Annotated in this window: 50 protein-coding genes; 4 read left to right on the top strand and 46 right to left on the bottom strand. The window is 45.1% G+C overall.

The features are described from left to right. The 44 genes from L976_RS19915 to L976_RS19700 all read right to left on the bottom strand — a co-directional run. On the bottom strand, positions 1 to 1,331 hold a 1,331-nt coding region (locus L976_RS19915), incomplete at its 3' end, for an Hpt domain-containing protein (RefSeq protein ID WP_047540781.1). 15 nt (positions 1,332 to 1,346) lie between these two features. After that, positions 1,347 to 2,084 carry a protein phosphatase CheZ gene (locus L976_RS19910; protein ID WP_037420388.1) on the bottom strand — a complete coding sequence of 246 codons (738 nt, stop codon included), beginning with the start codon at positions 2,082 to 2,084 and terminating at the stop codon, positions 1,347 to 1,349. 13 nt (positions 2,085 to 2,097) lie between these two features. Beyond that, entirely contained in the window at positions 2,098 to 2,481 is a 384-nt protein-coding gene (gene cheY, locus L976_RS19905; RefSeq protein WP_007649667.1) for a chemotaxis response regulator CheY, read from the bottom strand. Positions 2,482 to 2,528: 47 nt separating this feature from the next. Beyond that, complete coding sequence (locus L976_RS19900) at positions 2,529 to 3,242, bottom strand: RNA polymerase sigma factor FliA (protein ID WP_047539533.1); 714 nt, start codon at positions 3,240 to 3,242, stop codon at positions 2,529 to 2,531. Further along, positions 3,235 to 4,116 carry a MinD/ParA family protein gene (locus L976_RS19895; RefSeq protein WP_047539532.1) on the bottom strand — a complete coding sequence of 294 codons (882 nt, stop codon included), beginning with the start codon at positions 4,114 to 4,116 and terminating at the stop codon, positions 3,235 to 3,237. Before L976_RS19895 ends, L976_RS19900 begins: the two co-directional genes overlap by 8 nt. Before the next feature lie 4 nt (positions 4,117 to 4,120). Continuing rightward, positions 4,121 to 5,500 carry a flagellar biosynthesis protein FlhF gene (gene flhF, locus L976_RS19890; protein ID WP_047539530.1) on the bottom strand — a complete coding sequence of 460 codons (1,380 nt, stop codon included), beginning with the start codon at positions 5,498 to 5,500 and terminating at the stop codon, positions 4,121 to 4,123. 11 nt (positions 5,501 to 5,511) lie between these two features. Then, on the bottom strand, positions 5,512 to 7,611 hold the full coding sequence (flhA, locus tag L976_RS19885; protein ID WP_037420379.1) for a flagellar biosynthesis protein FlhA: 2,100 nt from the start codon (positions 7,609 to 7,611) through the stop codon (positions 5,512 to 5,514). A 394-nt stretch (positions 7,612 to 8,005) separates the two neighbouring features. Further along, positions 8,006 to 9,136 carry a flagellar biosynthesis protein FlhB gene (flhB, locus tag L976_RS19880; RefSeq protein WP_037424768.1) on the bottom strand — a complete coding sequence of 377 codons (1,131 nt, stop codon included), beginning with the start codon at positions 9,134 to 9,136 and terminating at the stop codon, positions 8,006 to 8,008. A gap of 17 nt (positions 9,137 to 9,153) precedes the next feature. Continuing rightward, positions 9,154 to 9,951, bottom strand: a complete 798-nt coding sequence (gene fliR, locus L976_RS19875) for a flagellar biosynthetic protein FliR (RefSeq protein WP_037420371.1) — start codon at positions 9,949 to 9,951, stop codon at positions 9,154 to 9,156. A gap of 4 nt (positions 9,952 to 9,955) precedes the next feature. Beyond that, positions 9,956 to 10,225 (bottom strand): flagellar biosynthesis protein FliQ, encoded by a 270-nt coding sequence (fliQ, locus tag L976_RS19870; RefSeq protein WP_037420368.1) that lies wholly within the window; start codon positions 10,223 to 10,225, stop codon positions 9,956 to 9,958. A gap of 17 nt (positions 10,226 to 10,242) precedes the next feature. Continuing rightward, complete coding sequence (gene fliP, locus L976_RS19865; RefSeq protein ID WP_047539529.1) at positions 10,243 to 10,989, bottom strand: flagellar type III secretion system pore protein FliP; 747 nt, start codon at positions 10,987 to 10,989, stop codon at positions 10,243 to 10,245. Further along, complete coding sequence (gene fliO / locus L976_RS19860) at positions 10,986 to 11,393, bottom strand: flagellar biosynthetic protein FliO (protein WP_037424769.1); 408 nt, start codon at positions 11,391 to 11,393, stop codon at positions 10,986 to 10,988. The genes fliP and fliO overlap by 4 nt, the downstream gene beginning before the upstream one ends. A gap of 34 nt (positions 11,394 to 11,427) precedes the next feature. Continuing rightward, a complete protein-coding gene (gene fliN, locus L976_RS19855) occupies positions 11,428 to 11,802 on the bottom strand; it encodes a flagellar motor switch protein FliN (RefSeq protein ID WP_037420360.1) in 375 nt (124 codons plus the stop codon). 12 nt (positions 11,803 to 11,814) lie between these two features. Then, positions 11,815 to 12,846: a flagellar motor switch protein FliM gene (gene fliM, locus L976_RS19850; RefSeq protein WP_037420356.1), complete on the bottom strand. Its 1,032-nt coding sequence runs from the start codon at positions 12,844 to 12,846 to the stop codon at positions 11,815 to 11,817. A gap of 40 nt (positions 12,847 to 12,886) precedes the next feature. Then, positions 12,887 to 13,408 (bottom strand): flagellar basal body-associated protein FliL, encoded by a 522-nt coding sequence (fliL, locus tag L976_RS19845; RefSeq protein WP_037420354.1) that lies wholly within the window; start codon positions 13,406 to 13,408, stop codon positions 12,887 to 12,889. A gap of 83 nt (positions 13,409 to 13,491) precedes the next feature. Next, positions 13,492 to 15,117, bottom strand: coding sequence for a flagellar hook-length control protein FliK (locus L976_RS19840; RefSeq protein WP_047539528.1), 1,626 nt, complete (start codon positions 15,115 to 15,117; stop codon positions 13,492 to 13,494). A 150-nt stretch (positions 15,118 to 15,267) separates the two neighbouring features. Further along, on the bottom strand, positions 15,268 to 15,711 hold the full coding sequence (fliJ, locus tag L976_RS19835) for a flagellar export protein FliJ (RefSeq protein WP_047539527.1): 444 nt from the start codon (positions 15,709 to 15,711) through the stop codon (positions 15,268 to 15,270). Positions 15,712 to 15,722: 11 nt separating this feature from the next. Further along, positions 15,723 to 17,060, bottom strand: coding sequence for a flagellar protein export ATPase FliI (fliI, locus tag L976_RS19830; RefSeq protein WP_037420345.1), 1,338 nt, complete (start codon positions 17,058 to 17,060; stop codon positions 15,723 to 15,725). Then, on the bottom strand, positions 17,029 to 17,976 hold the full coding sequence (gene fliH, locus L976_RS19825; protein WP_047539526.1) for a flagellar assembly protein FliH: 948 nt from the start codon (positions 17,974 to 17,976) through the stop codon (positions 17,029 to 17,031). Before fliH ends, fliI begins: the two co-directional genes overlap by 32 nt. Next, entirely contained in the window at positions 17,963 to 19,009 is a 1,047-nt protein-coding gene (gene fliG, locus L976_RS19820; RefSeq protein ID WP_011716417.1) for a flagellar motor switch protein FliG, read from the bottom strand. The genes fliH and fliG overlap by 14 nt, the downstream gene beginning before the upstream one ends. Continuing rightward, positions 19,002 to 20,687 (bottom strand): flagellar basal-body MS-ring/collar protein FliF, encoded by a 1,686-nt coding sequence (fliF, locus tag L976_RS19815; RefSeq protein ID WP_037420337.1) that lies wholly within the window; start codon positions 20,685 to 20,687, stop codon positions 19,002 to 19,004. The genes fliG and fliF overlap by 8 nt, the downstream gene beginning before the upstream one ends. A gap of 44 nt (positions 20,688 to 20,731) precedes the next feature. Then, positions 20,732 to 21,070 (bottom strand): flagellar hook-basal body complex protein FliE, encoded by a 339-nt coding sequence (fliE, locus tag L976_RS19810; protein WP_011625692.1) that lies wholly within the window; start codon positions 21,068 to 21,070, stop codon positions 20,732 to 20,734. 175 nt (positions 21,071 to 21,245) lie between these two features. Further along, the gene (locus L976_RS19805; protein WP_047539524.1) at positions 21,246 to 22,586 is read right to left on the bottom strand and encodes a sigma-54-dependent transcriptional regulator; all 1,341 of its coding nucleotides are present in this window, start codon (positions 22,584 to 22,586) and stop codon (positions 21,246 to 21,248) included. Then, entirely contained in the window at positions 22,579 to 23,661 is a 1,083-nt protein-coding gene (locus L976_RS19800; protein ID WP_047539523.1) for a sensor histidine kinase, read from the bottom strand. The genes L976_RS19805 and L976_RS19800 overlap by 8 nt, the downstream gene beginning before the upstream one ends. 108 nt (positions 23,662 to 23,769) lie before the next feature. Further along, a complete protein-coding gene (locus L976_RS19795) occupies positions 23,770 to 25,203 on the bottom strand; it encodes a sigma-54 dependent transcriptional regulator (RefSeq protein ID WP_047539521.1) in 1,434 nt (477 codons plus the stop codon). Between the two features lie 286 nt (positions 25,204 to 25,489). Further along, positions 25,490 to 25,903, bottom strand: a complete 414-nt coding sequence (gene fliS / locus L976_RS19790; protein WP_047539519.1) for a flagellar export chaperone FliS — start codon at positions 25,901 to 25,903, stop codon at positions 25,490 to 25,492. A 6-nt stretch (positions 25,904 to 25,909) separates the two neighbouring features. Then, on the bottom strand, positions 25,910 to 26,230 hold the full coding sequence (locus tag L976_RS19785) for a hypothetical protein (protein WP_047539517.1): 321 nt from the start codon (positions 26,228 to 26,230) through the stop codon (positions 25,910 to 25,912). A gap of 28 nt (positions 26,231 to 26,258) precedes the next feature. Continuing rightward, a complete protein-coding gene (fliD, locus tag L976_RS19780; protein WP_047539515.1) occupies positions 26,259 to 27,629 on the bottom strand; it encodes a flagellar filament capping protein FliD in 1,371 nt (456 codons plus the stop codon). A 47-nt stretch (positions 27,630 to 27,676) separates the two neighbouring features. Then, a complete protein-coding gene (locus tag L976_RS19775) occupies positions 27,677 to 28,063 on the bottom strand; it encodes a flagellar protein FlaG (protein ID WP_047539514.1) in 387 nt (128 codons plus the stop codon). A gap of 131 nt (positions 28,064 to 28,194) precedes the next feature. After that, positions 28,195 to 29,013 carry a flagellin N-terminal helical domain-containing protein gene (locus L976_RS19770; protein ID WP_047539512.1) on the bottom strand — a complete coding sequence of 273 codons (819 nt, stop codon included), beginning with the start codon at positions 29,011 to 29,013 and terminating at the stop codon, positions 28,195 to 28,197. Between the two features lie 254 nt (positions 29,014 to 29,267). Next, positions 29,268 to 30,089 (bottom strand): flagellin N-terminal helical domain-containing protein, encoded by an 822-nt coding sequence (locus tag L976_RS19765; RefSeq protein ID WP_047539510.1) that lies wholly within the window; start codon positions 30,087 to 30,089, stop codon positions 29,268 to 29,270. Between the two features lie 94 nt (positions 30,090 to 30,183). Beyond that, the gene (gene flgL, locus L976_RS19760) at positions 30,184 to 31,395 is read right to left on the bottom strand and encodes a flagellar hook-associated protein FlgL (RefSeq protein ID WP_047539508.1); all 1,212 of its coding nucleotides are present in this window, start codon (positions 31,393 to 31,395) and stop codon (positions 30,184 to 30,186) included. 11 nt (positions 31,396 to 31,406) lie between these two features. After that, entirely contained in the window at positions 31,407 to 33,332 is a 1,926-nt protein-coding gene (gene flgK, locus L976_RS19755) for a flagellar hook-associated protein FlgK (RefSeq protein WP_047539506.1), read from the bottom strand. 40 nt (positions 33,333 to 33,372) lie between these two features. Continuing rightward, entirely contained in the window at positions 33,373 to 34,527 is a 1,155-nt protein-coding gene (flgJ, locus tag L976_RS19750) for a flagellar assembly peptidoglycan hydrolase FlgJ (protein ID WP_047539504.1), read from the bottom strand. Positions 34,528 to 34,544: 17 nt separating this feature from the next. Beyond that, positions 34,545 to 35,636, bottom strand: a complete 1,092-nt coding sequence (locus tag L976_RS19745; RefSeq protein WP_037420597.1) for a flagellar basal body P-ring protein FlgI — start codon at positions 35,634 to 35,636, stop codon at positions 34,545 to 34,547. An 11-nt stretch (positions 35,637 to 35,647) separates the two neighbouring features. After that, a complete protein-coding gene (flgH, locus tag L976_RS19740) occupies positions 35,648 to 36,322 on the bottom strand; it encodes a flagellar basal body L-ring protein FlgH (RefSeq protein ID WP_011716401.1) in 675 nt (224 codons plus the stop codon). 12 nt (positions 36,323 to 36,334) lie between these two features. Continuing rightward, a complete protein-coding gene (gene flgG, locus L976_RS19735) occupies positions 36,335 to 37,123 on the bottom strand; it encodes a flagellar basal-body rod protein FlgG (RefSeq protein WP_011716400.1) in 789 nt (262 codons plus the stop codon). A 10-nt stretch (positions 37,124 to 37,133) separates the two neighbouring features. Continuing rightward, positions 37,134 to 37,877, bottom strand: coding sequence for a flagellar basal-body rod protein FlgF (flgF, locus tag L976_RS19730; RefSeq protein WP_011716399.1), 744 nt, complete (start codon positions 37,875 to 37,877; stop codon positions 37,134 to 37,136). Between the two features lie 171 nt (positions 37,878 to 38,048). Next, positions 38,049 to 39,410 (bottom strand): flagellar hook protein FlgE, encoded by a 1,362-nt coding sequence (gene flgE, locus L976_RS19725; protein ID WP_047539503.1) that lies wholly within the window; start codon positions 39,408 to 39,410, stop codon positions 38,049 to 38,051. A 69-nt stretch (positions 39,411 to 39,479) separates the two neighbouring features. Then, positions 39,480 to 40,259 (bottom strand): flagellar hook assembly protein FlgD, encoded by a 780-nt coding sequence (gene flgD / locus L976_RS19720; RefSeq protein ID WP_037420602.1) that lies wholly within the window; start codon positions 40,257 to 40,259, stop codon positions 39,480 to 39,482. A 24-nt stretch (positions 40,260 to 40,283) separates the two neighbouring features. Further along, the gene (gene flgC / locus L976_RS19715; protein ID WP_011716396.1) at positions 40,284 to 40,700 is read right to left on the bottom strand and encodes a flagellar basal body rod protein FlgC; all 417 of its coding nucleotides are present in this window, start codon (positions 40,698 to 40,700) and stop codon (positions 40,284 to 40,286) included. A gap of 2 nt (positions 40,701 to 40,702) precedes the next feature. After that, a complete protein-coding gene (gene flgB / locus L976_RS19710; RefSeq protein ID WP_047539502.1) occupies positions 40,703 to 41,107 on the bottom strand; it encodes a flagellar basal body rod protein FlgB in 405 nt (134 codons plus the stop codon). A 143-nt stretch (positions 41,108 to 41,250) separates the two neighbouring features. Continuing rightward, a complete protein-coding gene (locus L976_RS19705; protein WP_037420607.1) occupies positions 41,251 to 42,090 on the bottom strand; it encodes a CheR family methyltransferase in 840 nt (279 codons plus the stop codon). Between the two features lie 102 nt (positions 42,091 to 42,192). Beyond that, positions 42,193 to 43,113 (bottom strand): chemotaxis protein CheV, encoded by a 921-nt coding sequence (locus L976_RS19700; RefSeq protein ID WP_037420608.1) that lies wholly within the window; start codon positions 43,111 to 43,113, stop codon positions 42,193 to 42,195. A 205-nt stretch (positions 43,114 to 43,318) separates the two neighbouring features. Between L976_RS19700 and flgA the strand changes: the two genes are divergently transcribed. From flgA to L976_RS19685, 3 genes are all read left to right on the top strand, one after another. Beyond that, positions 43,319 to 44,026, top strand: coding sequence for a flagellar basal body P-ring formation chaperone FlgA (gene flgA / locus L976_RS19695; RefSeq protein ID WP_037424826.1), 708 nt, complete (start codon positions 43,319 to 43,321; stop codon positions 44,024 to 44,026). A 74-nt stretch (positions 44,027 to 44,100) separates the two neighbouring features. Further along, positions 44,101 to 44,427, top strand: a complete 327-nt coding sequence (flgM, locus tag L976_RS19690; protein WP_037420613.1) for a flagellar biosynthesis anti-sigma factor FlgM — start codon at positions 44,101 to 44,103, stop codon at positions 44,425 to 44,427. Positions 44,428 to 44,429: 2 nt separating this feature from the next. Beyond that, positions 44,430 to 44,855 carry a flagella synthesis protein FlgN gene (locus L976_RS19685; RefSeq protein WP_037420616.1) on the top strand — a complete coding sequence of 142 codons (426 nt, stop codon included), beginning with the start codon at positions 44,430 to 44,432 and terminating at the stop codon, positions 44,853 to 44,855. Between the two features lie 122 nt (positions 44,856 to 44,977). On the opposite strand, the gene L976_RS19680 is transcribed toward L976_RS19685, so the two are convergent. Continuing rightward, positions 44,978 to 45,427, bottom strand: coding sequence for an LPP20 family lipoprotein (locus L976_RS19680; protein WP_037420620.1), 450 nt, complete (start codon positions 45,425 to 45,427; stop codon positions 44,978 to 44,980). Beyond that, positions 45,424 to 46,056, bottom strand: a complete 633-nt coding sequence (locus L976_RS19675; RefSeq protein WP_047539498.1) for a FlgO family outer membrane protein — start codon at positions 46,054 to 46,056, stop codon at positions 45,424 to 45,426. The genes L976_RS19680 and L976_RS19675 overlap by 4 nt, the downstream gene beginning before the upstream one ends. Positions 46,057 to 46,334: 278 nt before the next feature. On the opposite strand from L976_RS19675, the gene L976_RS19670 reads away from it, so the two are divergent. Then, on the top strand, positions 46,335 to 46,799 hold a 465-nt coding region (locus tag L976_RS19670; protein ID WP_047540778.1), incomplete at its 3' end, for a flagellar assembly protein T N-terminal domain-containing protein.

The following is a 46,799-nucleotide window of genomic DNA, read 5'->3' as shown; positions in this document are numbered from 1 at the left end:
ATAGGCTGCATACGGGTTTTCATGACCGCACCTTGCAAGTCAGCAGTCACTAAATCTAGATTCGCGAGTGCCTTAGACATCTCTTCGTCATCACGACTAATGCCCAAACTTACCAAACGGTTACGTACTAATACCAGCTCTCCCACCATATTCATGATTTGGTCGAGTCGTGCAGTATCTACGCGAACGGTCGTTTCACCTTGAGGAACATTTGCTGATGCGGCAGCGGCCGCTTTAACAGGAGCCTTCTCGGCGAGCGCAACTTCGGCCTGAGGTTTAACTGCTGGAGGTGTTACCGGAGTAACACTGGCTTTAGGCACAGCAGGAGCCGCAGCAGATGTGGCAGGAGTGGGAGTCGGTTTCGCAGATTCCACTTTTGCAACAGCTTTGGCTGGTGCCCCACCTTTTCCATGAAGTTCGTCGAGTAAACGCTCAAATTCATCGTCAGTAATTTCGTCTGAATCGACAGCAACAGCAGTTGGTGTTGGTGTTGACACTGGCACAGCAACAGTTTCAACCTTAGGCTGAGGTGATATAGGTGTATCTACTTTGCCATTAAATTTTCCTGAACCATGAAGCTCATCAAGCAGGGCTTCAAACTCATCGTCAGTGATATCATCACCCGAGCTGGTAGCTTGTTGTACTTTGGGCTTGGCTGTATTTGATACAGAGGGAGTTGACGCAGTGGGTACTGCCACAGCATCAGCATTAGTAGTGTTAGTCACACCGGGACCTTTTCCACTACCGTGCAGTGCATCAAGCAAAGCCTCAAACTCCGCTTCATTAATCTCATCAATACTTGAGTTTGAAGAACTCACAGCCTCAACAGGCATCTCTTCAACTGCGACAACGTCAACAACAGTTTCAATAACGGGCTCGGGTTCGGGCTCAGCAATAGATTCAGGCTCTGACGCAGTTTGTCCTAATTCTGACGGCAGAGGCTCACCAGAACTAAGTAACTTTAACTTTGCAAGTAATGCAGCATCAGCAGGATCTTGTTGCTCTCCCTGCTGGGTTTGAGCAAACATGGTGTTAATCGCATCAACAGCCTGAAGAATAATATCCATTAATTCTGCTGTGACACTGCGCTTGCCAGTACGCAATAAATCGAATGTGTTTTCTGCCTCATGGCAGACATCAACCATGGGAGTCAAACTTAGGAAACCTGCGCCGCCCTTTACGGTGTGAAACCCCCTAAAAATGGCATTTAGCAAGTCAGTATCATCAGGATTATTCTCAAGGGCAACAAGCTGCTCTTGAAGCAACTCTAATATTTCCCCCGCCTCGATTAAAAAGTCCTGGAGTATCTCTTCATCTACATCAAAGGCCATCAAATTGACTCCCAGTTAGAAACCCAGACTCGATAGCAGATCATCCACTTCGTCTTGACCTGTTACTACATCTTGACGAAGCTCGGCATTCATTATCGGCCCTTCAGCTTCAATATTATTTTTCTGAGTAATCTGACTCTCAATTATTGGCTGCTCACCAAACACCGTCAGCATAGACACCAGATTACTTTCAACTTCCATCACTAGATCGATTACCCTGCGGATCATTTGTCCAGTCAGGTCTTGAAAATCCTGCGCCATCAATATTTGGTTGAGCAATTCGCGTAATCGGTTTGAGTCCAATTCACTTCGCGACATCAAATGCTGAACGTTATGGCAAAGCACCTTAAAATCACTGAGGGCAATTTCACGACGCATTAATTTGTCCCACGATGGCATCACTTGTTGGATGTTCGCGGTTAATGCATTCGCTAACGGCAAGCACTCCTCAACAGCATCCATAGTCTTATTTGCAGCTTGTTCAGTCATGTCAATGACATAACTTAGCCGTTCCTTAGCATCGGGTATTTCTGTATTGGCTAACTCAACTAACCGATTATCGATTTGGAAATCCATAAGAGCGCTATGCAATTGGCGAGTGAGTTTGCCTACCTCATCAAAAAGTTCCCTCTGAAGAGGAGCTGCCAGTTCTCTTAATAAATCATCAGCTTGATTTTGTTCATTCGCGCTTAACAGTTCGACTAAACGCTGAGCATGCTCGAGCGTGATGAGCCCTGATGTATGTGACTTCATAGCTCATCCCTGCTTAAGCGAGTCGTTCGAATATTTTATCTAGCTTCTCTTTCAATGTTGCTGCGGTAAAAGGCTTTACCACATACCCATTCACACCCGCTTGTGCAGCAGCAATAATTTGTTCACGTTTTGCCTCGGCAGTGACCATTAATACCGGTAGATGCTTCAAGGAGTCATCGGCCCTAATGGCTTTAAGTAAATCGATACCCTGCATGCCTGGCATATTCCAGTCTGTAACGACAAAATCAAAATCGCCTTTTTGCAACATTGGCAAGGCGGTTGAGCCATCGTCCGCTTCCTGGGTGTTGTTAAAGCCCAAGTCTCGCAACAAGTTCTTGATGATACGTCTCATTGTCGAAAAGTCATCAACGATGAGAATCTTCATATTCTTGTCCAAGGTTTCCTCCGGTGAGCTGACATTCAGTGCTCAATTAATAATTATACTTATGTCCAATGCTTGAGTTTGCCTTTGAGTCGCAACATTGCCTGACTTAATATCTGGCTAACACGCGATTCGCTTACCTCAAGAATGGCGCCAATCTCTTTTAAATTCAATGCTTCATCGTAGTATAACGATAGCACTAGCGCGTCCCTTTCGGGCAATAATTTTATCGCCTCAACAAGTGCAGAATGAAACTGGGTTTCTGCCAAGACCTCAAACGTACCATCGCTAATATCATCGCTTGTAGTGAGTATATCCTGTGATACGCCTAAGTCTTCTATCCCTATGATTTTACCAACAGAAACATCATTAAGAATATGATGGTACTCATCGAGCGTCATATCAAGTTTTTCTGCAATTTCTGTGTCGCGCGCATCACGACCTAGCACTTGCTCTAATTCATCAATGGCTTGGGCAACTCGACGATTATTTCGGTGGACAGAACGAGGAACCCAATCGCCACGGCGGATTTCATCCAACATGGCGCCACGGATCCTTATGCCGGCGAAGGTTTCAAACTTTGCACCTTTACCGCCATCAAACTTAGATGATGCTTCTAATAATCCCATCATCCCCGCCTGTAGCAGGTCATCTAACTGCACAGAGGCAGGTAATCTGGCGAGCAAGTGATGTGCAATTCTTTTAACCAACGGTGCATACTGTTCAACGATTGACGTTTTATTGTCTAAACAAGTATACGCTGCGGCTTTATTCACTCGTTTTTTCCTCTTGAAAATCTGGTCGTTGAACTAAGCGCTCAACGAAAAACTCCAAATGCCCACCAGGTTGCTGTGGTACTGGCCAGCTCATAATTTTATTCGCTAGACCTTGGTAAGCAATTGCAGCGGGAGACTTAGGATAAGCTTCAACCACTAACTTTTGCTTGCGAACCGATTTACGCAAATTTTCATCAAATGGAATGGTCGCAACTAATTCAAGTGCCACGTCCAAGAATCTGTCGGTCACTTTACTGAGTTTAGCAAACAATTCCATACCTTCGCGTAAACTACGCACCATATTTGCAACAATTTTAAAGCGGAAGACGCCGTGTTCACGGCTGAGGATTTTGATTAACGCATAGGCGTCAGTAATAGACGTTGGTTCGTCACAAACAACAACCAACACATCCTGTGACGCACGGGAGAAACTGAGTACCATGTCAGAAATCCCCGCGGCAGTATCCACGATGAGAATATCAAACTGGGTGCGCATCTCACTGAAAGCACGAATTAAGCCCGCATGTTGCGCAGGACTTAGCTCTACCATGCCCTGAGTACCCGATGTAGCTGGCACAATCCCAATACCTTTAGGCCCCCGGACAATAATGTCATCTAACTCAGCATCGCCAGACAATACATGGGAAAGGTTACGTTCAGCACGGATCCCTAACATGACATCGACGTTTGCTAAGCCAAGGTCAGCATCAAGCACTAAGACACGCTTGCCCTTCTCGGCTAATGCTACAGCAGTATTGATGGATACGCTGGTTTTACCCACACCACCTTTACCACCCGTAACCGCGATTACTTTCACTTTTTCGTTATAGGGTTGATTAATCATACGTAAACCACTTGCTTGATCCAGGGTCATAACTCTACTCAAATGCACAGGTCATATTATCTGACCACGCTGTGTCTGGTAACGATTGTTGTTCTGTGTTTTCTAAGGCCGCTAATGCTTGCTCAGCGAGCATCAAAGTATCAGCAACTTTCATATCTTCGGGCACTCGCTGCCCATCCGTAACATAACTTAATGGCAATCCACTTTGGATCAACACACTTAATGCGCCCGCTAAAGACACAGATTCATCAAGTTTGGTGAGTACAACACCAGATAAGGGAATGCGTTTAAAGTGATTTACAGCATCTTGCAGCACGCGGCGCTGTCCTGTGGCAGACAGTACCAGATAACTGCGGATAGGTATTCTGCTATTTGCAGTTAAATTATCAAGTTGCTGGTAAAGCCGCATATCTCGTTGGCCCATACCCGCGGTATCTATCAATACTAGCTTGCGATTTCTAAACTGATACAGAATTTGCTCTAGTTCAGCAAGGTCATGGGCTTGTTTGACTGGGCAGCCCATGATTTTGCCATAGGTGGCCAATTGCTCATAGGCGCCAATACGATAATGATCTGTGGTAATCAATGCCACTTGGTCAGCACCATGGTGAGCAGCAAAGCGTGCGGCCAGTTTAGCCAAGGAAGTGGTTTTCCCCACACCAGTGGGACCAACTAATGCCACAATACCGCCTTGCTTAACAATATCATCACCTTGATTATCAAGCATATTCGCAAGACTTTGCGGCAGTGCACGAACTAATTCTGCAGGAGTATAGTGTTGGCTCAGCGCAGCTAATTTGTTTGCCACCGCTGGTGAAAACTCGGCCTCCAACAACTTTGACTCCAGCATGGCACCGACAGGGTCGATACGCTTTTTATGCTCAGTCATCAATGCTGAAACCTGATGGGTCAACAAATTACGTAAGGATGATAACTCGTCGCGCATGGCTTCAAGATCGGCATTTTGCTTTTGCGAACTCTGTGACTTTTTATCGAAGGGATTGCCCATATCACGGCGCTCAGCTTTAGGCGCAGCTGCGGTAGCTTGTAATCCTTTAGCCCATGCAGGAAGCTCTGCATCTTGTTGTTGATGCGTGAGTTGTTGGTTTAAACGATTTTGTTGCTTCTCAAGCAAGGCTTGGAGTGAGTCCGCTGGCGCCGAGGGTTTTAGCTTAGTTTCAGCGCGGATCGGCGCTTTGGCGCCGAGCGAAACTAAGTCATCACTCACATCCATAAAGGTCGGAGTGGCAGCAGGCGCTTTCGCTTTTGGCTCGTCGTAGTCAACGGCAGCGACAATCTCAATACCGCCATTCACCTTTTTATTGGACATAATCACCGCATCGGAGCCGAGCGTGTCCTTCACTTGGGCCAGTGCAGCACGCATGTCTTTGGCAAAAAAACGTTTAATCTTCACTTATGCGTCCTCTACTGGCCGACGGCAGACACTATGCGTATTTGCTTTTCATCGGGGATTTCTTGGTAAGAAATCACTCTGAGATTAGGAATAGTATATTTAACAAAGCGAGACAGTGTCGCACGTAACATACCTGACGTTAGCAAAATAGCGGGCTGGCCAACCATTTCTTGCTTTTGAGCGGCATCCGCTAAGGATTGCTGCATACGCTCTGCAAGACCTGGCTCGATATTTGGACCATCGCCACCAGTTGCTTGCATTGATTGATGCAACATCTGTTCCAATTCTGGCGCCAAAGTTATGACAGGTATTTCGAGTTCAGGGCCTGAGATCTCTTGAACTATCATGCGCTTCAATGCGATACGCACCGCTGCCGTTAACACTTCAGTATCGTTACTCTTAGTGCCGTATTCTAACAAAGTTTGCACTATGGTACGCAAGTCTCTGACAGAAACTCCTTCATTTAATAGGTTTTGCATCACTTTTACGACATTTCCGAGCGGCATCACATCAGGAATAAAGCCATCCACCAACTTAGGCGAGTGTTTAGCAAGCATATCCATCAGTTGTTGCACTTCTTCGTAGCCTAAAAGTTTTGCTGCATTATTCGTCAATATTTGGCTGATATGAGTTGCCACTACCGTCGCTGCATCCACTACCGTATACCCTAAGGTTTGGGCATGTTCACGCAGCTCAGGGGCAATCCACACGGCTTCGAGACCAAAGGCAGGATCACGGGTCTCAATGCCATCTAACTTACCGTACACTTGTCCCGGATTAATGGCGAGCTCGCAGTCATGGCGAATATCCGCCTCACCCACAACAACGCCCATAAGAGAAATACGATAGGCATTAGGCGAAAGGTCTAAATTGTCACGTATGTGAACCGCAGGAACCAAGAATCCCAATTCTTGCGAAAGCTTTTTACGTACGCCCTTGATCCGGCTGAGTAATTCTCCACCTTGACCTTTATCGACTAAGGGAATCAAACGGTAACCCACTTCAAGACCAATAGTGTCGACATGATGCACATCGTCCCAGCTAAGTTCCTTAGGCTCTCTTTCGGCTCTTTCCGTTGGGCCCGTTTTGACTTGTTCGAGGGCTTTGGCACGTTTAGCCTCATTACGTTTAAATATAAAATAAGCCGCACATCCCGTTAAAACGGCGAAACTTAAAAACGCCATATGCGGCATTCCAGGCACAATCCCCATAACGAACAATACGCCAGCAGCAATCCCTAGCGATTTATGACTGTCAAACATCTGACTCATCAACATCTGACCCATATCGCCAGATTCATTTTGGCGAGTTACCATCAATGCCGCAGCAATTGACAGTAATAAGCCTGGGATTTGGGCGACTAACCCGTCACCTATTGTTAAGAGGGTATAAATTTCAACCGCTTGAGAGAATGTCAAACCATGCTGCACAATCCCGATAATAAAACCACCGAGAATGTTGATCACTAAAATCATGATACCCGCGATAGCATCGCCCTTAACGAACTTAGACGCACCGTCCATTGCGCCATAGAAGTCAGCTTCGCGGGTGACTTCAGCCCGCCTAGTTCTGGCTTGATCTTGATTAATAATCCCCGCATTTAAGTCAGCATCAATTGCCATTTGCTTACCAGGCATCGCATCCAAGGTAAAGCGAGCACTCACCTCAGCAATCCGGCCAGCACCTTTGGTAACAACAGCAAAGTTGATAATAATCAGAATGATAAATACAACTAGACCAACGGCATAGTTACCACCAATCACTACGGAGCCAAAGGCTTCAATGACCTTACCCGCCGCATCACCACCGTTGTGACCTTCGAGTAATACCACACGGGTCGATGCCACGTTAAGTGCAAGTCGAAGCAGTGTCGCAACTAATAAAACGGTTGGAAAGGCAGCAAAGTCTAAAGGTCTATCGGTATAAATCGCGACCAAAAGCACAATCAAGGCTAAAGCAATGTTAAAGGAAAATAAGATGTCGAGTAGAAACGGGGGAATTGGCAGTACAATCATCGCCAATGCTGCAAGCACTAGTGCTGGCGTACCTATGCCCTTAAAAGAGCTTAGCTTCAACTGTTTTACTTGGCCTAAGGAGGCTTTAACATCCATTCACAGATACCTAAACTTTGACGTATAACTGCCTAAAAGCAAAAAGCACGCCAACAACTAACAATCAGGTAGTAAAGCTAATATGTAGCTAGCTAACTTTACGTTAGAGCACTATTTACTCGTTACTACGACTTGTTGAGATTTCAAGATTATATTTTGTTCATTCTGGCGCGAAACGAAGAAAGATGTGTGGTTGTTCTACTCAAATGACGAGCTGCTTTTATGACAGAAAGTAAGAGTAAGGGCTTACAAGACGATTACTGATGGCTGCATTTGGCTGGCTTTTCTGCCGCGTTATCGTCCGTTTATGTAGAATAACTACACAGCACGGACTTTGCCTTGCATAAAAGCCAGCCTAATTGCTGCAAAAATAACCATGAAACGTCAACACGCCCTAGTACTTCAGATCTTCAGGAATAGGTTGATTAACGGGAATAGGGATAGGTTTGCGGCCACGCCCTTTTTGATACTGCCTTAACTGGAATACATAAGCGAGTACCTGTGCTACCGCGGTAAATAGACCTTCAGGGACTTGTTGATCAAGTTTCGTTGTATGGTAAATAGCCCGCGCAAGTGGTGGTGCAGTAACAATGGCAATATTATGCGCCCTTGCTACCTCACGAATTTTAAAGGCAACCTCATCGACGCCCTTAGCAATCACAAACGGTGCTGCAGAGCGCTTAACATCATATTTTATCGCCACTGCATAGTGCTCAGGGTTCACCACAATCACATCCGCATTGGGAACTTCGGCCATCATGCGTCGCTGCGCTAATTCACGCTGCATTTGGCGGACTCGCCCTTTGACCTCAGGTTTACCCTCGGTATCTTTATACTCGTCTTTGACCTCCTGCTTTGTCATTTTCAGCTGTTTATTATGGTTCCAGATCTGAAATGGCACATCGATTACCACAATGAATAATACGGAAGAGCAAAGTAGGATAAACATCCATACCAGTAAATCTAAGGCGTGGTAGACATTCCCAGGAAGGTGATCGGCAGAAAGGAGTAAAATATCATTAAAGTAATGATTTAGAAGAAAATATGCCGCCAACGCAACAACAGAAAACTTAGCAATGCCCTTCGTTAATTCAACCAAGGCTTGCACACCAAACATCCGTTTAAAACCCGCAATCGGGCTCATTTTGCTGGCTTTAGGCATCATGGCTTGGGTAGAAAAATTCATTCCACCAAGGGACACGTTTCCGATAAATGCCACCACCACAATCAGCAGCATAATCTTAAGCAACGGCCAACCTATTTCGCCGCCGACAACGCCCCAGACATTAAACATTTGATTAGTATCAAAAATTGCAGCTCTATCCATGGTAAACACACGTTCAAACACATTGGAAAGTGCTTTTGCAATACCAGGACCGAGCATATACAGTCCTGTTGCAGCCGAAAGCAGAACTGTGGCCGTACCTAATTCTTTGGAACGGGCAACCTGACCTTTTTCCCGCGCCTGTTCGAGGCGCCTCCCGGTGGGTTCCTCGCTGCGTTCGCCGCTACTTTCTTCAGCCATTACGCGTTCCTATCCGGTTAAAGTATGCCATCAGCTTGACACTGAAGCCCTAAAATATCACACAGCAAAAGCTGTGCCGATGACCATACTTCATCGAAATGAGCCATAACAGGAGTTAAGGTTAACCATAAAATTAACAATCCACCGATCATCGTAATCGGAAAACCAATCGAAAAAATGTTTAGCTGTGGTGCAGCGCGGGTCATAACCCCAAAGGATAAATTGACTACCAATAACGCGATAATTGCTGACAGCGACATAGTTAATGCCGCGCCAAACATATAAGACCCCCATTCCGCCAACGCGCGATAGCTGGTCAACGTTAATCCCACATTAGAAATCGGCAGTGTATCAAAACTGGCCACAAGCATACGGATCATCAACAGATGACCATCAACAGCTAAAAAAATTAAGGTTGCGAGCAACAGGAAGAAGTTACCAATCACTGGAGTTTGTTGTCCTGAACTCGGATCAACCATAGAGGCAAAACCTAAGCTGGTCTGCATGCCGATAATCTGACCCGTTAACACAAAGGTTTGCATCACCATTTGGGTCACAAAACCCATGGCAACACCAATAATAATTTGCTGTGCAGTAATAAAAACGGCGCTTAAGGAAAAGAGTTCTGCATCCTTAACGGGCGGCAACACGGGGGCAATGGCGAGGGTTATGGCAATAGCAAGAAGTAAACGCACACGAGTGGGAGTTGTTGCCGCGCCAAACACCACCATAACCATCAGCATACTGGCGACGCGAAACAGTGGCCACATATACGAAGCAATAGTTTGCATTAACGTATCAAGCAGCAACTCCATGGGATTAACCTACCACTTGAGGAATACGGTTAACCATTTCAATAAAGAAATCCATTAAGGTCTGTACTAACCAATGACCCATTAACATCAAAGCAAGCAAGGTCACAATAAGTCGAGGTAAAAAACTTAAAGTTTGCTCGTTAATTGAGGTCGCAGCTTGGAATACCGCCACAATTAAGCCAATGCCGAGCCCAGGCAGAACAATAGCCGAAACCATCATCACAATAACGGCTAAAGCTTCGCGAAAAATATCGATTAGCGCTTCTGGCGTCATCTCAGTACTCCGCCTGTCTAACCAAAGCTATTGGCTAAGGTGCCCATCACAAGCCCCCAGCCATCAACAAGTACAAACAGCATAATTTTAAAGGGCAATGACACAATCATAGGCGAGAGCATCATCATCCCCATGGCCATTAAGATACTGGCAACCACTAAATCGAGTACTAAAAAAGGCACAAACAACATAAAACCAATTTGAAAGGCCGTTTTGAGCTCGCTGGTGATAAATGCAGGCACAAGCACACTCATTGGTGCTTCTTCGGGTGAATTAATATTCTGGTAACCCGAAATATCGATAAAGGTTTTGAGATCCGTGGTACGCACTTGCCCTAACATAAATGCCCGTAATGGCTCTTTGCCCTTATCGAAGGCCTGTTGCAGAGTAAGCTGTTCATCAATATAAGGTTTTACCCCTTGGTCATAAATTTTGTCGAACACTGGCGCCATAATGAAAAAGGTCATAAACAGGCTCATACCGATTAAGACTTGGTTAGACGGAGTCTGCTGTAAACCAATCGCTTGGCGCAAAATGGAGAGCACCACAATGATGCGGGTAAAGGACGTCAACATAATGACCATGGCGGGTAAAAAACTCAGCGAAGTCATTAGCAATAGGATTTGCATGGTAACCGAATATTCGGTCGAACCATCGGCGGCGGTTTTTACGGTTACAGCGGGCAATACGCCATCTGCCGCTCCGACGGATGTCGCAAACAACAGCGTACTAAGCCCAATAAAAGTAAGGATGTACTTGATCATTGTTTTAATTTCGCCTGCCGTAGCTTGTCCGCAAAAGATACGGACTCAATTTCGATAGGCTCAGCTAATTTATCAATTAAATTAACTTGTTGCCCACTCACGCCAAGTAAATACTGCTGTTCACCCACTTGAACTAAAACAAGGCGCTCTTTCTGACCAAGGGATGTTACTGCAAGGGTTTTGAGCACACTATGATTGGTTGGCACTAAATTAAATCGCCTTAGCAGGTAAGCTAAGGCGAAAATAAGCAACAGAACTAAAATAAGCCCACCGAGCATACTCGCCGCTGCTGCCATTTGTGATGGCTCAGTCACTTTTGCTGTCGCCACTGCACCTTGGGTGGCCACTTCAGCGACACTCGCCTGAGCTGCTGACGCGGCATTGAGAATTACCGATGTGCTCATCTCGCTCCTTCAGGCTTTTTCTTAATGAGTGATATTACTTAAGCTTTTTAATTCGCTCAGTCTGACTAATTACATCTGTTAAGCGAATACCAAATTTATCGTTTACCACCACCACTTCACCATGGGCGATAAGCGTGCCATTGACCATCACATCCAACGGTTCACCTGCAACTCTGTCGAGCTCAACTACTGAACCTTGGTTCAGCTGTAACAGGTTACGGATACTGATGAAGCTGCGACCAACTTCCATCGAAATCGTCACAGGTATATCTAAAATGGTATCTAACTTAGCCGCTTCTGCCTTGCTAATCGGCTGTGAGTCATCCACTAGCTCATCAAGATCAACGGCATTAGCCTCTTCCAGAGCTTGTTCGGCCATCGCTGCTGCCCAATCATCATCTGTACTCATCTCACTCCACCTTTATAATTCTGATATGTCTCTAGCTTTGCCTTTACGCGTCACTAATTGTAATTCGGATTTGACCGTCTCAGGACGAGGGATTTTTTCGTAAATTTTAAGTGCTAGATTATCTCGTGAACGTCCCATTTTACAGCGGTAAGTCGGTAAGTCCTCAATTCTCATCATAATGTACTCTGGTAATTCAATAGGGATAATATCCCCAGCCTTAAAGTTCATTACATCTTTGAGTGTGAGTTCGTGCTCAACCACGGTGGCATCAAAGCCTACTTTAACGTCCATAATCTCGTCATGCAGCGCCTGCGACCAACGCATATCGGTATCTTGTTTATCACTCTGTACGCCCGCATCGAGTAATTCGCGGATTGGCTCAATCATCGAATATGGCATCGTGATGTGGAAATCACCGCCACCACCATCCACTTCGATATGGAAGGAGTTAATGACAACGACTTCAGTTGGACTGACAATGTTAGCCATCGCTGGGTTAACTTCGGAGTCTAAATAATCAAACTCCACATCCATCACGGGTGCCCAAGCATCTTTATAATCTTCAAAGATAATTTTAAGTAATAACTGCACAATACGCCGTTCAGTGGGGGTAAATTCCCGCCCTTCAATCTTGGCGTGGAAACGGCCATCACCACCAAAAAAGTTATCCACCAAAATAAATACCAGTCGCGCTTCCATGGTAATCAGCGCAGTACCTTTTAGGGGGTGGAAACGTACCATGTTCAGACTGGTTGGGACGAATAGGGTATGTACGTACTCACCAAACTTGAGCATTTGCACGCCGTTGATCGACACTTCGGCCGCGCGACGCATCATGTTAAACATGCTGATCCGCAGGTGACGGGCAAAACGCTCATTAACAATTTCGAGCGTGGGCATACGACCACGCACAATCCGATCTTGGGAAGAAAAATCGTAGGAACGAGCCTCCTGCCCAGCGGCATCAAGCTCATCATCCTCTTCGACATCATCGACCCCGTGTAAGAGCGCATCAATTTCGTCTTGGCTTAATAAATCACTCACAGTATTGTCTTCGCCTCTTTAAGGTGCTGAAGATGAAAGGTTATTGCATGACAAAACCAGTAAAGAGCACTTTTTCAACCACTTTACGTCCCGTTACAGATTGCAACGTGTTTTGTACGCTCAACAGGGCTAATTGTCGTAATTCATCTTTACCCGCCTGTGTACTTAGCTTTTGCACATCGGCACCACTAAAAGTGGTTAGCAGCGCATCTTCAATCAATGGAATGTGCTTTTGGGTCAACACATCATCATCTTGACCTCTGACCATAAGTTGCACTTTGATTTCGACAAGCCGAGCGCGATCCGGTCCTGGAAGGTTAAATAAAAATGGGCGAGGCATCGGCACATAAGCTGCCAATGCCGGCTCAGCAGCCGGCGCTGCCGTTTCGGTTTTAGCACCTTCGGCCTCGACAGGAGCCTCTTCACTACTTCCAAGGAAAAACCAAAGCGCGCCACCAATTAATAGCGCAACAAAGACACCCACACCGATAAAAATAAATAGCTTCTTTTTACTTTTTGGTGCTTCAGTACTTTCAAGTTCTAGTGATTCTTCCTTGGCCATTTTCTGTTCTCTTTAATAGGCTAAATTTGGGAATGGGATTAAGGCTCAGTTTATAATCCACTTTGTTACTATAGGTTACCTGCTTAAGCGTAATAATCTATACCCGAATTTAAACTAGTTGCTTGATTTAAACCTAAATCGAGTTCTTCTGCCGAGAAATCATCCACATTTCCACCACTTGCACCGCCACTGTCTGCAAATCCTCCCTCACGGCGTTGTCCTTGGTCACCTTGAGAGACATGACTGTCAGCGAGCTGCATGCCTTGTTCTTGTAATAATTCACGTAAACGAGGAATCGCTTGCTCAACCACATCGCGGGTCTGTGTCTGAGCAACATGGAATTGCACTTGCGTCTGCTCACCATGAACTTGTATTTTCACTATCATGTGTCCAAGTTCGGGTGGATCTAGGCGAATTTCCGCCTGTTGAATACCTTGGCTAACCATAGTAACAAGCTGCTGTTTCATCACAGGAGAAAAGCGCTGGATCATTTCCTGCATCTGATTTTGGTTTTCAACGCCTTGACGTAAGGAAAGATGAACCTGTGGTATCTCTTGGCGTTGAATTTGCTGGTTAGCTAAAGAGTGTTGTATCGATACCGCTTTAAAATCAACAGGCTTAAATTCTGTAACAGATTCTTCATGGCCAGTATCGAGCGAAGATAAGGCGTTTTCTTGCCGCGAATCCAGTGTGACGGCTAACTTGGCATCTTTTAACAATAATCCTGCCGAAATTTCGGCGCGTGAAGGATTGTCGTCAATAGCATTAGGCTCAACCGAAACCGCACCTAAGGCATCAAGCTCTTTAGTCGTAGAGTTTAATATCACAGCATCAGCATCGGTAACTGACACATTAGCTGTATTGATTGACGGTGACTGTCCAACCGTTGGCGCAGTCGTTTTATCAATTGATGGGAGCGACAGATTTATCGACTTATTGCTTAGTTCAGCCTCTTTCGCCTCTAACTTGTTAGCTTCAGAGATAGATTCCCCTTCAATCGGTAAAATGGGGGGTTCTGGCGGTTTAACCCATTTTTCAGTTCGCATCTCTGCAAGCATTGATGCATCATCTATAAGCGTATCATCGGTCGAAGCGCCAGTCTTATCCACAGTTTCAGTATTCGCCGTTGCAATCAAACCTACTGTATTAATTGACTGATTTTGTTTATTTATAATATCTTCTGGAAGTGCAGATGCTCGTTCTTGTTGAAAAACAAATGTACCCGTTTGCTCTAAAACTTGTGCATCTAATGTGTCATTCGTTACGGTAACTTCATTTGACTGAGCAAATTTCGCTAGCTCATCTAAAAAAGTTGGCTTGATAGTCTCTTCCGTTGGTAAAGCGCCATCCTCTGTTGCAGGGGCTAAGATGCTAGCGGCATCTTCTGTCGTTAATTGAGCTTCAAGCGGCAAAGAGTCGCTCGGAGCGGCCGCTTTTTTCATCTCGTTTGCCATGCCTATTTGAGCAAAAATCAAGCTAATATCAGCTTCATCATCTGCACTAGTATCATCAATATCTGTTTTCTGTTTTGCCGATTTGGCAGAAACATCTGGAGAAACATTGGTGTTAGTCGAGGATGAGCTAATAGATGTCACTGAAGCCAAAGCGGCAGAAAAGTCTTCACTATTAGCATCTTGCCCCAACATTTTACTTGAGCCAGCACTATTTTTCGCATTAGATACTAATAGGATATTGTTCATTTGTTGCATAAAAGCTCCTAAACATCCGCCCAGAGGAAAAAGAGCGTGGGCAAACGTCAATTTATACGGCTTTGGCTATATCTGGCATAAATCAAGCAAATAAAATGCCAACAAATGGATATTAAAAATTCGAGTATTATTGACTGTCGGATTGGTTAATTACTTCTTACGACGGAAAAATTGCTGCGAAGCAAATTCATCCGTCATTTTTTGCTCTTTTTTGAGCTCAATGACTTGGCGCTTTTTCTCTTTATTTTCTAAAAGTAGTTCCACAGCCTTACGTTTTTTTTGTTTTTCTAGCCAGTGCTGCTGACGGTAGTGTTTCTGCTTTTCACCATCGGCTACAACACGATTTTGCTGAGCAATAGCCTCATCGATTTGCCGAATAAAACGATGGAATTGGTGGTAATGACTCGCACTAATCGCCTGCCCCTGCTGCGACTGCATCTGCTTCATATAATCCAAGCGATAGTTATTTAGCGCATCGAGCTGATTTTGGCGCTTTTGGCACTCAAGTTGTGCCGACTTTAGCAGTAGCGCAGCCTGTTCCTCGGCATCGAGGGCTAACTTTAATACGAGTAATAGGGGATCGGCATTCGCCATAACGGCCTCAATTATTTACATTGCGCAGCGAGTTGCCCGAGCATCATTTGACTATCAGCAAAACTAAAGGCATCACGCATGGTTTGCCGCAGAAAAGCGTTCATTGCAGGTTGTAGACGTATCGCATTATCAATACGAGGATCGCTCCCTTGTGCATAAGCGCCAATCGAAATCAGATCCTTATTCTGCTGATAAAGGGAATAGGTTTGCTTGACGCGGCGCATGGCCTCAAGATGTTCATTGGAAATTACCATAGGCGCCACACGGCTAATAGAAGCCTCAATATCAATGGCAGGATAGTGCCCAGAATCAGCAAGCGATCGTGACAGCACAATATGACCATCGAGGATCGCCCGAGAAGCATCGGCAATCGGGTCCTGTTGGTCATCGCCCTCGGTTAGTACAGTGTAAAATGCGGTGATAGAACCTTGTCCAGGCCCGCCATTACCCGCCCGTTCAACCAGACGCGGCAATTTAGCAAATACCGAAGGTGGATAACCTTTAGTCGCCGGCGGTTCACCGACTGCCAAGGCAATCTCACGCTGCGCTTGGGCGTAACGAGTCAGACTATCCATTAATAACAATACGTTATAGCCTAAATCACGAAAATATTCAGCGATACGAGTCGAGGTTTCACAGGCGCGAAGGCGCATCAGCGGTGAAGTATCGGCGGGTGCCGCCACCACAACAGAACGCGCTCTCCCCTTTTCACCTAGGATTTCTTCAATAAATTCTTTAACTTCGCGGCCACGCTCCCCAACGAGCCCCACCACAATAATGTCGGCCGTGGTACCTCGGGTCATCATACCTAACAGCACACTCTTACCCACACCTGAGCCCGCAAACAAGCCCATACGTTGTCCCTTGCCAACAGTTAACATGGCATTGATGGCGCGAACGCCCACATCGAGTGGTTCAGTGATCGCACGGCGAGAAAGTGGGTTGATGGCGTTACTATGTCTTGGCGCCTGCTGTTCGGTAGATAATGCGCCGAGGCCGTCTAACGGCACACCATTACCGTCGAGCACGCGCCCTAACAGGGATAAGCCCACATTCAGACCCGCCTGCTCTCCAAGGGGAACAACCCGCGCGCCAGGTAACACGCCACGCAGCTCTTCAATTGGCATGAGATATAATAATTCATCATCAAAACCAACGACTTCGGCAATTAACTCTCCAGCCATGGTCTCAATAGAACACAAACTACCGACGGGTGCTCGACAGCCACTTGCCTCTAAGGTTAAGCCGACAACGCGCACTAATTGCCCACAGGCAACGGCGCGAAATGGGGGCACTTTATTGATGCAATGATTCAGTTTATTCAGCAGTTGATGGCGGCGATTGTGCATCTTGCTCTCCATCAGCTTGCGGTTGTGTTAACAGTTCATTATCGTCCAGTGTCGATTTAGGGACGATTTTAGCGGCATTTTCGTCATCAAGTGCAGCTTGTCGCTGTTGTTGCTGTAACGCTAAGTGAGATTGCTGATTACGCAGTGATTCAAACACAGCATCAATCCGTGAGGAAAGGGTTAAATCGACCAACGAGCGTTGGCTACTGATAATACAATCCCCCACCGTTAAGCTAGGATCGGCCTCTAATTGCCACTGATTACGGTTCAATTGGGTACTAGAATATAAGGTTTCAACCAAGGCAACATCATCGGAATGCATGCGAATACTGACGCTTTGCTCCTTGATTGGCAGAGATTCGACCCCTAAACGTAGCGCCGACAGGATTTGTTCTGGATGAGTTTTAAGTTCATGACCAATCACAGATTTAGCCAGCGCCATAGTGAGTGTCATTAAGGAATGTTCAATATCGCCATCGAGTATTTGCAATGGCTTTTCAAATTGGCTTAACAGCCCTTCGAAGCGGCTGACTAATGCCTTGGCTTCAGCAAGCCCAGCCTCAAGCCCTTGCTCATGACCTTGGGCTAGGCCCTCGGTATGGCCTTGCTCTAAACCTTCAAGTCTGCCCTGCTCCAGTCCTTCGGCATAACCTTGTGTCTTACCTTCGTTAAAGCCTTCTTCTTCGGCTTGAGCGCGAATATCTTCAATTTCCGCCATGGTGGGTGGCGCAATGGTTTCGGCGGCCACCGCCTTCGGCGCTTGCTGCGGCGAATAACCAAAGAGGTTTGAAATACTCACCTCTTCGGTTTGGGTCACATCGGGCAATTGCCAATGGCTAAACTCAAGCTCAGCGTCGCTGACCCCCCTGTGGGACAATTTATTGTCGCTATTGTCGCTCCGATTAGAGGAACTCATCGCCACCACCGCCGCCTAACATGATTTCACCACTGTCACTTAACCGACGTGCAATTGACAGAATTTCTTTTTGGGCGATTTCCACTTCGCTGATCCGAATTGGGCCCATGGCTTCTAAATCGTCACGCAGCAATTCGGCGGCCCGTTTAGACATATTGCCTAAAATCTTATCTTTGAGCTGATCGTCTGCGCCCTTCAGCGCCTTCATCAATACATCCTGCTGCACTTCACGCAGCAAGGTTTGAATACCACGATCGTCCACATCGATAAGGTTTTCAAATACAAACATTAAGTCTTGGATTTGCTGCGCCATTTCCTCGTCGGTTTCGCGCATGGTTTCCATCAACTGACTTTCAACACCCGTATCGAGGTAGTTCATAATGTTGGCCGCCGCCTTTAGGCCGCCCATCTTCGCTGCTTGCGCACCACCTTGGCCGGCGAATTGTTTCTCCATGATGTCGTTTAATTCTTGCAATGCTGCAGGTTGCACTTCTTCAAGATTGGCGATACGCATCATTAAGTCTAAGCGGGTATTCTCAGGGAACTGGCCGAAAATTTCTGCGGCTTGATCTGGCTCTAAATACGATAAAACAATGGTTTGGATCTGTGGATGTTCGTTTTGGATGATAGTCGCGACTTGGCGCGCATCCATCCATTTAAGGGAATCCAAACCTTTGGCGCCGCTGCCCATGATAATTTGTTCAATTAAATTACCAGCTTTGTCTTCACCTAGGGCCGCCGTTAACGCTTTACGGACGAACTCTTCGCTGTTGAAGCCAATAGAAGAATATTTTTGAATATCATCGAGAAACAGCTTATGCACTCCGATGACTTTTTCCTGACCAAAGTCTTCCATGGCCGCCATTGCCATACCCACTTTTTGCACTTGTTTAGGTTCTAAGTGCTTTAAAATAGAGGCGGCATCGGCTTCACTCAAACTTAACAGTAAAATCGCCGTTTTTTCGATGCCACTGAGATCCTTAATATTGAAACTTGAGGTTTCAGCGGCGTCTTTTGATTTATTCTCAGCCATTGTCTTGTAACCAGTTTTTCACGACTTGGGTTGAAAGCTCGGGCTCATTGGCCACAAGCGCACGGATAGCTTTAATCATATCATCATCTTTATGCAGATTAGGGATAAGAATTGAGCCATCGTCGGCATAACTATACTCTGCTTCTTTGGTATTGAGCATCCCTAAGGTGTCAGCAGCATATTGATCCTCAATCTCGGCGAGCTCATTACCCAATCTTGCATCGTCTGGCATGTTAACGCTGTCAGGATAGATTAAACGTTTGAGCATTGGGCGCACCACGGCAAGGATCAGCACTAAGATAACTAAGGCACCGATACCTAACTTTACTGCACGCCAGAACCAAGGCTGTTCCCAAAGTTCAGGGGCAGGCACATCTTCAACCAATTGATCCATAAAGGGAACAGTGACTACCTCTAAAACATCACCCCGCTGCGCGCTAAAGCCTACCGCACCTTCCAACAAACGGCGGATATTGGTTAATTCTTGCTCGGTACGAGCAACGCGTGCCACTTGCCCATTTTCACCCGCAGCGCCCGGTTTAAAGTCCACCGCAACTGACACACTCACGCGGCGCACTACGCCAATTTGCTGACGGGTATGGCTGATGGTGGTGTCTAATTCAAAATTACGAGTGGCTTCGCGGTGCGAGTTACCTGCGGTAACACTTTCGGTAGCTTTATCAGCCTCCTGAGGAATATTAGATTCCATCGGAGGTTGGTTCGATAATGCGCCAGGGATCCCCCCACTCGAGCCACCAGTAGAGTTATTTTCAACCGTCATTTCACTGCGTAGTGACGGTAAATCTGGATTAAACCGTTTGGCCGTTTGTTCAACAGCGGTGAAATCCATACTCACATCCACTTGGGAGGTAAAATTATCAGGCCCGAGAATAGGCGATAAAATCGAATCAATTTTAGTCCGGTATTCGGTTTCTTTTTGCTGTACCAACTCAAGCTCACGACGAGCTCTCGCAGAAACACCATCTTGGCTACCGGAGTTGAGTAAGCGACCATTAGAATCGGTTACCGTGACGCGTGAAGGCTCTAAGCCCTGAACCGCAGAAGCGACGATATCAACGATGGCATCAACTTCACCTTGGCCTAAGCCACCACGGCGAGTGTTAATTACAACTGTTGCACTTGGCTGAGAAGTATTACGGGCAAATACGTTTTCTTTGGGGAGTGCCAAAATCACTTTAGCGCGGCTTACGCTTTGTAACTGTTCAATCGCGCGGGCAAGGTTTTCTTCTTGGCTATGCTTGAGGCGAGCCTGTTCCATTCTTTGGCTCACACCAAAACCACTGTCTTGGGTAAGAAAGTCTTGGGTCGATGCAGCAGGACTATTAACCCCTGCACGGCTAAGCATCATTTTGACTTCTTGGTATTTATCTTCTGGCACTTTAACAACATCAACTTCGATCTGATATTTGATCTTGTTTTTATCAAGTACATCGAGTACTTGCACCATTTCCTGAGTTTCCATTTTACCCAATGGACGGTACTCAGGCTCCTGTGCCCAGATCATGACAAACACGGCTAACGCCAAACAAATGGCGAGGGCTAAAATCATGGTGATTTGACGCATCATATCGACGCCACCGAGACTCCCCAGCACGCCGGATTTATTTTCCTGTTGGACCCCTTGGTCCATTACGCCGGCATTCGATCCGACAATCATTTCTGTGCTCACGATTCGTACCTGCTAATTGCGTTATTCAAGGCCTAAACAGGCATGCTCATTATTTCTTTATAAGCTTCAACGAGCTTATTGCGCACTTGGACAGTGGCTTCAAAGGCAACACTGGCCTTTTCGCGGGCGATAACAGTATCAGACAAGCTCACGGTGGTATCACCCATTTCTAAGCGAGTCGCGAGGTTAGATGAGGTTGACTGCAAACCACTCACATTACCAATGGCTTGTGAAAGTAGCTGGCCAAAGTCAGCACCGCTGGTGTTATTCACTTGCTGCACAATATTATTAGGTGAAATCCCAAAAGAGGGTTTGATTTCACCTTGAAGTGACTGCATTTCTTGCAGTAATGAATTCGCGCCAATTTGCATGTCGTGCTCCCCATCGTCGAGTTATTGACGATTAAACTCTCAAGATAACGAGGATATGCAAAACTACGGCCAAGTTTTTACTTGGCCGAGCTAAAAAGAATTGCAGGGGTCATAGGTGTGAAATCGCCAAAGGATAACCAGTGGCGATGGTGCTAGAAAGGTTGCAAAACTCAACTTAGTTAGGCAATTGAATCCCCATATCGCGCATTCTGGCCATCTTGTATCTTAAGGTGCGCGCGCTGATCCCAAGTTTCTCAGCAACCAACTTACGGCTGCCTTGGCATTGCGCTAGGGTTTCGAGAATGATCACATGTTCCTGCGCCTTTAACTCTTCACCTAACCCCTCTGGCTCACTGCAATATTCAGCATCATCGGACGATAACGGCACATCTTGAGCATCAATAATAATGTCATTGGCAGTAATCACCGTACCTGATCGCAAAATCAAGGCTCGCTGCACAACGTTATCGAGCTCTCGCACATTACCTGGCCAGCGATGGCTAAGTAAACGGCGGCATGCGGCCTCATCAAATTCGGGTACGTCGATGATACTCAGTGCCTTTGCGTGTTTTGTGAGTAAATGCCGAGCTAAGGGTAAAATATCCGCAGGCCGTTGATTCAGTGCAGGCCAAGTCAGTGGAAACACGTTAATACGATAATAGAGATCTTCCCGGAATTGCCCTGCGGCAACCACGGCCTTTAAATCCCGATTCGAAGTGGCAAGCACCCGAACATCTAACTTAATGGTTTTGCGACCGCCTAAACGCTCCACTTCGCGCTCTTGCAATACGCGCAGCAGTTTGGCCTGTAACCCTAAATCCATCTCTGAAATTTCATCGAGTAATAAAGTTCCGCCCTGTGCTTGTTCGAATTTACCGGGGCATGCCTGATAAGCACCGGTAAAGGCGCCCTTTTCATAACCAAATAAGGTCGCCTCGAGCATATTCTCGGGGATGGCCGCACAGTTGATGGCCACAAATGCTTGGTCGGCACGGCTGCTATGTTGATGAATATAACGGGCTAGCACTTCTTTACCCGAGCCGCTTGGCCCAAGGATCATCACAGAAGCATCGGATGCTGCCACCCGCTGTGCCAGAGACAAGAGCGCAAGACTCTTTTCATCGGCAACCACAGGTTGATCGCTATTTTGTTTAAGTGGTAAATAGCGGGAAACTTGATTGAGCAACACCTCTGGAGCGAAGGGTTTTGCCAGATAATCGACGGCGCCCAATTTAATTGCACTGACCGCACTGCCTATAGTGGCGTACGCCGTCATTAACAGCACGGGCAATTTGGGATGATGTTGCTGTAGGTAATTTAATAAGCCTAAGCCACCAATCCCCTGCATTTGCACATCGCTGATCACAAGATCAAATTGATGCTGTTTTAGTGCGATTATGGCTTCTTCACCAGATGCCACATCAATACAGTCGTATTGTGCCAACATTAAGGTGTCCAGCAACGCCTCGCGTAAGGATGCATCGTCCTCAACTAAGAGTAATTTGGCTTCAGACATAGGGTTTCTCCAGCGGCAATACAGTAGCAGATTTAGCCTGCGGGAAAGTAAGCGAAACAGTACAACCTTTATTGGGCATACAGCTTAATTGCAGTTGGCCGCCATGATTACGCACCACAGACTGTACAACGGCTAAGCCTAAACCTGTCCCCTGAGCTTTAGTGGTAAAGAAAGGTTCCAGCACTTTTTGCTGCATTTTGGCATCCAATCCTTTGCCATTATCGATGACATTGAGATGTAACTGTTCATTGCTATCATTAGCAACGATTTGGATCTGCGTTGCCCCGGCTTCAAGACTGTTCATCACGAGGTTATTGACGGCTGAACTCAGCGCATTCACATTCGCCAGCATTAAGCTATTAGAAATATTGGTTACCGCCAGTTCAGCGCCATGCTTAGCAACTATTGGTTCACAGTTAGCAACAACATTCTCGATAACATCATTAAGATTAATCAGTTCGCCCAGCTCATCTTGACGTCCTTTAGCCATCAGCAGCATATCGTTCACTTGGCGTTCAAGCTCATTAAGTCTATCCACTAATTTCTGCTGAAATTTTGCCTTAGCAGATTCCGATAATTTGGGACTGGCCAGATTAGCAGCATAGAGCAGTGCAGCCGACAGTGGCGTACGCACCTGATGCGCCAGCGTCGCGACCATTTTACCGAGGGCTGACAGGCGCTGCAGATGGGAAAGATTCTTTTGCAGTAGACGAGTTTCGGTCAGATCCGTCAGCACAATTAATTGGCCAGGTTCCGGCGTTAATGGGGTAATCGCAAATTTGACTCGGCGGCCATTGCGTAATGAGACTTCATGGCCATCATCGTCCTGTGGCGCAAACGCCGTATGGATCACATCAATCCAGCGGGCGCCGCATAACGACTGCTCCAGCAATTCGACGGCAACGGGGTTTGCATCAGTGACAATACCATCACCGTTCAAAATCACCACGCCAGAGGGCATAGCCTGTAAAATATGCTCCATCCGATTGGACATATTGGCGGCCTCACGCAGTTGGTTCCATTGTTTGCTAGTGTGCTTGAATGTTTCAATTTGCGCTAGTGGATGAGCAGACATAGTCACTCCGTCAAAAAATTGCTTATGACGGAGTGTTTGCAGATTCTATGCCAAATTAAGAAATGAATTTAGATAGATAAAACAATAAGATAAATAACATCAAAATGACTATTCTTTCGTCATTCCGTACTTACGCATTTTCTCAACCAAGGTAGTACGGCGAATACCGAGCATTTCTGCAGCACGCGCAACGACGTTATCCTGCAGCTCTAACGCCTGACGAATCATATCGATTTCAAGCTCAGCCAGCAGATCCTTGAGGTTAACGCCTTCAGGTGGTAACTCACTGGGGAAACGCGTTTCAGGAATTTCTACTGGCTCTTCGCTGGTGAAAATCGAAGCGAGCGCATCACGTTCTTGCTGCTCTTCACTGAGTTCGACACTATACTCAGGCACATCAATATGACGATACTTTATCGGCAAGTCGTTCACATCGACTAAACCGCCTGGATATAAAATCGTTAGGCGTTCAACAAGGTTAGATAACTCCCGGACGTTACCTGACCAAGCATGTTCTTTTAACGATTCAATAGCACGCTGAGTAAAACGAACTTTGCCACGCCCCTCGTTATAGACACGACTCACTAACTCTTGCAGCAGTAAAGGAACATCATCCTTACGCTCACTTAATGCTGGCATTTCGATCGGGAAGACGTTAAGGCGGTAATAAAGATCTTCACGGAACTCATTGCTGCTGATCATAGTTTCAAGATCCCTATGGGTTGCCGCTACGACACGTACATCAGCATTAATTGTTTTAGTTCCCCCAACACGCTCAAAGACACGTTCTTGCAACACGCGCAGCAATTTTACCTGCATTTGCAAAGGCATGTCGCCAATTTCATCGAGGAACAGCGTGCCACCTTCGGCAAGTTCGAAACGGCCCTTACGAGAACTAATTGCCCCAGTAAAAGAGCCCTTTTCATGGCCAAATAATTCACTCTCCAATAACTCAGGCGGAATCGCGCCACAGTTAACCGGAATAAAAGGACCATCTCGGCGCTCAGATAAATAATGAATATTCCGAGCAACCACTTCCTTACCTGTCCCCGACTGACCCAGGACTAATACAGTGGCATCAGAGGTGGCGACTTGGCTAATCAAGTGACGCACATTGGCAATGCCTTCACTACGACCCACTAAGCTACGAAACAGTTTGGTTTGATTTGCACTGGTTGGGACTTGTGGACGTTTGACTTGCCCATAAACCTGACAAAAATGCAGGAGTTCGGTTAGTTGTGGGTAGTTTAATGGCTCTTCAATGTGACCCAGTACATTCGACACTTGCAGATCATCTACATTGCCAAATAACAAAATGGGTTGCCATGGGTACTGACTCGCAAGTGACTTGAGAGCATCAGCTGGCATGTTATCAGCAGTGACCACTAAAGCGCGGAACCGGGTATCTTGCAGACAAAGACTTAACTTTTCGATGGCGACGATTTCAATCTGCTCACCCAAAAATTCAAAAATGCAACACAGGCGACTTAAGCGCTCTGATGGGGTTCCGACAAGTAAAATTCGTTGATCTGTTTGCATCATTCAGTAGGCCGTAAAGCGCTAATTAGGTATCAATTCGCATTAATTATTTATGATTAGTTGCTGTAAAAGCTTAACAAATTCAATGTAACAATCTGTGCCACCATCACTACTGTGATGAATATTGTATTATCAGCAGTCGAGAAGCAAGCCTCGAATGCCGATTCTGCCAAACTGAATTGATTTTAGTTCATTTAAGCTATGATTCTAGCTAAAAAGGTCAATTAATTGACACAAGACAAAAAAGACGCACTTTAGGGTGCGTCTTTTTCATTACTTAAAAGTAGGGTTAACGAGCTTCTTCAGTATGGGAAGAGATATTGTGTTTATCTACAGGGATGGCATCCCACCCTTCTTTGATGGTTCGTAAAATATCACAAACATCATCAATGGCCTTTACATCGTTATTGAGGTTAGCTTCAGAAATCTTACGTAACATAAAATCGTATAAATCACTCAAATTTTTAGCTATTTGCCCACCAGCATCCATATTTAAACTATTACTTAGCCCAATAATGATACCGACGGCTTTATTTATATAAATCCCTTTATTGACTAAATCATTCTGCTCAATCGCATAACGGCTTTGTGCAAGGCGCTGTAGAGCACCAGCAAACATCAACTGAATAATTCTATGTGGGGAAGCAACTGTAATTTCACTTTCAAGTGAAACCTTACGATATGATTGCAGTGATCCTCTCATAAACACCTACCTATTTGAATCTATAGTCTCATAAACACTGATCTGGCGCTTATTCTTATTGCTCGCATGTAATAATGCTTGCCTGTCAGCCATGATAATACTCGCCTTTTTCGAAAAGTCCTGAGTAAATTCAAGCTGACGCTGAAGATAGTTAGCATCCGTCATATTGGCATCGGCGACTAATACATTGAGTAAAAGTTGACGCTCGTCTACCATACTCTGCAAATTTGAGACCAAGTCATCTGTTTGGGGATCCTCAGCAGGAATTCGGTTTAGCTGCTCTAACACTTGCGCAAGTGTAATATTAAGCTCATCGAGTTGCTTCACAACAATATTCCTTTTTACTTAGATCGATTTAGCTCTTTTTAACTGCACCAGGCAAAGAGTTTAGTCGGTCAACTAAGCCGCTACTCTGCTGATTGAGTTGCCCAACAACAAGATCCATCGCATTAAACTGTTTGGTTAAACGGGCGGTTAGTTGGTCCATCTTCAATGTAAATGCAGCTCTTTGATCAGCTAAACGACTTTGCTGACTCGTATAGCTAGACTGACGATCAGCAATCAAACCTGTTGATTTAACATAGCTATTAGCAAGATCGTTAAACCGATTAGCAAGACCTTTATCTGGAGTTGCAAACAGTGCTTCAACGCTCGGCATATCTTCGGTGAGTGCTTTATTGAGTTTTGTGTCATCTACGGATAATTTTCCGTATCTGTCTGTTTTAATACCAATATCATAAAGCGCTATTGAACCACCATCCGCAGTGGGAACACGTCCACTTGCCACACTGCGAAGCTGGGATTCAATTGAGCGAATCATAGAGTCGCCCTGTAATGCGGCAGCCGTTTTTTTGTCTTTGTCGTAGGCGGACATCTTATCGATGGCCGTCACTAAACTATTGTAGGCATCAACAAAAGCTTGAACGTTTGTTTTTACAGCTTCATTGTCTTGCTCAATTTTAATCGTCGTTGTTTTAGCAACATCGGCATTGGTTAAATTCAGTGTCACACCGGTTATGGCATTTTTTACTTCATTACTTTGTGAGGTGACTTTTTGACCATCAATATAAAGTACTGCATTTTTAGCATCTTGCAATATCGAAGTATTGCCAGAACCAAACATATCAGTAACCCCAGAACCAGACGAATTCGTTGCGGTAAGACTAATTTGGTTATCTTCACCGGTTTTATTTGAGCTAAACACTAACCGGCTTCCTGCATCGCTGGTAATCACAGTTGCAGTGACACCAACATTATCAGAAGCTTCATTGACTTTTTTGGCAATTGTAGCCAAAGAATCGGTAGCTGCTATATCAACAGAAAAGCTTTTACCATTAACACCAAATGCTAAACTACCCTCCCCTACTGGTTGTGTAGCATCGGTAACATTGGTACCAGCAATCTTATGGTTAGTTGCTAATTGCTCAACTTTAATCCCATAGCTACCAGCTTGAGCTGTTTTTTCAGCTTTTGCGCTAAGGTATGCATCAGTGCTAACAGATATTTTCCGTTGATTTAACGCATCACCTGTTTGAAGTTTCTTAACGGCATCCTGAAACGTAGATAGCGCACTCTTTAAAGTCCCCATTGCAGAAACTTTTGCTTTGATGCTGTCTTCCGTCTTATTAAACATCGCTTCTTTGGGGGCTTTCTCAGCATCAACTAACACTTTTACGATGTTAGAAATGTCTAAACCAGACCCCATACCTGTCGCTGTTAATGCCATAAAAACCTCTCACTCATCAACGGATAAATTACTGTGTGGTGTGAGTTTTAAGCTTCTGTCTTCATTAGCAGACCTGTCACTTCTGACAATTTTTCTGCTAATTTTAGTGCTTCCTCACTCGGCATCTGTCTGATGACATCACCAGTATCTCTATCTAAGACTGTTACTACTGCTTGCCCTGAATTTTCGTCAACTTTAAATGCAAGCCCTTTACGCATCATTGACATCATGTCAGAAAGTTCAGTAGCTACTTGGGTTAACTTTTCAGGATTTTGTTCATCTTCTGTTGCTCTTTGCTCAGTAGACTGTTCAACAGCTGATACGGCAGCATTGCGTTTTAACTCAACATCCGCCGTCGGTGCTTTCAGTGGTACTTGAGCCAAATCAATACGGCTAGGAACCTGCATTGACGTGCTTGCTATATTAGTATCCATAGCTATACCTCACCATCATAAGCATTTGTCTTTTATACAGCCTAACAAACACTATAACCTAATGATCATTTATGTGGCAAAGGGAGATCCGTCACCGAACCTCCCTTAGAACCTTATGCTTCAATAGATGATTAAAGCAGTGATAAGGCCACTTGAGGTAATTGGTTAGCTTGCGCCAACATTGCAGAACCTGTTTGTTGCAACACTTGGTTCTTGGTCATTTGTGACGTTTCTTTCGCAAAGTCAACGTCTACAATACGGCTCTTCGCATCGGCAACGTTTGCTTGGGTGTTAGCACTGTTACTGATGTTATGGGCTAAACGGTTTTGGATAGCACCTAAATCCGCACGTTGCGCGTCAATTGTTTTGATTGCTGCGTCAATTTTCTTTAAAGATGATGCTCGGGCAGCTGATGTTGTATTACCTAAAGAGCCGACAGATAAAGAAGATTTGTTACTGGCTTTTACAGTAACTTTAATATCTTCGCCATCTTGTGCACCAACTTGGAAGCTCTTACCTGCAGAGAAACCACCTGCTAAGAGCTTAGTTGTACCAAAAGCCGTAGTTTTACCAATTTCATCAATCTCGTTGGCGAGTTGATCCATTTCAGCTTTTAGTGCGGTTAAGTCTGCAGTGCTGTTAGCACCGTTTTCAGACTGAACGGTTAAGTCACGCATACGTTGTAACATGTTAGTTTGTTCTTGCATCGCGCCTTCAGCAATCTGTGCAATAGAGATCGCATCGTTGGCGTTACGCATACCCACTTCTAAGCCACGAACCTGACTATTTAAACGGTTAGAAATAGCTAAACCTGCTGCGTCGTCTTTTGCGCTATTAATGCGCAGACCACTGGATAAACGTTCCATTGAAGTGGCCAAACCGCTAGCGGAAGTATTTAAGTTTTTCTGTGCTTTTAAAGATGTAACGTTTGTGTTTACTGTAATGGCCATGATCGTTTCCTCTTTATACCTGGCTTGTCTAAACTTGCCTGTCTACTTAAGCCAGGCGGGTCTTAGTGGTTACAGTATATTTAACGGCCGTCTTTTTTTTATCTTTAGTATTATTTTTGAAAAATTTTTATCTTTATAAAAAATCTTTTTTTTCATAGAGATAAATATTTTAAATTAAAAAACTTTGCCTACTTTTCTAAACATAGCTAGAAAAAGTAGGCAAAAGTACTCTACAAAAATGCGCCAAATGAAACTTAACCCAACAGTGACAATGCGACTTGCGGTAATTGATTTGCTTGAGCTAGCATCGCAGAACCCGTTTGTTGTAAAACCTGATTCTTGGTCATTGCAGAGGTTTCTTTTGCAAAATCCACATCCACAATACGGCTCTTCGCATCAGCAACGTTTGCTTGAGTGTTCGCACTGTTACTAATGTTATGTGATAAACGATTTTGAACCGCACCTAAATCGGCGCGTTGGGCATCAATCGTTTTAATTGCGGCATCAATTTTCTTCAAAGAAGATGCTCTTGCGGCTGAAGTAGCGTTACCTAATGCAGCTACGGATAAGGATGTTTTATTACTCGCTTTTACCGTAACCTTAATATCTTCACCTTCTTGATGCCCCACTTGGAATACTTTTCCAGCAGAAAAGGTACCTGTAAGCAATTTAGTATTACCAAAAGCAGTACTATTACCAATACTGTCAATCTCTGTTGCCAGTTGATCCATTTCAGCTTTTAAGGCTTCTAAATCAGCTGTACTGTTAGCCCCGTTTTCAGACTGAATGGTCAAATCACGCATACGCTGCAACATGTTGGTTTGCTCTTGCATCGCACCTTCTGCAATTTGTGCGATAGATATTGCATCGTTTGCGTTACGCATACCCACCTCTAAACCACGAACTTGGCTATTTAAGCGGTTAGAAATAGCTAGACCAGCAGCGTCATCTTTCGCACTGTTAATGCGAAGACCGCTCGATAGACGTTCCATAGAGGTTGCTAAACCACTACTAGAGGTATTTAAATTTTTCTGTGCCTTCATCGAAGTCACGTTTGTATTAACTGTAATAGCCATGTTGAGTTCCTCTTCCTAGTTATACCGCCAAGGCTTGGAGCTTGGCTAAATTTTTAACAATTTATCTTACAGAGGGTTAGGTCTTTGCTTTCTGTTAAATAAAGTCAAACAGGGAAACAGAACCCACCTTACTAAACACGTTAGAGACTGCGTTCAATGCAAGCTGCTGCTTTTCAAATTCCGTAATCGCTGACGCATAATCCAGATCTTCCAGAAGTGATAGTGCTGAAGTATTCACCACTTTCTCCTCTGTATGTGTATCCTTGTAGCGCTCGACGGTTTTCAGATTATTTCCCGCCACACTTCTGGCTGAACTCATCTGATTGACGCCGCTATCGATATTATTCAATAACTGTGCCAACTGAGCTTTTCCTTGGGGAGAATTTGCTGCGTTAGGATCTTCGATCAGAGCGATTGCATTACTGATCGTGTCAAAAATACTGACCTCAGCCTGAGGTTCCATGCTGAAACTATCACCAGCACTGGGTTTACCGTCTATCTTGACCTCTATTCCATTAAAACTCACAGGTGTCGTGGCATCGAAGTTAGCAACGTTTGCGACTGGATTATTTGCTGAATCAAGCACCTGTAGATTGACGCCACCAGAACCGTTATCAGAAAAATTAAAGGTATAAGTATCAGCCACATAAGTCGCTTGATCGGCTATTTTGGCTGTATCAACGTTAAATCCACCTTGCTGGCTGGCCAAATAATTGACGCTATAATCGCCAAGCCCATTGGGAGCCTTCATAAACGCGAGATCGCCAGGAATATTGGTTCCAATGGCAACACCTGATTGCACTAAGCTATCGCGAACCCCAGAATCGCCGCTGTATACGATCTTGGGTGGAGTGGAATTATCAAAAGAGAAGGGTTGTTTGTCGGTACTAAACCCAGAGAACAGATAATTACCCGATTCATCTTTGCTATTGGCAATAGAGAGTAGTTCTTCAAGACTATCTTTCATCTCATCGGCAATCATTTGCCGCTCTGAGTCAGATAAAGTGCCGTTGACAGCACGCATCAACTGTTCACGAATAGAACCTGTTAAGTCTTCCGCACTGCCCAACTTGCTTTCTGTAACGGCAAGGCGGTTATTGGCATAGTCGATATTCTTCATAAATTGATCGACTAAGGCATTACGTTGATTTAGGTTGTCGATACCTAAAGCGGCAACAGGGTCATCCCCAGAGGTGTTGACCTTTTTGCCAGTGCTAAGCTGTTCTAAAATTTTGCTCGTTGCGGTTTGTTTTTGCAGCACGCTAGTAATACTTTGATTAAAGAGCTGCGCGGTTGATAATCGCATCGTCACTTCTCCTAACGCACTGAAGTCAATAGACTGTCAAAAATTTGCTGCGCGGTTGACATAATTCGCGCAGAAGCCTGATAAGCTTGTTGAAAACGCATCAGGTTGGCCGCTTCTTCATCTAAGTTCACGCCTGATTCACTTTCAACTCGGGTATAAGCTTGCTTATAAATGGCTTCTGCAGACCCCACTCGTACTTCAGCTGCTTTTGTTTGACTGCCAATATCCTGTTTGGTCTTTTGAAATACGTCTGCAAGCGTTGACTTACCACCATTCATCACTTTGGTTTCACTCAGTTTTGCCATCGCAACGGCGTTGGTGTTATCGCCCTCTGCAAAAGATAAATCGAAGGTAAATTTGTCACCTGCGGCTGCGCCGCTACTCTCAACTTCAAAGGTAAAACCAAATGCACTGATGCTCGGTGGCGTATAAGGCGCAGCAGCACCGAGTGATGCGCCTGATGCATCAAACGCTTCAAAGGTCGGCGGCACGGCAGTTGTATTTAACTGAATAGTCAGCTCACCCCCTTTTACAGGGAAATTCGCCGCATTACGGTCAGTAATTTGCGTGAGCTTAACTTGAGTGTTACCTGAGTTCGCAGTATCTGCGGTAATTTTGGGCGCCGCGGCAGCGATACCTTTAGGATCGGTCATCACTACTTCAATGCCATTCGCGGCCCCTGCGGTTGGACGAATGGCAAATCTGTCTCCAGAGGCCATGGCGCCAGCTTTAATATCAATAGAAAATCCAGCACCGCCTTCTAACTTAGTGCCGTTTAAGGTAAGCGGCGTTATCGCGCCAGTTTGCGTATCTCTCAGTTGATAGGTCGACGGCGCCGTAAACGACAGTTCATATGAACCACCCGTTAAGGTACTGGTATCATCAATATTGACGCCTAAGGTTGCGTTACCTGTATTACCAGAAAGACCAGCAACACGGCCTAAGGACATTAGAGGATCGTTAATATCTTTGAACATATTTGCGCCAACTTGGCCATTAAGATCAAATCCTTGCGCTTGCAGTTTATTAAAGCTGTCTGCAACCCCTAAGGCCAATTGATCAAGCTCTAAGCTCGCAGGCATCAAAGTTTGGTCACGGTATTCAAACAATGCCCCCAACTGCCCTCCTAACTTGCTAGGATCGGCTTTTACGCTTTGTGAGCCAATGGTCGATACCAATTGCAATTCGTTGGGGAAGGGATCGCCCGTCGTCGTGCTCATCGACATCGCCACTTCCCCCGAAACCAACATGATAGAACCGCCTAACATGATGCTCTTTGCCCCATTATCCAAGGGGATCACATTCACCTGCGCATACTGACTTAACTCTTGCACAAGCGCGTCTTGCTTATCTAATAAAATCGGATCTTGATTAGGCGATTTCATCAACTCAAGATTGAGATTAGCAAGTTCAGTGCTGATCTCATTAATGCGCTTAGTCATCCCAGTGATTTGATCATTGGTTTGATTTAGCTGCCCGTTCAAGGTTGACTGCATTTGATTCAAGCTATTTGCCAGTTGTTTGGCATCATTTAAGGTTGAGCTACGAATACCTAAATCAGCAGGTAAGTCTGCCAAGCTATTTAAGCCTGCAAACAAATCGTTCAAGCTCTGTGGTATCACTTTACCAATTTGGGAGAAAATTTGGTCCAGCTCACTAAGCTTGCCATAGCTAGCCTCAGCCGCACTCAGAGTCGTTTGGCCAATACGCAGTTCGCGCGAGGCATAGTCATTATAAATACGTTTTACATCAGAAACATATGTCCCAGTACCGTAAAAACCATTTCCAAGACGTTGAGAATCTAAGGTGGTTTGGGTTGCCACTTGTCGGTGATAACCCGCGGTATTGGCGTTAGCAATGTTATTACTGGTCACCCCTAGTTGCGACTGAGAAGCGAGCACCCCTGTACGGGCAATGTTTAATAGATCGATAGCCATTAGCCGATACTCCTCAACATTAATGTCTTATGAAGAATGATCATTTGTCTTCTCCTGGCAGTATCGATTTCAGCTCTTCACTGATGGACTGCATGACTTTAATCACTTTTTCAGCATATTTTGGATCGGTAGCGTAACCCGCATCCTGCAATGCACGGATAAACTGAGTCGGTGACGCTGCCACTTTCTTGGCATCTTGATAGCGCTCACCGTCAGCAATAAAGGAAACAAAATCGTTAAAACTATGCTCAAAATCGTTGTAAACCCGGAAATCGGCTTTTTGTCTAACGGCAATACCCTGCTCAAACTCCAAGGTACTCACGTTAGCTTTATCACCCAGCCAACGACGATCCGCTTTAATATTGAATAAGTTATGGCTAGGAGCGCCGTTATTTCCGCGAACAATTTTTTGCCCCCAACCAGTCTCGAGGGCCGATTGAGCCAATAACACTTCAGGTTTAGTGCCAAGGGCTTTAGCGGCTTTTTCTGCATGGGGATATAACGTCGCTAAAAATTCTTCACGGCTACCAAACTTAAGCGTCTTTTGCGTTTCTCTAAATGCCACTGTCGGCAATATTTGGCCGCTGATAACAGGTTCTATCGGTGATAAGGGTTGCTCAGACCAGCTTGGCTTAGGTGTATCTATCGCCAACAAGCGTTCAGGTCGGTCAATGTCTAAGGAAGAAGTGACACCATCGGCCTTTTCAAATTCAACATTTGGACGCGCTATCGATGCAGGCACACCTTGTACGGCTTGTTCTGAAGTGTTGCTATTTATAGCTTCAGCAGTCGATGGGGCTTGAACAGGAATATTAAACGCTTTAGCGTCATGTTCTAGTTTCATGCCACCATCATTACGTAGCACCGATGCAGGTGTTAGCTGGCTTGACTCAGGAGACAACTGCTGCACCATCATATCAGCCAGCCCCAGCACACCTTTATCCGATAAGTCGACGGACAATTGCTGATCCCGCATCTGCTCATAAAATTTGGTGTATTGACTATTGAGAGGACTGTCTGACTCGAACACCGCATTAGCATCACGCATGCTCTTCATCAGCATTTGCACAAAAACGCCTTCAAATTGTTGGGCGACTTTTTTCAAAGCGCCCTTTTCATCTTTCTGAGCCTGGGCGCGCAGGTTATCGAGCCCGCCCAGATCAAGAAAATGTGATGAACTTGAAAGCTTTTCCATGATTTTCCCGACAGAAATTAGATGATGATAAGTTCACCATGCAAAGCACCTGCCACTTTTAACGCCTCCAGAATGGCAAGGACATCTGAAGGGGCTGCACCGACCAAATTCACGGCGCGCACTAATTCATCTAAGGTCGTGCCGGGATTAAACATAAACATCCTGCGATCACTTTCAGTCGCATTTATCGTGCTATTGCTGGTCACTGTTGTTTGGCCATTGGCTAGCGCATTTGGCTGAGACACCTGAGTCGCTTCGGCGATCGTCACCGTCAAACCACCATGAGTCACAGCCGCAGGTAATAACTTGACGTTCTGCCCAACGACTATCGTGCCAGTACGCGAATTCACAATCACTTTGGCAGACTCTTCAGCAGGTTCCACCTCAATATTTTCGAGCGTAGCTAAAAAAGACACCCGTTGTGATACATCCCTTGGCGCACTGACCTGAATCGACGTTGCATCCAACGGGCGCGCCATATCAGGGCCGAGCAGATCATTAATCGCATCGGCCATACGCTGCGCGGTCGAAAAATCCGAGCGACGTAAGTTAAACGTCAAATAATCGCCAGTAGAAAACGGCGTAGCCACACTGCGTTCAACAATTGCGCCGTTAGGAATACGGCCAACCGTTGGCGTGTTTTGAATCACTTTCGAACCATCCAAACCATCGGCACTAAAACCACTTACCACTAAGCTGCCTTGGGCAATCGCATATACATTGCCATCAACCCCTTTGAGGAAGGTTTGCAGTAACGTCCCACCACGTAAGCTTTTTGCTTCACCTAGGCTTGAAACGGTCACATCCAATTCTTGGCCTGGTTTAATAAACGCTGGCATATCGGCATGCACAGCAACCACGGCCACGTTTTTGATTTTGGGTCTAAAATTTTCAGGCAAATTGATGCCGAAATTTTTAAGCATGGTGGTGAATGTTTGCTCTGTGTAATTGGTTTTCTCACCCGTACCAGGCAACCCCACTACTAAGCCATAACCAATTAACTGGTTATTTCGTACCCCTTGCACATTAGCAATATCTTTAATGCGTTCAGCCTGGCTTGGCATCGAAAACGCCAACATAACAACGGCCAAAATGAGTTTATATTTCATGATATGACTCCTTAGAAGGGCCACCAATCGCTCATAAAGAACTGGCTTAACCAGCCCACTTTTTGCGCTTCGGCGAAAGTACCAGTACCGCTATATTGAATACGCGCATTGGCCATACGGGTTGAATCAATGGTGTTATCTGGCTTGATATCCTGCGAGCGCACAATACCGGTCACGCGAATAAACTCATCACCATTGTTGATTGAAATCCACTTTTCACCGCGCACAACTAAGTTACCGTTATTGAGCACTTGCATAATATTGGCGGAGATACTGCCATCTAAGCTATTGCTTTGATCTGCATCGGATTCACGCTTAGTATTCATGCTGTCTTTGTAGCGTAAATCGAGGGGAATACCGCCTAAAGACACATTGCTCCCGCCGGCATAAATGGGATCGAGTGTCATATCAGAACCTTTTTTGATCTGATTACCGGCACTCTTTTTCGCCTGAGTCGCTTCTTTCAACACGATAGTGATAATGTCACCGACTTTATGGGCACGAATATCCGAGTAAAGACTCGCCGCTTGGCTATCTTGGTAAATCGACCCCGTTGCAGCAATTTTAGTCGGTGGTGCTTCGGGATAAACTGGGGCATAGAAGGGATCATCCGCAATCGGCTTCTTTGGAGTTGAACTACATGCCGCCAGCAAGAGCGTACTAGCCAATAGTAGATATCTAGCCATGATCATGTGCCTCTATAGATTCTGATTCACATAAGCCAGCATCTGATCGACCGCCGAAATCACTTTGGAGTTCATCTCGTAGATCCGCTGACTTTCAATGAGGTTAACTAGCTCTTCGGTCACGTTCACGTTAGAGGTTTCTAACGCACCTTGACGAATCGCTCCCATACCATCAAGTGATGCAGTGCCTTGAATAGGCGTACCACTCGCACCAGTTTCGGTGTATAGGTTTTGTCCCATAGGATCTAAACCCGACGGGTTAATAAAGTCGGTCATACTTAGCTGCCCAACGACCTGGTTTTCCGCCGCACCTGGTGTTTTTACCGAAACTTCCCCTTCAGCAGAGACCGTAATACTGGTTGCATCCTCAGGAATAGTGATCGCAGGTTGCAACACATAACCCGAACCCGGCGTGACAATTTGCCCTGTATCATCTAAGGTAAATTGACCATTACGGGTATAAGCCGTAGTCCCATCGGGGAGCTGCACTTCGAAAAATCCAGGACCTTCAATCATCAAATCGAGCGAGTTATCCGTGGTCAGCATATTGCCTTGGGTAAACATTTTTTGGGTGGCTACCACCTTGGTACCCGCACCAATGTTCAAACCGTTTGGCAACTTAGTGTTAGAGGCGCTGATCCCACCCGCTTGGTTAACAGTTTGATAAAGTAAGTCCTCAAATACCGCGCGGCTTTTTTTATAGCCCACAGTGCTGGCGTTAGCGACGTTGTTTGAAATCACCGCAATATCGGTTTGCTGTGCGTCTAAGCCAGTTTTACTAATCCATAACGCTGGATGCATAATTTATCTCCTAACTAATCCGCATTAATGAGGATGAAGCGCGGTCATTTTCTTCCGCGGTTTTCATCATCTTCACTTGCAATTCAAATTGTCGCTGTAGGTCGATTAAGGACACCATCTCATCCACGGGATTGACGTTACTGCCCTCTACAGCACCACTTTCTACAAATACACTGGGATCGGCAGGCGCCGGATCACCGGATACCAAACGGAACAACCCATCCTCGCCGCGCATCATTTGTGCATTGCCAGGGTTTACTAACTTTAATCTTCCTACCTCTTCGACGACTTCTGTCGTCGCACCTTGAGGACGAACAGAGATAATCCCATCCTGTGAAATAGTGACCTTTTCAATTGGCAGCGGTAACACAATCGGTCCGGCATCACCCATCACGGGATTACCACGGTCGTTATGCAATAAACCTGTTGAGTCAAAACTGAGACTGCCAGAACGGGTATAAGCTTCACTACCATCCTGTGCTTGCACGGCAAACCAACCGTCACCTTTAATGGCAACGTCAAGATCGCGTCCAGTAGATTTAATCGGGCCCGAACGAAAATTGGCGGAGGGGGTTTCAACCATGGCAAAGACCCTTGTCGGCAATCCTTCACCAAAGGCTTGCATCGATCTGGCTTGCGCCATATCCGACTTAAATCCATCGGTATTTGCGTTGGCTAAGTTGTTGGCACGCAACGCCAACTCATTCATATTTTGCTTAGCGCCGCTCATGGAGATATAAAGGAATTTGTCCACAGACTGCTCCGTCAAAGTTTCAACCTGACAATAGCAAAGCAAGCATCATGCCAATAAAATAAGCAGCTAGTTAACTGATAAATTAGGAGATTTTAATAAACGAATGAATGCACAACAGAAAGAGGCTAAGTGTTGCCGCTTGCGGCAACACTTAGCAGAGACAAGATTAACTTAACGAATTTGCAGAACAGTTTGTTGCAGAGTGTTATTCACTTCCAGCGTACGTGAGTTGGCTTGGAAGTTACGTTGTGCCGAAATCAAATCCACCAGCTCAGTCGTCAAGTCAATGTTAGATTGCTCTAACGCTGAAGAACTGAGACTACCAAACGTACCACTGTTAGGCTCACCAGCCAGCGCAGGACCTGACGATAAACTGGCTTTCCACGAGGTATTACCCACTTGTGTCAACCCTTGTTCGTTTGCAAAGCGAACTAAAGCAACGCGGGCTAATGGCACTGTTGAACCATTGGAGTAACTGGCAGTGATCAAACCATCTTCACCAATTTCGACATTGGTTAAACGCCCTACTGTGGTACCGTCCTGTGATAATTCAGTGGCGGCAAAGGGAGCTGAATATTGGGTTGGTGCATTAAATTTAATAGTCACGGCTTGAGTGCCATCAGCACCAGGGCCTAACACGCCAGCGCCGCCAACCCCTAGCGCTTCGGTGGCGACGACTGCCGGATCACTCCCAGTATACACACCGACAGAATTAAACTTCAGAACCGATCCCTTCCAGCCGCCAGCCGTTTGAGCTGTGCCAGAAGCATCGGGAGTGCCATCACCATTGGTGTCAGTCTGATATGTACCAGCAGGGCCAGAAATATCAACTTGTTTACCATCAATGGCATAGTATGCAACCCAGTTGTTTTCACCATTATATGAGCCATTATTTGGCTTGACGAAATAGGTCGTCATGATATGTGGCTCACCCAGAGAGTCATAAATCGTCATGGATGTCACACTGTTATAGGTTTTGGAGTCTAAAGGATCAAAAGCAGCAGGGTCGAGTGAACCTTCTTTTGCATTTAAATTCATCTGCAAAGTCACGTTTTCAGTTTGAACAGGGCTACCTGCAGTATCAGGAATTTGTACTGGCTTAGCTGTCGTTAAACTGACAGAGGTAGAGTTACCATCTTTGTCTACTGGAAAGGTCTGCAAAAAATTCCCAGCAGAGTCAACCATATAATTATTTTTGTCGACTTTGAAAGCACCTGCCCGAGTAAACTGATGATCCAAGGTACCTATCTCGGACGCAGTTACAAAAAAGCCACCGCCTTTAATCGCTAAATCTAACGAGTTATTCGTCAGTTGCAAACTACCTTGGTGGAATTGCTGCGCCACTTGGCTCGTAGCCACACCGCCACCCACAGCGGTTTTTGAGTTTGAGAAAATTGAATTAGCGTAAACATCCGCAAATTCAGCACGCGACTCTTTAAAGCCAATGGTGTTAGCATTCGCGATATTGTTCGCAGTAGTGTTCAAATCTTTCTGCGCAGCAGAAATGCCACTCAATGCAATGTTAAACGACATAATTCACCTCTACATTTGCTCAATTCAATGATGGACAAGTGTGATGTCCATTTACAATCTTGATTACGATTAAACTTCACTAATCGCAAGTACATCCGACAGTTTAAAGGCCATTCCACCCTTGAGATTCAAAATGGCGCCAGTCGCTGCAGTACCTAAAGAAACACTGGTCACATGCGCATAGGTCGATACAGCTAACGCTTGTGATTTATCATTCACTAAACCCGATGCTTTAATAGAGTAATTACCAGCAGCAACGGGTTCTCCTTTATCATTCAAACCATCCCACTTGACATCAGTGTTACCACCCTTACTACCATCAACAGTAAATGTTCTAACGACCTGCCCTTTATCATCTTCGATTCGAACATTAATGACGGGAATTTTCTCTGAAGTACTGATCACACCATTTAAGCCAGGGCTTTCTGCAGAGATATAACCCGTATCAGTCGGTAATAGCACTTTTCGCCCAACTAATCCCGATGCTTGCAAAGCTTGGCTTGATGTCATCACACTGTTTAAATTAACAATTTGATCATTTAACTTAGAAATGCCATCGACAGTAGAAAAAGATGCCATCTGTGCAATCATCTGGTCGTTATCAACGGGCTTGAAGGGATCCTGCATCGATAACTGCTGGCTGAGTAATGAGAAAAAATCCTCTTGAGTGAGCTGCTGACTCTTAGCCTCTGGAACAGCAGAACTATTCGGCAAACGTAATCCATCCAAAAATGGGTTACCTGTCGAGCTAGTCGAGGTTTTCGTGGTATTGGTTGATACCGTATTCGATTGAGTGTTTGTTTGAGTCAGCTGCGATGAGGTTTGACTCAGTTGGTTAATGAGGCTCACAACGTACCTCCTAAATAACGCATATTATTTACCCATCCCAAGTGTTTGTTGCAGCATAGATTTTGCCGCCTCAGCCACTTGAACATTCATCTGATATGAGCGAGAAGCTGAAATCATGTCAGCCATTTCTTCCATGACATTGACATTTGGTTTGTAAATAAAGCCATCAGCATCCGCCATCGGATGATCCGGCGAATACTCTTTTAATAGGGGCTTATCACTCTCGACTATGCCTTTCACCGTGACACCTTGGGAAGCTTGTTGCTGACTTTGCGCCTTGGCCATTTCGGCTTCGAAAATAGGATGACGAGAACGGTAAGTTTTATCTACACTGCTGGAGACTGAATCTGCGTTAGCAATGTTACTCGCGGTAGTATTTAGCCGCAGAGACTGGGCTGACATGCCAGACCCCGCAACATCGAAGATATTAAATAAACTCATGATTAATCCCCTCTCAGCGCTTTTTTCATACCGCTAAATTTACTGTCTAAAAAACCCAGAGACATTTGATATTCGAGAGCATTTTGCATAAATGCTGATTGCTCTTGTTGAACGTCGACAGTATTGCCATCCCCAGTATCGGGTTGATTCGGCACTCGAAATTTAACGTACTGCCCGGTTAGCTGCGCTAGCCCAAAATGCTGCTCATCAGCGGTCATATCTAAGCTATTACGCTGTTGTTGCTGGGTTTTAGCAACATTTAAGGCGGCAGAAAAATCGACGTCACGGGCTTTATAATGTGGCGTATCAGCATTTGCGATATTGCTTGAAATCACTTCAGCCCGCTCAGCACGGATCCCCAACGTGAATTGGTGAACACCCAGTGCCTTATCAAAATTAATCGCCATAAAATTGCCTCCATCGTGTCACTCACGGGAACAAAGCAATTCATGTGCCAATACTTTTATGGGAGGTAATAAAGTTTGTGAGGGATATAGCAGATAAAAAAATTACCGAACTATGCCGGTAATTATCAATTAAAATCAAACCCTTAAGTTTTCTTTTGGTAATAAATGCCAGGGTTACAACGAACCATATCAAATTCATCAGTAAGGCCAGCAATGGATTCGGATGCGCCTAAAAAGAGGATACCTTTGGGATTTAACGCGGCAGCAAATTGCCGCAAAATTTTTGCTTTTGCCTCAGGGGCAAAATAGATCAACACATTTCGGCAAAAAATAATGTCAAACTTACCCAACAAAGTGTAACTCTCGAGCAAGTTATGAGCTCGGAAATTGACGAGACGTTTAACGTTATCCTTTATGCGCATGTTGCCAGAAGGCAAAGCATCAAAAAACTGCCGCTTACGTTCTTCAGACAATCCACGTGCTAACGCTAAACTATCATACTCAGCATTTTTACATCGCTCCAACATAGAAGGAGAAAGATCCGTTGCTTGAATCGAGGCACCACCAGGCAGCGCCCCTGGTTTTTTTTGCTGGTACTCTAATATGGTCATTGCTAAAGAATATGGCTCTTGACCCGACGAGCAAGCTGCAGACCATATCTTTAAAGGTCTACCTAACTTACTGTATTCTGGTAATAGCACATTATTAAGCAATTCAAATGGATAACGATCACGAAACCATAAGGTTTCATTAGTGGTCATGGCATCAATAACTTCAGCTCGTAAAGCTCGTTCCGTGGGTTTCATCGAATGCTTTACCACATCGGATAACGAAGGAAGGTTATATTTGCCCATCAATGGCGCGAGACGACTACGTACGAGGTATTGTTTATTTTCACCTAGCACGATGCCGCTATGTTGTTCTAAGAACAACCTAAATTGATTATATTCTGCTTCAGCGAGTGATTTATCAGGCACATTCACGTCCTAGATCCTATAGCAAGCACCAAAATAAGTGCACAACAATCATGTAATAAGGGCTAGATTATAGCGTAAAGCTCAACTAGGCACTAACCCACACTCTCACTACAAACTTAAATGCTTGTTCACTGCCGCAGCTAATTCGTCAGGGTTAAATTTTGCGATAAAGTCATTGGCACCAACCTTTTGTACCATGGCTTGGTTAAAGACACCGCTTAATGAGGTGTGCAGTACCACCTTGATATTTTTAAGCTTAGGATCATCACGGATCTCAGCCGTTAAGGTATAACCATCCATTTCGGGCATCTCAATATCGGAGATAATGAGTGGAATTTCATCGGCAACGTTATTCATTTCACTTGCAATGGCCTTGAGCTTATCAAGTGCCTCACGACCATCTTTTGCCGTGTCAATTTGTAAATTTAACGACTCTAACGACCGAATAATTTGCTTGCGTGCCACCGCAGAATCATCAATCACCATAATATGGTAATGCTGACTTCTATCGAGAGTAAGTTGCTCATTAACCTCTTCACTAATGGCCGTTTTGACAGGTGAGATTTCATCTAAAATCTTTTCAACATCCAAGATTTCAACCAATTCACCTTCAATCTCGGTAACCGCGGTTAAATAGGAATAACGCCCAGCACCTTGCGGTGGCGGCATAATGGCTTCCCAGTTCATGTTGATAATACGTTCAACAGAACTAACCAAGAACCCCTGCACACTACGGTTATATTCCGAAATGATGATAAAGCAATTTTCAGTGCTCGCTAACGGACGCCCTCCCGTTGCCGCACTCAGATCGATAACAGAAATAGTTGTGCCACGAATATGGGCAACTCCTTTGACGTAAGGATTGAGTTTAGGCAATGTCGTTAATGGCGGGCATTGCAAAACCTCTTTCACTTTAAATACGTTTATCCCAAACCGTTGACGACCATTTAACTTAAATAGCAATAGTTCTAGCCGGTTTTGACCTACGAGTTGGGTTCGTTTGTTGACTGAATCAAGAATACTCGACATAACTCTGCCTTGTTGTTCTGTTTATGTACGGCCCTAAAACTCGTTTGAGTATAGGCATATTAATTGCTTACGTCTTGTTATCGATAAACATAGTTGAAACTAAGTCAAACTTCTGACACCAAAAATCTAAGAAAGAAGCATTGAACAGTTTCACGCTTGATAAAAGTATAGGTGTATTCTGGCGTTACAAGCTAGTCTCTTCATTATGAAAGTAAATTTAGTCTATTTTTTGAGTATTTTCGCACTTTTTCTATCCACGGCAGCTAAGGCTGAACCCGTGATACCTAGCGTATCGGCGATATCCGAATTAGCTAAAGCCCTTATTAATGAAAAGATTGCTGTACCTGCAAATGCGAAAGTCGACATTAATCCACAAACGGTCGATAACCGAATGCTGCCAGCACAGTGCACATCACCAATAAGGGTCGAATTAGCTTCAGAACGCGAAATTAGCCGTAATAACACCATAAAAGTCAGTTGTGATACCCCCGATCTCGCCTACCCTTGGCAGATTTTTATGTCTGTTAGAGTAGACATTCTTTTTCCTGTTGTGGTCGCAACCGAAACCTTAGCGCCAGGTGAATTAATCAGTCCTTTACAGGTCGAGATCCGCTATGTTGACCAAAATAGTTTGCGTGGCATGCAATTTAGCGATACTAATCAGCTAACAGGCGTGAGAGTTAAACGCCGAGTCGCGAAAAATTATCCTATTTTTGCGAACAACCTTTGCTTTGTCTGTAAAAATGACACAGTGTCGATTTATGTGCGTTCAAATAACTTCGTACTAAAAACTGTGGGAGAGGCGCTGCAAGATGGTAATATTGGCGACCAAATTCGAATCAAAAATAGCAGTTCTAACAAAGAGCTAGATGCCATAATTACGGCGATTGGCGAAGTAGAAGTTAGAATGTAAAATAAGCTAAAGCTTTTCGATAAGCTGCCGATACCCCAGTTAAGAAATCCGTATACATGACGCTGGAGCCTAAAATGGCAATTGATATTAGCAAATTTAACGCCGGAGCGGCCGCACAAGTCCGTTCAAACAGCACTAAACAAAGCAGCGAAAGCGAGAAAACCTCTCAGGTAGCAGCTAAATCAACTCAACTAAAAGGTGACTCTGTTGTCATTACGGCTCAAGCTCAACAGTTACAAGGAGCTCAAACCAAAATGGCCAGTCTACCTGAAGTCGACCAAAAGAAGGTGGCCGAAATAAAACAAGCCATTGCCGAAGGTCGTTATAAAATTGATCCCGAAAAGTTGGCTGCGAATATTGCCAGCTTCGAAGCAGAATTAAATGAGCTTAATAAAGAGTAACTATGACAGAAATAGCTAAACTGGTAGATCAACAACACGCCCATTTGGCTGTTCTTAAACAAATTATTCTTAAGGAAAAAGGCGCTTTGGTTGACCAAAACGCCGATTTGCTTTTGTCCCTTGCTGAGCAAAAATCAACATGTCTACAAGCCCTTAAAGCAAATGATGACTTGCTGGCTAGTCACAGCGATAAAGCCTTACTCACAGAGCAAGTTGAGCTATCCGATAAAATGGCAGTGGTTAAAGAGGCTCTAGCAGAATGCAAAGATCTCAACGCACAAAATGCTAGTTTGATCGAGATGAATCTTGCAAGCCTAAACCGCTTTGCTCAAGCCTTGCAGGCGAGCCGAAATGCCACCACGCTGACGTATAACGATAAAGGTAAAACCTCAACAATCTCAAGCTTAGGCAATGATCTAAAAGCGTAAGGTGTTATAAGTACAAACGGATTTCAAACAAAAACCGCGCTTAGTAAGCGCGGTTTTTGTTTATCGATTATCCGTACCCAAACCATCTCATGCTTGTCTTCTGGCGGATAGGAGATGACACCTTAAAAGTAAGTGACTTCTTTAATTCTCTGTGGCCGACTCTGCTGCTGATAGATTTGCCATACCTTAGAAAAATCAAGTTCTAACTCAGTAACGTAATGCTCACCTGCGGGATAACTTTTAACTACTCTTGCGCCGCGGATCACCCCAGTGACTGAAGCTTTAACATTATCATCGGTTAGCATCCAATCACTGACACTGCTGTTAGCGGTGATCTTTTGGCCGTATACTTGTTCAGCTAGCTCACGGTAAGCCACAATTTTAGATGCTTGCATCGCCATCAACATTCTTTGAGATTGCTCTTTCGCTGGTTGAGTCGCTAACGGGGCATAACCAATGGCCGTTAGCTTAGGGAAGCTAGATGGAGGAACATCTTCCCACTGCACATACTTGTCTCTAGAGGCACAACTTGTCAGTAGAAGCGCCGCAATCACTAACAGATAGCGTTTCATTTTCCATCTCCTAATACACGCACTTCATTCATACCGGGAGCCGACTGACGATATAAAATCCCATCGTGGGAGATCACTTGCTCAGAGGGCTGCATATAATTGCTTAATTCTTTTTGTGTAACAAAGGTCTGTGAAGCTGACACCACTCGGTTGTTACTTAAGGTAACGATTCGAGTATTAATGGCTAAGCCATTGGTCGTCGGGCTCATCGTGGATACCACAATATGGTCAACAGGTAAGTTGGTCGAAAGCTTTTGCCAATCACGCGTCAAAATAAAATCGCCCTCGCCAGTAACACGCAGTCCATCGGCGAGATTTAACTCCACCACGTTAAATTGAAAACTGTGCAACGATGCCATGAGTCCCTGCTGCAATTGCAGCGCAACCGCATTCGTACTCGTCATGTCGCCCACCAATACTGGTGTAGTTACAACAATAGGTTGATCAGGACGCAATGCATCATTTTGCTTGACTAGCTCGGTCACAATACGCTGAGCTAAATGATTAATCACCGCTGTCGGCGGCAAACCATTGCCATCAACTAGGCTAGGTTTTGGCGGCACAACGGGTTTAGTCGCACACCCAATCAGCACCAAAAGAGCCAGGGGAATGAACGCACGCTTTAGCATGGGAATAACCTCATTATCGATATCAATGCGCCTCAAAGCGAGCCGCAATCTTTAGTCAAAAAGATTGCAAATATTAGACCAAGTCAAAATACAATCCTTGATTCACTCACCTGATTATCGACAACGGTGCCAATAACTTTACCCTCTTTACCTATTCAGCAACTTCAGATAGTTTGGGGATATTTCATAAATCAGGCACGGAACTTGCTTTTACAGCCAATAAAACCGCCATTAAACTGACTCAACTGATTGGCACAATTGACCTGAAGGGCTTATTAATGAACATACTCAGAAAGCACTTGCTCATCATTAGCAGCCTACTGCTGGCCGCACTTCAAGCTAATCAAGCACAAGCAGAATGGGTCGAAGCCAGTGGTGAAGCAATCATCACTAATGGCAACATCGCCCAAGCGCGGGAAGAAGCCATCAATCAAGCGGTTAGCTATGCCACCCTCAGCACCGGGATCCAAATATCCAGTGAACAACAAACCACCAACGGCAATCTCACACAAGACAGCTTCGCCATTAATCGTAACGCTCAAGCGATTAGTATTCAGTTAGTGAGTGAACGCATTCAAGGGAATAAAATTTATGTGGCGCTCAGGCTCGATCTGAATGATGACCCAACACAACAATGCCCAACGGGCCAATTAAAAGCCGCGATCCTTATTCCCCAAGCCCAAATAAAAGATCGAGCACAATTACGCTACGGCCAATTATCAGGATTTGAAGAAGTCATCTCT

It is taken from the genome of Shewanella sp. ZOR0012, from assembly GCF_000798835.1.
In the GTDB taxonomy this organism is placed as follows: Bacteria; Pseudomonadota; Gammaproteobacteria; order Enterobacterales; family Shewanellaceae; genus Shewanella; species Shewanella xiamenensis.
Note: the sequence above shows the minus strand (reverse complement) of the source record. Positions and strands in the feature narration are given on the sequence as shown.

Bases quoted from the DNA above. Each gene is read 5' to 3' on its own strand.
- L976_RS19910 (WP_037420388.1), bottom strand. From the start codon at position 2,084: ATGAAGTCACATACATCAGGGCTCATCACGCTCGAGCATGCTCAGCGT.
- L976_RS19895 (WP_047539532.1), bottom strand. From the start codon at position 4,116: ATGACCCTGGATCAAGCAAGTGGTTTACGTATGATTAATCAACCCTAT.
- flhA (WP_037420379.1), bottom strand. From the start codon at position 7,611: ATGGATGTTAAAGCCTCCTTAGGCCAAGTAAAACAGTTGAAGCTAAGC.
- flhB (WP_037424768.1), bottom strand. From the start codon at position 9,136: ATGGCTGAAGAAAGTAGCGGCGAACGCAGCGAGGAACCCACCGGGAGG.
- fliR (WP_037420371.1), bottom strand. From the start codon at position 9,951: ATGGAGTTGCTGCTTGATACGTTAATGCAAACTATTGCTTCGTATATG.
- fliQ (WP_037420368.1), bottom strand. From the start codon at position 10,225: ATGACGCCAGAAGCGCTAATCGATATTTTTCGCGAAGCTTTAGCCGTT.
- fliP (WP_047539529.1), bottom strand. From the start codon at position 10,989: ATGATCAAGTACATCCTTACTTTTATTGGGCTTAGTACGCTGTTGTTT.
- fliO (WP_037424769.1), bottom strand. From the start codon at position 11,393: ATGAGCACATCGGTAATTCTCAATGCCGCGTCAGCAGCTCAGGCGAGT.
- fliN (WP_037420360.1), bottom strand. From the start codon at position 11,802: ATGAGTACAGATGATGATTGGGCAGCAGCGATGGCCGAACAAGCTCTG.
- fliL (WP_037420354.1), bottom strand. From the start codon at position 13,408: ATGGCCAAGGAAGAATCACTAGAACTTGAAAGTACTGAAGCACCAAAA.
- L976_RS19840 (WP_047539528.1), bottom strand. From the start codon at position 15,117: ATGCAACAAATGAACAATATCCTATTAGTATCTAATGCGAAAAATAGT.
- fliJ (WP_047539527.1), bottom strand. From the start codon at position 15,711: ATGGCGAATGCCGATCCCCTATTACTCGTATTAAAGTTAGCCCTCGAT.
- fliI (WP_037420345.1), bottom strand. From the start codon at position 17,060: ATGCACAATCGCCGCCATCAACTGCTGAATAAACTGAATCATTGCATC.
- fliH (WP_047539526.1), bottom strand. From the start codon at position 17,976: ATGAGTTCCTCTAATCGGAGCGACAATAGCGACAATAAATTGTCCCAC.
- fliG (WP_011716417.1), bottom strand. From the start codon at position 19,009: ATGGCTGAGAATAAATCAAAAGACGCCGCTGAAACCTCAAGTTTCAAT.
- fliF (WP_037420337.1), bottom strand. From the start codon at position 20,687: ATGATTGTCGGATCGAATGCCGGCGTAATGGACCAAGGGGTCCAACAG.
- fliE (WP_011625692.1), bottom strand. From the start codon at position 21,070: ATGCAAATTGGCGCGAATTCATTACTGCAAGAAATGCAGTCACTTCAA.
- L976_RS19805 (WP_047539524.1), bottom strand. From the start codon at position 22,586: ATGTCTGAAGCCAAATTACTCTTAGTTGAGGACGATGCATCCTTACGC.
- L976_RS19800 (WP_047539523.1), bottom strand. From the start codon at position 23,661: ATGTCTGCTCATCCACTAGCGCAAATTGAAACATTCAAGCACACTAGC.
- L976_RS19795 (WP_047539521.1), bottom strand. From the start codon at position 25,203: ATGATGCAAACAGATCAACGAATTTTACTTGTCGGAACCCCATCAGAG.
- fliS (WP_047539519.1), bottom strand. From the start codon at position 25,903: ATGAGAGGATCACTGCAATCATATCGTAAGGTTTCACTTGAAAGTGAA.
- fliD (WP_047539515.1), bottom strand. From the start codon at position 27,629: ATGGCATTAACAGCGACAGGTATGGGGTCTGGTTTAGACATTTCTAAC.
- L976_RS19775 (WP_047539514.1), bottom strand. From the start codon at position 28,063: ATGGATACTAATATAGCAAGCACGTCAATGCAGGTTCCTAGCCGTATT.
- L976_RS19770 (WP_047539512.1), bottom strand. From the start codon at position 29,013: ATGGCCATTACAGTAAACACAAACGTTACATCTTTAAAAGCACAGAAA.
- L976_RS19765 (WP_047539510.1), bottom strand. From the start codon at position 30,089: ATGGCTATTACAGTTAATACAAACGTGACTTCGATGAAGGCACAGAAA.
- flgL (WP_047539508.1), bottom strand. From the start codon at position 31,395: ATGCGATTATCAACCGCGCAGCTCTTTAATCAAAGTATTACTAGCGTG.
- flgK (WP_047539506.1), bottom strand. From the start codon at position 33,332: ATGGCTATCGATCTATTAAACATTGCCCGTACAGGGGTGCTCGCTTCT.
- flgJ (WP_047539504.1), bottom strand. From the start codon at position 34,527: ATGGAAAAGCTTTCAAGTTCATCACATTTTCTTGATCTGGGCGGGCTC.
- L976_RS19745 (WP_037420597.1), bottom strand. From the start codon at position 35,636: ATGAAATATAAACTCATTTTGGCCGTTGTTATGTTGGCGTTTTCGATG.
- flgH (WP_011716401.1), bottom strand. From the start codon at position 36,322: ATGGCTAGATATCTACTATTGGCTAGTACGCTCTTGCTGGCGGCATGT.
- flgG (WP_011716400.1), bottom strand. From the start codon at position 37,123: ATGCATCCAGCGTTATGGATTAGTAAAACTGGCTTAGACGCACAGCAA.
- flgE (WP_047539503.1), bottom strand. From the start codon at position 39,410: ATGTCGTTTAACATTGCATTGAGTGGCATTTCTGCTGCGCAGAAAGAT.
- flgC (WP_011716396.1), bottom strand. From the start codon at position 40,700: ATGAGTTTATTTAATATCTTCGATGTTGCGGGGTCTGGCATGTCAGCC.
- flgB (WP_047539502.1), bottom strand. From the start codon at position 41,107: ATGGCGATTAATTTTGATAAGGCACTGGGTGTTCACCAATTCACGTTG.
- L976_RS19700 (WP_037420608.1), bottom strand. From the start codon at position 43,113: ATGTCGAGTATTCTTGATTCAGTCAACAAACGAACCCAACTCGTAGGT.
- flgA (WP_037424826.1), top strand. From the start codon at position 43,319: ATGAAAGTAAATTTAGTCTATTTTTTGAGTATTTTCGCACTTTTTCTA.
- flgM (WP_037420613.1), top strand. From the start codon at position 44,101: ATGGCAATTGATATTAGCAAATTTAACGCCGGAGCGGCCGCACAAGTC.
- L976_RS19685 (WP_037420616.1), top strand. From the start codon at position 44,430: ATGACAGAAATAGCTAAACTGGTAGATCAACAACACGCCCATTTGGCT.
- L976_RS19680 (WP_037420620.1), bottom strand. From the start codon at position 45,427: ATGAAACGCTATCTGTTAGTGATTGCGGCGCTTCTACTGACAAGTTGT.
- L976_RS19675 (WP_047539498.1), bottom strand. From the start codon at position 46,056: ATGCTAAAGCGTGCGTTCATTCCCCTGGCTCTTTTGGTGCTGATTGGG.